Raw genomic sequence first — 57,671 nt, 5'->3', positions numbered from 1 at the left:
GCGGTACGTCCCGCCCGGGCGCGCCGGATCTCCGGTGCGCCCGGGTACGCCGGGTGCCGGCCGATACTGGGGAGCGATGTGAGCGGATCCACCCTTGCGGTGTACGAGTTGAGCTTTGTCCCCGAGGGTGACGGGGTCGTGGTCGGTCGGCTGGACACCGGCACCTACGCGGTCTTTCCCGCCGACGGCGCCGAGTTGCTGCGGCAGCTCTCCGAGGGCCTGCCACTGGACGAGGCCGCCGAGTGGTACGAGCGGACCTTCGACGAGCCGGTCGACGTCGAGGACTTCGTGGCCACGCTCAACGACCTGGGCTTCGTCCGCGAGGACGCCGCGGAACCGGCGGAACCCGCCACCGAAGTCCGCTTCCGCCGACTGGGCCGCGCGGCCTTCTCGCCGGTGGCCTGGCTCTGCTACCTGGCCGTCGTGGCCGGCTGGCTGGTGGCCGTCGCCCGGCACGGCGAACTGCGGCCCGCCCCCTCGCAGATCTTCTTCGTCAAGTCGCTGCTCGCGGTCCAACTCGTGATCACCTTCGGGCAGATCCCGCTGCTGCTCGCCCACGAGGGCTTCCATATTCTCGCCGGCCGGCGCCTGGGGCTGCCGACCAAACTGCGACTGAGCAACCGGCTCACCTACATCGTGGCCGAGACACAGACCAACGGCCTGATGAGTGTGGAACGCCGCAAGCGATACCTGCCGTTCCTGGCCGGGATGGTCTGCGATGCCGTGGTGCTGGGGATACTCGGCCTGATCGCGGCGGCCGGCCGGCACGCCGACGGCAGTTTCCCGCTGACCGGACGGGTCTGCCTGGCGCTGGCGTTCACTGTCGTGATGCGGATCGGCTGGCAGTTCCAGCTCTATCTGCGCACCGACCTCTACTACGTCTTCGCCACCGCGCTGCGCTGCTACGACCTGCACGAAGCGGCCAAGGCGCTGCTGAAGAACCGGGTCTGGCGCCTGCTGCGCCGCCCGGAACGGCAGGCCGACGAGGAGCAGTGGACCGAACAGGACCGCCGGGTCGGCACCTTCTACGGGCCGTTCATCCTGCTCGGCTTCTGCGTGCTGGCCACCATCACGGTCTTCGCCAGCATCCCGGTCACCGTCAGCTACTTCCGCATCGCCGTCCAGGGCATCGGCTCCGGGCATGTCGATCCGCACTTCTGGGACTCGCTGCTGTCGCTGGGTATGAACGTGGCCCAGGTCGTCGCGTTGATCGTGCTCTCCCGGCGCAAGCGCCGCGCCTCGTACGGGGCGCCCTCGGCGCCACTGTCCCGCTCCCTGTCCACGACCTCTCCGAGCGAAGGGTGAACTGACATGGCCGGTCATCGCAGGATCATGGGCGGCAGCCCGGCAGCCCGGCCGGGGTACGCGGGTACCGAGGGGCACGCCGTCGTGGCCCGCTGCCACCGGCAGCTGCGCGGTCCGTACACCGGAGTGGACACCGTACTGCGGGCCGTACTGCCCGAGGCGGTCCGTCGGTGGCCCGAACTGGTGGAGCACCACCGGGTGGAACTGCTCTACGGCATACCGGAGTTGGCCGAGCTGATCGGGCCGGCCCCGCGCACCCTGGCGAACGAGTCCTCGGTCAAGGAACGCACCCGGTTCTTCGGCGCCGGGATGATCCGCTGCATGAGCCAGGGCATCGTCACCTTCCTGCTCGAGTACGCCCGCCGGATGCGGTCCAGCGGCGAGCCCGCCCCCTGCCTGGTCTTCGACGAGGTGGCGGAGGCGGAGCCGACCACGCAGGAGTTCATCGCCGTACTGGTGCGCCGCGCCGACCCGCAGCAGCTACAGGTGGTGGTCCGCGGTGCGGAGGGCGAGCTGCCCGACGAGCTGGCGCGGGTGCTGGACCGCTGCACCGAGCGGACCGACGCCGGGGCGCCGGCGCCCGGATCCGATACCACGCGCAGCGAAGCCGGGTCGGCCGAGTGGGCCGAGGCATACGTGTCCGGCGACGGTACGAGCAGCGACCCCGACGAGCTGCGCGCCTACCAGCACGCGGAGCCGGCCCTGCGCGCGCGGCTGCACGACCGGCGCGCACAGGAGCTGGAGGACGCGTCCCCGGGCTGGGGGGTCCGGGTCGGCGCCCTCGCCTACCACCGCGAGCACGGCAGCGATCCGTCGGGCGCCGGGCGGCTCGCCCTGCTGGCGGCCCAGCGCTACTGCGTCGAGGTCGGCTTCTCCGCGATGGTGGTCGACCTCGGCCTGCGCGGCCGGGCGGTCACGGACCCGGACGCCGAGCAGCACGACTTCTGGGACTTCACCCAGCAGGCGGCGCACGCCTGCGTCCCGCTCGACCGGCTGGACCAGTCGATGGAGCTCTACCTGGACCTGCTCCAGCGCTTCCCGGATCCCAAGGTCCACATGATGACCAGCTACTCGATCGCGATGCTGCACACCCGCTTCCTCCGGCCGCGCGACCACGACCAGGCGCTGCGCTGGCAGAACAACGCCGCGGCCATCGCCGGGATCCTGCCCGACCCGGCCGAGCGGCTCACCTTCAGCGTCTTCCACGACAACGGTCTGGCGCTGGTGGAGATGCACCGGGGCAACCTGGGGCGCGCCCTGGAACTCGTCGAGTTCTGCATGGCCCGACTGGACGCGCAATTGACGGGCGATGAGTGGCAGCTGCACCGCTCGCAGTTGCTGTACAACCGGGCACGGCTGCTGACGGCCACCGGCCGGCTGGACGAGGCGTTCGCCGACTACTCGACGCTCGTCGACCTCGACCCCTACTACACCGACTACCTCTCCGAGCGGGCCCGGATCCACCGCACGCGCGGCGACTTCGCAGCAGCCCTGGCCGACTACGACCGCGCGGTACAGCTGGCCCCGCCGTTCCCCGAGCTCTTCTACAACCGCGGAACGGCGCGCGTCGAGAACGGTGACACGGAGGGTGCGCTGGCGGACTTCGGCTACGTCCTGGAGATGGAGCCGGACGACGTCGACACCCGGCTCGCCCGGGCCGAACTGCGACTCGACCTCGAGAACTTCGACGCGGCGGAGGCCGATGTGACAGCCGGCCTCGAACTGCGGCCCGCGGACCCGCGACTGCTGTGCATGCGCGGCACCATTCTCCTGCAACGCGGTGCGCTCGCCGAGGCTTTCGAGGCGCTCAACTCGGCCGTCGACCTCGACCCGGACTACCCGGCGGCCCTCCTCAACCGCGCCGTTGTCCACTACCAGCAGGACCGCTACCAAGCCGCCGTCCAGGACCTCACCGCCACCCTGGACCTGGTCGGCGACGACCCGGACGTGCTGCTCAACCGCGGCATCGCCTACCAGGCCGAGGGCAAGCGCGACCTCGCACTCGCCGACTTCGACCGTGCGCTGACCCTGCCGGGCGCGGATGTACCGGAGTTGCGGGAGCAGCGCGAGCACTGTCTGACGTGAGGGCCGGTGAACGGCGCGCGGCCCACCCCGCAACTGCATGAGACCCCGGTGCCGAGACCGTTGTCAGTGCCGGGTGACACCATCCGGTCATGAATGGTGCGTCGTTCAATTGGCAGGGCTTTCTGGGACGGTGGCAGGACGAGTGGGTTCCGCGCGCGGACGCGAACGTCGGCGCGGACGTGGCCGGCGGGCAGACGATCGTCCGGCTGGGTGGGCCCGGGGCGGCCGAGGCCGCCATCGCCGCGGCCGAGGAGCGGCTGGGTCGGCGGCTGCCGCCCTCCTACCGGGAGTTCCTGGCCGTGAGCGACGGGTGGCACGTGGCCCAGACGGCGGGGGTCTCTCAGCTCGGCGGCGCCGCGGACATCGACTGGTTCCAGGATCCGTTCGACATGACCCAGCTGTATGAGGAGAGTCTGGGCGAGAACCCGCGCGAGGAGGACGTCCTGCTGGGCGGGATGTGGCGACGGGCACTACGGCTGGAGACGGACTCCGACATGTCGCACGCCCTGCTGGATCCGGGCGACAGCGACCAGGCCGGTGAGTGGGCGCTCTACGTCTACAAGGGATGGGGCGGTGAACGGCCTGACCGCTACCCCTCGTTCCGCGCGTACATGGAGGCGATGTACCGCGGTTTCCACTCCGACCGGGTGGACCGGCCCGACTTCGTGAACGCGACCACGCGCGCGCAGGATGCCCGAGTTGAGGAAGCCCGCCTGCTGGCCCTGCGCGGACGGTACGAGGAGGCCCTGCCCCTGCTCGAGGAGGCGCTGTCCTTCGGACGGCCACGCAGCTCCGTCCTGCTGGACCAGCTCCGGCATCTGCTGGCTCCGCACAGCTCCCGCAGCTACGGCGATCTGGTGGCCGACCCGCGCTACCTGCCCGAGATCCTGCCCGTGGAGGCCATGGCGCCGGCACGCGGCGAAGGGCGGCCGGGCGGGGATGACCATTGGATCGGGATGATGGCCGCGCGCGGGGCTGCCCGGGAAACCGTCGAAGCCGTACTGAGCACGATGCGGGACGGCACCCATCGCTACGCGCCTCCCGGTCCATGGGGCCGGGCCGTCACGGAGGCCCGGGAATCGGCCCGCTGGGGATCGACCGACGCCGCGTGGCGGGTGCTGCGGGACGCGCTCCCGCTGTGGGAGGCGCCCGGGCCGTCGCTGATCGCCCCGATCGGCCTGCTCGCCGATCCGGTCCTGGGTCCCCTGATCACCCCGGAGCGTGGGCGAGAGATCCTCGCGACACCACGGGCCGGGGAGGCGGGTCCCACTCCGGAGCCGCTGCCTGATCTCGACCCGCCGGGTCTCGCCTGGCTGACGGATCCCGGGGCGGACCGGCAGCCGTTCGACGGATACCGCTGTGTCTGGGTCGAGGGGGTCGACCCGGCCCGTCTGCCCGCCCTGATCGGCGAGGAAGGCGCTGAACTGAGCGCGCCCACGGATCAGCGCCGACTGTCCTGGCGGGTGCCCAAGCCCCGCGAGCGAGAGGGCATGGAGGTCTGGGAGGACCGGGCCCTGGCCACGGTCGGCCGCAGTACGGTCGGCCGCAGCGCCGAAGAGTGGGCCTTCGCCTTCGACGGCCGCCCCCAGCACCTCTCCAAGCTGTTCCTGTCCCCCGCTGCGGCCGCCGCCTCGTCCGGTCGCGCCGTGGTGGTGTGGCGCGAACCGGAGCGCTGGTCCTCCGGGGACAGTCCGTCCGCGTTCCATCTGTCGGTGGCCGAACAGGGCGTGGAGCTCTACGCGTTCACCGTGCGGGGTACGGAGATCCAGCGCTCCGGTGCGATACCCGAGGCGCTGGAGCCCGCACGGCTGTTCCGGCCGGAGGACGGTGAACGGGACAACGAACTGCGTGTACTGGAGGCCCTGCACACCGAACTCGGACTCTCGCTGCCCCGCTTCGCGCTGACCCAGGGCGGTCTCCCCACCTTCACCACCCGGTCCTGGACCCGGGCACCACGCGCGGGCGAGGCGTTCTCCTACATCACCTTCACACGGCACCGGCCCTGAACGCCGACGGGCCCCCGCTGTCACCCAGATCACATCGACGTATGGGCGGGATGGCGGAATCCCGCGGCGGGCGGATCGGTTGCCATGAGGGACATTGATGCATGCGCACATACCAACCGTTATGCACCTTTTTCTCACTCTTCTTACTGTTTCTCGTCCCATATGGAGCCCTCATGACCCTCACCGCCTCCGACCGCGCGGCCCGGATCCTGTCCCGGCCGGTCTCGCTGAACGGCCTGACCGTCCGGAACCGGATCGCGATGGCACCCATGACCCGGATGTTCTCCCCCGGCGGAGTTCCCGGCGAGGACGTGGCCTCGTACTACGCCCGTCGCGCCGCCGCGGGTGTCGGCCTGGTCGTCACCGAGGGCACGTACGTCGGTCATGAATCGGCCGGACAGAGCGACCGCGTTCCGCGCTTCCACGGCGAGGCGGAACTGGCGGGCTGGGCGAAGGTCGCCGACGCCGTGCACGCTGCGGGCGGCGCGATCGTGCCGCAGCTGTGGCACATCGGCATGGTGCGCAACGCGGGGGATCTTCCGTACCCGGACGCCCCGGCGGTGGGCCCGTCGGGCATCACCACCGAGGGCGCCGAGGTCACCGGCAAGGCGATGACGCAGCAGGACCTGGACGACGTCGTCGAGGCGTTCGCGAAGGCGGCCGCCGACGCCGAGCGCCTCGGTTTCGACGGGGTCGAGCTGCACGGCGCGCACGGTTACCTGATCGACCAGTTCCTGTGGTCGGGCACCAACCGCCGCACCGACGCGTACGGCGGCGACCCGGTGGCCCGTGCGAGGTTCGCGGCGGAGATCGCGGCCGCGGTCCGCGCCGCCGTCTCCCCCTCCTTCCCCATACTCTTCCGCTACTCGCAGTGGAAGCAGCAGGACTACCGCGCCCGCCTCGCCGCGACCCCGCAGGAACTGGAGGCGATCCTGACCCCGCTGGCGGAAGCCGGCGTGGACGCCTTCCACGCCTCCACCCGCCGCTACTGGCTTCCGGAGTTCGACGGCGCCGACCTGAACCTGGCCGGCTGGACGAAGAAGCTCACCGGCAAGCCCACCATCACGGTCGGCTCGGTCGGTCTCGACGGCGACTTCCAGAAGGCCTTCCAGGGCGAGGGCGCCGCCGTCAGGGGCATCGACGACCTCCTCGACCGCATGGAGTCGGAGGAGTTCGACATGGTCGCCATCGGCCGCGCGCTGCTCCACGACCCGGAATGGGCGGCGAAGGTGCTGGACGGCCGCTTCGGAGAGCTCGGGGCCTACGACGCAGCATCGTTGAAGTCCCTCACCTGACGCCCGTCGGTTGACGTCGGTCGGTTGACGTCGGTCGGTTGACGTCGGTCGGTCGACGTCGGTCGGTTGAAGCCGTTCAGCCGAGCCGACGTCCCACCCCCATCACGACAACGTCCCCTGACCGGGCAGCTCCGCGTGGGTCCGGAAGCTGTAGTAACCGACGATCGAGAACTGATTGCGGCCGGCCGGCGACGGCAGCGCGAACGCGCGGTCCAGCAGCCGGCCGACGATCGGGCCGCAGCTGTTCACACCGGGTACCGCGAACGTGCTGTCGTACATCTCCCCCTTGATGATCGGCGGTTGCTGGGACACCCACTGCGTGGGCCCGTACGCGGTGGAGGTGACGGTCAGCGGCGCATGGTCGGAGCCGATGGCACAGGACCGCCGCGAGCCCGGGTACCGGAGGCGGAGCTTGATGTCGATCGAGCCACGGATGGTGCCGTTGCCGATGAAGTCGGCGTGACCGGCGTACTCGGGCTGGATCTTGAGACCGGGGACGCCGGGAACGGCGACCGGCTGGGCGCGCATCGCGCCGAAGACCTGGCCGGTGGTGCCGTCGGGCAGCGGGCCCTCGGAATGGGTGACGGTCAACGGCACTTCGACGGCGGGGATCCTGCCGGTCGCGAGGCGGATGTTGGCGACCATCACCTCGCAGCGCCAGGCGGAGGGATCGGCTCCCGACGGGAGCTGGGGACAGTCGCGGTAGTCGAAGGATGTGGGTATACCGGGGTCGGACGGTTTCGGCGGCAGCGCGGCGGCGTTCGAGGCGGTGGCCGTGGCCAGTGTCAGTGCACCGGCGATCACGGTGGCGGCAAGAGCGACAGAGGGACTCTTCGTTCGGGTCATGAGGCACAGCTTGGCTTCGAGCGCTGCCACAGGACGTCCGGGCCGCCCCCCGCCCAACCCTGACCGCACCCTGACACACGGTCAGGGTGACGATCTCGTGCGAGCAGTCCCCGCACTTCCCAAGGCAGGGTGCGTCGCACCCAGGAACCGCGCTCCCAGGACTGGCGTGGCCCTGGTTGTCGCAGCTCGCGACGGCGACAGTCGAGGACATGACCTCCTCATGCGCACCGGATTCAGACCCGCATCCCTACATCGGGATGTGGGTGACCGCCGATGGGCACATTCGCCAGGAGTTGCTGCCCAACGGCCGCTACGACGAGGCCCGTGGCACCCGCACAAGCGCCTACACGGGCAGCTACCAGGTGACGAGCACGCACATCGCATACGCCGACGACTCTGGCTTCACCGCCTCCGGTGACTTCCGTGACGATGTCCTGCACCACGCCGGCTACGTGTTCCACCGCGAAGACGGGAAGCCGACCCCGTGATCGCCACCCGGTCCCCCCGGACGACTGCCCCACGAAGGCGACTGCTGCCTCCCCGCCCAACCGCACGACAGGCAAGGACCAACCCATGAACCTCCGACGCGATGCAAGCGCACTGATCGACGCACTGAACAACCGGTCCGCGGACCCCGACCGCCGGATTCTGATCACCGGAGCCACCGTCATCACCATGGATCCCGTCCTCGGTGTCCTGGCGCGTGCCGACGTCCTGATCGAAGGGGACGCCATCCGCGCGGTGGCACCCGATCTGCTCTCCCAGGGGGCGGCCGAGAACGCCGTGGTCATCGACGCGACGGGCTTCATCCTCTCCCCCGGTTTCGTCGACACACACCGGCACGCCTGGGAGGCACAGTTGCGCCGGCTCATGCCGGACGTGAACGACCTCGGTGAGTACGTGATGACAACCCTTGCCGGCCTGGCCCCGGTCTACCGTCCGCAGGACATGTACGTCGGCACCCGGCTCGCCGCTCTCACCGCGATCGACAACGGCATCACCTGCATGCTCGACTTCTCGCACAACTCACGCACCCCCGCCCACTCGGACCAAGCCGTCCAGGCCCTGATCGACACGGGCATCCGGGGTGTGCACGCCTCCATGGGCCCGCACTTCGGCGACTGGGACCGGCAGTGGCCCGGCGACCTCGCCCGCCTGCAAGCGCGGTACTTCACCAGCGACCACCCGCTGCTCACACTGCGCCTGGCGGCACTGGCGACCGATGAGATCGCCGGACCCGAGCTCGCCTACGGGCCGCAGCTCGCCCGTTCCGCGGCGGAGTTGGGCATCGGGGTCAGTATCGACGCGGTCTTCGGCGCCGCCTCCTCCGCGGCCATTCTCCGCTGGGCCAAGGAGGGCCTGCTGACACCGCAGGTGACGCTGATCCACTGCACCGGCCTGACGTCGCAGGCCTGGCAGGCGATGGCGGACACCGGAAGCACCGTGTCCCTGGCACCCACCTCCGATGCCCAAATCGGTCTGGACTCCGCGATCCCCGCCATCGACGAGGCACTGTCGGCCGGCATCCGGCCGGGCCTCGGTATCGACGTCGAGGTCGCTCTGGCCAGCGACATGTTCACCCAGATGCGCGCCCTGCACACCATCCAGCGCATGCGGGCGGTCAACGCCGTCCACGGAACCCCGGACCAACCGGATCGGATCAGCACGCACGACGTTCTCGACTTCGCAACCCTGCACGGCGCGAAGGCCATCGGTCTCGGGGAGACGACCGGTTCCCTCACCCCCGGCAAGCAGGCCGACCTTCTGATCATCGACGCCGAGGACATCAACACCATGCCCCTCAACGATGCGGTCGGCACCGTCGTCCTGGGGTCCGACTCGCGCAACATCGCCGTCGTGTTCATCGCCGGCCAGGTCCGCAAGTGGAACGGCAAGGTCCTGGGCGTCGACCTGCCGGCGCTGCGCAGCGCGGTCACCGAGTCACGCGACCACGTCCTCGGCGCTGAGGCGGCCCAGGCCCAGAGCTAGTGAGCACCGCCGAAGGAGCTCCCTCAGCTACCGCTGGGAGGTTGCCCGGGTCCGCCCGGAGGACGGGCCGGCGGGATCTGGTGCGTGCGTTTCCGATGAGTGGCCCGGATTCCCCGTCGTGAGGCGCGGAGCATTGGAGTGGCCGCCGTGCCGGTCGATGGCGTGGCTCCCGCACTCCCCCGGCGCCGCTTCCTAGGGTCGGCGGTTGACGGGCCGAGCGGGCGCCCGACGGTCCTGTCTGCCGTGGGTGGCCGTCCGTCATAGCAGCGGCGCCGTTCCATGCCTTCGCGCGGTGCCGACCGTTTCCGGAGGCCGGTACGGCGACGGGCCGACCGTCCAGAACAGATGGGTGAGTCGTGAAACGCAGGACAGCGGGAGCACCAACGTGCGAACCTTCGGCAGCTACCGGCCGCACGAACAGGGGGTGGACGAGGCGGCTGGCGGCCGTATCGGGACTGCTGTTGCTCTGTGCGCTGCCGATCGGATCGGCGGACGCGACACAGGCCGGTGACGCGGGCCGGCCCGCCGGCCAGCCGCTGTACGTGTCCGACTACGGCAACAACCGGGTGGTGACACTGCCCGCGGGCGGTGGCGGTCAGACGACGGTTCCCTTCGACGGCCTGGTCCGTCCGACCGGTATGGCGTGGGACACCGCCGGAGATCTCTATGTCTCCGACACCGGCAACAACCGGGTGGTGAAGCGGGCCCCGAGCGGCGGGGAGCAGTCCACGGTGGCCACCGTCGACCTGTCGCGCCCGCTCGGGCTCGCCGTCGACGCCGCCGGCGGCCTCTACATCGCCGACAGTTTCAACGACCGGGTCGTCAAGGTATCCGCCGGCGGCGGTCAGACGACCGTCCCCACCACGGGGTTGCTGCATCCCTGGGGCCTGGCGCTGAAGGCCGACGGAGTGCTGTACATCTCCGACTTCGTCAACGACCGGATCGTCAGGGTTTCCGCGGACGGGAGCAGTCAGACCACCGTGCCCACCGTCGGCCTTTCCCAGCCGACCGGGCTGGCGCTGAATGCCAAGGGTGACCTCTACATCTCGGACAGCGGCAACAACCGCGTGGTGAAGGTGGCCGCGGACAGCGGTGCGCAGAGCACGGTGCCCATCGCCGGTCTGAGCGATCCGCTGGGACTCGCGCTCGACAGCCGCGGCGGCCTCTATGTGGCCGACGCCTTCAACAACCGGGTGGTGCGCGTCCGGGAGACGGGCGGCGGGCAGGTCACGCTTCCTTCCACCGGCCTCAACACGCCGACCGGTCTCGCGTTCCCGCCGACGAGCACACGGCCTGGGTGGAACTGAGCACTCTCCGGGGCAGCCGGGCACGACCATGTGACCCGGCTGCCGCGGCCTCGGTTGGCATACCGATCCGAAGAAGCGCCCTAGTCTTGACCGATGGCACGATACTTCGACGTACATCCCGAAAATCCCCAGCCGCGCATCATCAGCGCTGTGGCCGACAGTATTCGGTCCGGCTCGCTGGTCGCGTACCCCACGGACTCCTGCTACGCGCTGGGCTGCCGGCTGGGCAACCGTGAGGGCATCGACCGCATCCGGTCCATCCGGAACCTCGATGACCGGCACCACTTCACTCTGATCTGCCAGAATTTCTCGCAACTGGGGCAGTTCGTACAGATCGACAACGACGTGTTCCGGGCGGTCAAGGCGGCGACACCGGGCAGCTACACCTTCATCCTGCCGGCGACGAAGGAAGTACCGCGCCAGCTGCAGCACCCCAAGAAGCGGACCGTCGGCGTGCGCATCCCGGACCACGTCGTGACGCAGGCACTGCTGGCCGAACTCGGCGAGCCGCTCGTCTCCAGCACCCTGCTGCTGCCCGGCGAGTCGGAGCCGATGACACAGGGCTGGGAGATCAAGGAACTGCTCGATCACGTGGTGGACGCCGTGGTCGACTCGGGCGACTGCGGCACCGAGCCCACCACCGTCATCGACTTCTCCGGCGGCGGGACGGAGATCCTCCGCCGCGGGGCGGGCGACACCACACGGTTCGAGTAGCCGCGCGTCCTGCCACGTGCCGTCAGTCCTGTTGGCGCCACACTCGCAGACCCCAACGGAACGTGTGCAGGTCGCCGGGTGCGAGTGCCACCAGACCGTCACGGCTCCGGAACGCGTTCGGCGGGCAGGACATCGGCTCCACCGCGATACCCCGGCGGCGCCGCTCAGGCAGGGTGTCTCCGGTATACACCTGTACGAACCCGGCGCCCTCCCCGAGCCACAGGTCGGTGCCGTGCGAACCCGAGGGATGTGCGAGACGCACGACGGCCCGACCGGAGGAGTCCCGTTCCAGTTCGGTGAAGGCCGTGTCCAGGCGCTGCCCGCCGACGGCCTTGGCCGTGCGGAAGTCGAACGGTGTCCCCGTCACATCCTCGGCCGCGACGGGCATACCCGTATCGTCGAGCGGAAGCCATTTCCGGGCCGGGACGAGGAGCACCGCGTCGTCCACAGCCTCGGTGCCGACGGTCAGATAGGGGTGCTGGCCAACGCCGTAGGGTGCTGTGTCCTCGCCGAGGTTGTGTGCGACGACCGTCACCGTCAGTCCGTCCGCCCCGAGCACGTACCCCACGCGGACGTCGAGGTGGAACGGGTAGCCGGGCTGCGGCCACAGGGTGGCGCCGAGAAGTACCCGGTGCTCCTCGCGTTCCACCACCTGCCAGGACATCCAGCGCAGCAGCCCGTGAATGGCGTTGCCGCTCTCCGGTTCGGTCAGAGGGAGTTGGAGGTCCTGGTCGTTCCAGAGGTACCGGCCTTGCCCGATCCGGTTCGGCCAGGGCACGAGGAGTTGACCGCGGCCTCCCGTGATGCGCTCATCGGCCGAGAAGCCGTCGAGCACCGGGCGACCCTCGACCGCGTAGTCACGCAACGCACCGCCCAGTTCCACGATGACAGCGGTCTGCTCACCATGGCGCAGCAGAATCTGCTGCCCGGTAGGACTCTCGGACACGTACGGCCTCCAGGTCGGATTCGGTATCGGGCGACTCGGCTCGCACGCGCCGAGTCGCCCGAACGGGTCTTCGGGCTACGGGTGGCCGGTGGAAACGTCCGCGGGAACGTCGGCGGGAACCGGAGTGAGTCTGAGCGAGATGACGTAGGACACCACGACCGCGACGATCACCAAGGGCATCACGGTGAGACCCTCCGTTCCCAGCAGCAGCGTGGCCAGCAGCACCGAGGTCATCGGCAGTTTCAGCATCGCCACACACATCGCGCCGATGCCCATCGCGAACCCGGACGTCACGTCCAGTCCGGGCAGATGGGCGAGGGCGAGCCCGCCCGCCGCTCCCACGAACATCGCGGGAAAGATCGGGCCTCCCCGAAAGCTGCTCAGGGACACGCTGTACGCGAGCGCCTTGCAGAGCACGAGTACCAGGAGGGTGCCCATCGAGTACCCCGCATACCCTTTGAGCAGGGGGTTGAGCGCGCTCTGCCCGGAGTACAGCACCCCGGACGCCTCGTTGCCCGTCCCTTCGGCGTAGACCAGCGCGATCACGCCGACGACCGTGCCCGCCAACACGGTGGCCACCACCCGCCGCCGCTCGACCCGTGCTTGCAGGAAGAGGGCGAGCCGGCGGATCCCCGTGCCGACGAGGGCCGCTGCGACCCCGACCACGATGGCCCAGCCGAACGCGGCGATGTCGGGCCGGTCGGTGTGCGGCACCTGCTGCAGGGCCAGAGAGTACGTGCCCAGGCCGGTCCACGAGCCCAGGCCGGTGAAGATGAGCGAGCCGACTCCGGCCGCGAGCAGCCCCGGAACCAGGACCATCCCGAGCATCGCCCCGCCGAGGCCGGACGCTTCCATCAGGAGGAACGCTCCGATCAGCGGGGACCCCAGCAGCGCGCTGATGGCGGCGAAGCTCCCGGCGACCCCCACCACGGCGGTCGCGTCCGGTGGAAAGTCCTTCTTGACCAGGCGTACGGCGCCGACGGCCAGCCCGCTGCCCAGCGCGATCAACGGCGCCTCCGGGCCGAGGACGACGCCCAGGACGAGCGAAGCGATGCTTGCGAGCACGATGCCGGGCAGATCGACGGCCGGTGTCGGACCCTTGGCCACGAGCCCTTCGGCCGGTTTGTGGCCGCCCCCGCCCGGCAGGTACCGGATGGTCAGGCCGACCAGGAGTCCTGCCAGGGCGAGGAGCGGCACCGGCCACCAGGACGGTGTTCCGTGGAAGCCCAGTGCCGTGGGGAGGTCCGTGTAGGTCAGGGACTGGAGTTCGGAGACGAGGGCGAGATAGCCGAACGCCGCCGCCGAAACCGGCACGCCGAGAACCGCGGCCACCACGAGCAGGACCGGATACCCGCGGGCGCGGACCAGCGCGAAAGGGTCTTTGGGGTTCGCCCCCGACTGCCCGACACCGTCGGCCGACATGATCACCGTCTCTCAGCACTGGCGGGCGGGCACGCGAGGTCTTCGATGCCGTGATATCACGCGACGACGATGCTCCCGGGTGTGCCGGTCCCTACGGGGCGACGACGGCCGGGTTGCCATTCCGATGGCCCAGCGTCCTGGCCGGAACGCTCCGGACGGGGTGCCGTCCGTACCCCTCTCCCGGCTCGCTCAGGAGGAGTCGGGTTCGGTCTGCGCGGCGGTGACTCGGCCGTCCTTGACCGCCTTCACCAGTGCCTGGTGGTCACGCTCGTTCTGGTCGGCGTAGCTCTCGGCGAACGTCGTCAGCGCACGGTCGAAGACGTCGCCGCGCCCCAGGTATCCGGCGATCGCGATCCGGTCACCGGACCTCGCGTGGGCGCGGGCCAGGGTGGTGCCGCAGACCTCGCCGAACGCCCTCATGCCCCTCGGCACCATCAGTTCCGGCTGGGCGATGCCCTTCCAGTCACGGAGCTGACGGATGTAGAAGTCGCGGCGCCGCCCGTCGATCCCGTCCACCCGCTGCCAGCCGAGGAAGATGTCGCTCGCGGCCTGCATCAACCGCTGTCCCGCAACCACCCGCTCGCCCTGGTTCTCGTACTCGCTCGCGCCCACATAGGGGGCGAGCGCCGAGGTGTCGGCCTCCTTGGCCTGGAGGAAGAGTGGGTCGTCGCCGTCCCGGCCGCTCAGCAGGAAGATCCAGCATCGGGTGCCGACGCTGCCGACGCCGACCACCTTGCGGGCCACGTCCACCAGCCGGAAGCCTGCGAGCAGGGAGCGCCGGTCCGACGTGAGGCTACGGCCGTAGCTCTCGATCAGCCGGTGGAACTCCTCCTCCAGGGCGCCGCGTTCGACGTCGGGGAGCAGATCGTCGAGCGACACGAGCAGCGGCGGGTCCGCGACGATCCGGGTCTGCCCGTCCACCACCTCGGTGAGTTTGTCGAAGGCCTGCAGACTGTCCCGGGTCCTGGCCTTCGCGAGCGCTCGCGCCACGCCCTTGCGGCCGCGCTTGGCCAACTGCTCGGCCGCCACTTCCTGGAGACGATCCGCGTCGATCTTCGTGTACCACACGGCGAGATGGCCCATGCCCGCGAACCGGATCATCGACTCCCGGTAGGACCGTACGGTCGCCCGCACGATGTCGGCGCGCTCCGCGTCCGCGAAGCCGTTGGCCCGGCCCGCGATGACGAGGCTGGCCGCCAGTCGCTTGACATCCCATTCCCAGGGACCGGGCAGCGTCTCGTCGAAGTCGTTGATGTCGAACAACAGCCGGCGTTCCGGCGAGGCGAGCAGGCGGAAGTTCAGCAGATGCGCGTCTCCGCACAGTTGGGTCCTGATACCTGAGTCCGGGGTGGTGGCGAGGTCGGCGGCCATGATCGCGGCGGCGCCGCGGTAGAAGCGGAAAGGCGACTCGGTCATCCGCCCGTAGCGGATCGGCACGAGTTCGGGCACCCGCGTCGCCGACTGGCTCTCGAGGATGCCCAGCGGATCGGGCCGGGTCGCCGACGGCGAGAACTCAGCATGACTCGAACGGGGCACGTCACGACGGGCCGCCCTGCCGCGTGCCGCTCGTTCCGCAGGCGTCGCCTCAGGTACGGGGCGGGTCCTAGCGGCGGGGTGCTCGGTCATCGGATACCTCCTGGATGCACTCATATCGGATCATCGCGGACATGGCCGCTTCCGGCATCATCTGAGCGCTACTGCTGCTCCGCGCGGGCGTGCCGGGCGCCGACCTTCCGCCAGATCGCCCGCTGGCAGCGGAGCGTGGCGGTGCCCACCACGATCAGCACCACGATGTTGACCAGTAGTTGGACGAGCGATCCCCAGGCGTTGCTCCAACTGGTGAACGCCACCGAAACGCTGATGTCCGCGGCGGCCGGAATCGTCGTGACCGAGATGAACACGCCGAGCAGGGCACTGGTCCTGGCCTCGGTCAGCGAGATGATGCCGACGATCCCGGCAAGGGCCGCCACGGCGAACGAGAAGAAGTTGGGCGTGTTGATCAGGTTGGAGACGGGCCGCAGCCCCGCGGTGAAGGCCTGCGACTGCAGATCGAAGCCACGGATGAGGAGGCTGAAGAGGAAGGTGATGACGACAGTCAGCAGGAAGCCCACGAACAGGGCGAACAGGCCCTTCCGGACCCTCCCCCGGTCGCCCCGGTCGATGCCCAGCGCGATACTGACGATGGCGCCGTACTCGGGCCCCACGACCATGGCCGCGACGATCAGGATCTGGGAGTTGGTGACGATCCCGACCGAACCGATGAGTCCCGCGATGACCAGGTAGAGATAGAAGCTCGGCGCATACCTGCCCTGGGCCCAGATCCGTGCCTCGACCTGTTCCCAGACCGGCGAGCGGGTCAGTGGCCCGAGCTTCTGCGCTCCCGCGTCGGTCGCCCGTCCTGAGAAGGCGATGTCCACCGGTTCGATGACGATCGAGCCCCGGCGGTCCACCTCCAGCGCACGCAGACCGTGCAGAACCTCGTTCGCCCCTCCCGTGAGCACGTCGCAGGCGATCGCGTCGCCGTCCGGGTTTCGCGCGGCGCCGGTCTGCACGATCAGGTTGAGGACGCAGGGGTCGCCGGCGAGCAGGTCGACCACCTCGCTCGTGAGGTCCGGCGGGCTCACCGCGCGGACATGGATCATGTCCATCCTGAACCTCCACGCGCTCCGGCACCCGTCCAGGTCCGCTCGACCCGGAGCCGGGCCGCCGGAAGTCATGGGTCGGACGGTCCTTCCAGTAACACCGCAGGCGCGGCGTTCCGCAATCCGGAGCACATGGCGCCAGGAGCGCGTCGGAGCACGTGAGCGCAGGTCAGGAGCGGTGGTGGAATCCCCAGAGGCGCGCACGTGGAGCCTGTCGGATAGTGGATCAGGTAGTGATATGTCGGAGATTGGATTCTCATGGACCGCTACCCCCCCATAGCCGATCACGGACTGGTGGGCGATCTGCAGACCGCCGCTCTGGTTTCCTCGCAGGGCGTCGTCGACTGGTTCGCCGCCCCACGGTTCGACTCCCCCAGCATCTTCGCCGCGCTGCTCGACCACGACCGCGGCGGATACTTCCGGATGACGGCCAGCAACCCGGATGCATCGTGCAAGCAGTTGTACTACCCCGAGACCGCCATCCTGGTGACCCGCTTCATGTCCCCGACGGCGTCGGTGAGGTGATCGACTGGATGCCGCCCAACCGCAGCCGCACCCCGAGCGACCGCCACACCCTGATACGGGCCGTACGCACCGTACGGGGGACAGTCCAGTTCGACATCGAGTGCCGGCCGCGATTCGACTACGCCCGGGCCGCCCACCAACTGGATCTGGTTCCCGACGGCGCCACCTTCCGGGCACCGGGTGTCACCGCGTACCTCCAGAGCACCGTCCCGCTGGAGCGGGACGGTGAGGACGTGCGCGGCTCGATCACGCTGAACGTCGGCCAGCAGGCAGTGGCCGTGTTCACCGTCTGCGACGGCGACGGCGACGGGCAGCTCCCGCCGCCGCCCACCGTCGACGGGATCACCCAACAGCTGTGGGATGCCGCCGACTTCTGGCAGAGGTGGGTGCGGGGCTCCAACTACCGGGGTCGCTGGCCCGACATGGTCAACCGCTCCGCCATCACCCTCAAACTGCTCACCTACGCCCCCACCGGCGCACCGGTCGCCGCAGCCACCATGGGCCTGCCCGAACAGGTCGGCGGCGAACGGAACTGGGACTACCGCTACACCTGGGTCCGCGACGGCTCACTCTCCATCCGGGCTCTGCTCGACCTCGGCTTCGTCGAGGAGGCCACGGACTTCACGCACTGGCTCGGTGACCGGCTGCGGGAGTCGACGGGAGAGGGCGGCGAGCCCCTCCAGATCATGTACCGGGTCGACGGGGAGCCGCTGTTGACGGAGGAGACGCTCGACCACCTCGAGGGATACCGAGGTTCGGCCCCCGTGCGGCTGGGCAATGCCGCCTCCGACCAGTTGCAGCTGGACATCTACGGCGAGGCGCTCTACGGCCTGTCGGAGGGGCGCGAGGTCGCCGTGCAGGCCGGCTATCGCGGGTGGAAGATCCTCGCCGACACCCTGGACTGGCTGGCCGACTCCTGGGACCGGCCCGACGAGGGCATCTGGGAGACCCGCGGCGGGCGCCAGGACTTCACCTATAGCCGGGTGATGTGCTGGGCCGCCTTCGACCGCGGTCTGAAGCTGGCCTCCGAGTTCAGCCGGCCTGCCGACACCGACCGCTGGACCAAGGCCCGCGACACCATCCTCGAGCAGGTCATGGCCCGCGGCTGGAGCGAGGAGGAGCAGGCCTACGTGCAGCACTACGGCGGGGACGCCGTTCTGGACGCCTCGCTGCTGCTGATGCCCCGGGTCGGATTCATCGCCCCCCGGGATCCGTCCTGGCTCTCCACCCTGGACGCCATGGACCGCACGCTGGTCTCCGACAGCCTGGTCTACCGCTACGACCCGGCCGCCTCCCCCGACGGCCTGCGCGGCTCCGAGGGCACCTTCAGCCTGTGCACCTTCCTCTACGTGGACGCACTGGCCCGGGCGGGACGACTGCGGCCCGCGCGGTACACGTTCGAGAAGATGCACACCTACGCCAACCACGTCGGCCTCTTCGCGGAGGAGGTGGGACCGAGCGGCGAACAACTGGGTAACTTCCCGCAGGCGTTCACCCATCTGTCGCTCATCACGGCGGCCTGCACCCTGGACGAGGCACTCGACAAGCAGCGCGGCTGAGATGGCACGGGGAGCGATGCGGATGGCCATGGAGGACACGTCCGAGCGTCAACCACGCCAGAGTCCCGACGAGTTCGGGGCCCTGTACGAACGGCTACGCAGGCAGGCCGCCGGCGCGGGCGGCAGGCGGGGCGCCCTGGCCACCCTGACACCGGACACAGTGCGCGCGGCCGCGGCGGAGGTCCGCTCGGGCCGCACCGTCACGCTCGCCTCCCCCGTGGAGACGGAGCCCTCGCCGGACAACCCGCGCCCGGCCGGCCACCGGCTGACCAGCCCGCCCGAGGCGGCGGCCGACGGCACCGGACTCCACTTCGCCACCGACCACTTCAGCATGGATGTGCACGGCGACGCCGACAGTCATCTCGACGCCCTGTGCCACGTCGTCTACAACGGCACCCTGCACGGCGGCGTCCCCGCGGCCACCGTCACCGCCGACGGCGCCACGGCCCTCTCCGTCGAACTCGCCAGGAACGGGATCGTCGGCCGGGGTGTGCTGCTCGACATCCCGCGGCTGCGCGAGGTCCCCTGGCTCGAACCGGGCGACCATGTCAGCGCCGACGACCTCGTCGCCGCCGAGCGATCCCAGCACGTACGGGTCGGGGAGGGAGATCTCCTCCTGGTGCGGGTCGGCCACCGCCGGCGGCGCAACGAGACCGGGCCGTGGGACGCAGCGCACACCCGGGCCGGACCCGACCGCGATGCAGTTCCTCGCCGAACGCCGGGTGGCGGCCCTGGGCAGCGACAGCAACAACGACACCGCCCCGAGCCCCACGGAAGGCGTGGACTTCCCCGTGCACGTGCTGGGCATCCACGCCCTCGGCCTCCACCTCCTCGACTACCTCCAGTTCGAGGACCTGGTGCCGCTCTGCGAACAGGAGGACCGCTGGTCGTTCCTCTGCGTGGTCGCGCCCCTGCGACTGCCGACGGCCACCGGCTCCCCCGTCAACCCCATCGCAATTCTCTGACCGGCAGACGGCCGGGCACGCGCCCGCTCGAAGGATCCACGACCCCGAGGTGGTCGACATGGCTGACAACGAACACTATGACGTCATCATCATCGGCACCGGAGCGGGCGGCGGAACCCTCGCCCACCGGCTCGCCCCCACCGGCAAGCGCATCCTGATCCTGGAACGCGGCGGCTACCTTCCCCGGGAACGGGACAACTGGGAGTCGACGGCGGTCTTCGTCAAGGGCAAGTACCGAGCCCCGGAGTTCTGGTACGACAAGCACGGCGATTCGTTCCCACCCGAGGTCAACTACTACGTCGGAGGCAACACCAAGTTCTACGGCGCCGCGCTGTTCCGGCTGCGCCCCGAGGACTTCGGCGAGCTGCGCCATCACGGCGGAATCTCCCCCGCGTGGCCCATCCGCTACGAGGACCTGGAGCCCTATTACACGCAGGCCGAACACCTCTACCTCGTGCACGGCCGGCACGGCGAGGACCCCGGTGAGGGCGAGGTCAGCGCCCAGTACGCCTACCCGCCGGTGCGGCACGAGCCACGGATCCAACAACTCAGCGACGACCTGGAGAAGCACGGGCTGCACCCGTTCCATCTGCCCATCGGCGTGAACCTCACTCAGGACGAGCGCGGCCGCGCGACCCACGAGAGTGTGTGCATCCGCTGCAACCGGGTGGACGGCTTCCCCTGTCTGGTGCGCGGCAAGGCGGACGCGCAGGTGATCTGCGTCGACCCCGCCCTGGAGCACGCCAATGTGCACATGGTCACCGGCGCCAACGTCCGCCGGCTCGAGACCGACCCGACCGGGCGCAGCGTCGGCAGGGTGGTCGCCGAGCTGGAGGACGGCTCCACAGCCGGCTTCAGCTCCGACATCGTCGTCGTCGCCTGCGGGGCGGTGAACTCCGCTGCTCTGCTGCTGCGTTCGGCGAACGAGCAGCATCCGGGCGGGCTCGCGAACACCTCCGACGTCGTCGGCCGCCACTACATGCGGCACAACAACCTGGCACTGATGGCGGTTTCGAAGGAGCCGAACGACACCCAGTTCCAGAAGACGCTCGCGCTCAACGACTGGTACCTGGGCGCGGACGACTGGGACTACCCGCTCGGCGGTATCCAGATGCTGGGCAAGTCGGACTCCGACCAGATCCGCGGCGAAGCCCCGCGCTGGGCCGGGATGGCTTCTCCGGACATGCCCTTCGAGGTGCTGGCCCATCACGCGGTGGACTTCTGGCTCTGCGGAGAGGACCTCCCGCAGCCGGAGAACCGCGTGACCCTGGACGGCGACGGCGGCATCCACCTCGCCCTGGACGAGAAGAACAACATCGAGGGCCTCAAGCGCCTGCAGCACAAGTTGCAGGGCATGTTGGGACACCTGGGCATGCATCCGCACCACCTGCTCCCGCACAGCCTCTACCTGCACAAGGGGATGCCGATCGGTGCCACCGCGCACCAAGCCGGCACCGTCCGCTTCGGCTCGGACCCCCGGACCTCGGCGCTCGACGCCAACTGCAAGGCCCACGACATCGACAACCTGTATGTCGTGGACACGAGCTTCTTCCCGAGCATCGGCGCCGTGAATCCCTCCCTGACCGCCATCGCCAACGCCCTGCGGGTCGGCGACCACATCACGGAGCGGCTGGGCTGAGTCGGCACCTGACAACCCGTCCGGGCACGTCGGCCGCTCCAGGACGGTCAGTACCCGGACATCGGGGTCAGCAGCACGGCGACGTCGCCGGGGTGCGGAGCCGGGGTGCCGGCCTCGGTGACCGGTGCGAGCCGCCCGTCCCGGCGCACCAGGAAGAGCATCTGGTGCCCTGTGGGGATGGCGCTGTCGGTGCGGTGCATCACGATCCGGGCGCCGGCCGCGTACCGGCGCACCAGTTCCGGCCGGGTCAGCCCGGCGCCGAAGAGTGCCTCACCTCCGGCGTACGGCGCCACCACACCCTGGCTGCCGGCGAGCGGTCCGAGACGGTGGACGGAGCCTTCCACGCTCTCTTGGAGCGTCATCGAGGCGAGCGCGTTGAAATCGTCCTCCTCGGTGAGCAGCAGCACGCTGGTGATTCCTTCCAGCTCGGCGCCGGCTCCGGTGGCAGCCGCGAGCAGCTCGCCGGGCGCCAGCTCCAGCCCTGCCTCCTCGATCCGGGCGCGCTGGTCATGGGCGCCGGCCCACATCAGGACGTCCAGACCCGCCGAGTTCAGGGCCCGCCCCAGGTCGATCGCCCACAGATCGCCCCCGACGAGCAGCGGCCGCGACCGCGCGGGGCGCAGCACCCCGAGCCGTCTGGCGACCGGGAGCGCGGTCAGGCCGTAGAGCATGACGGTGGCGACGATGACGACGAAGGTGGCCGGCAGGATCCGGTCCGCGCCGTCGATCCCTTTCTGGACGAGGGTGACGGAGAAGGTGGAGGCGGTGGCCGCGGCGACGATGCCGCGCGGTGCCATCCAGCCGACGAACCACCGTTCGCCGGGCAGGATGTCGGTCCCCGCGGTGGCGATGTGCGCCACCAGCGGCCTGACCACGAGCACCAGGACAGCCACCAGGGCGAGCGCCGGGAGGATCACATGACGCAGCGACTGCGGGGTGACGGTGGCCGAGATGGAGATGAACAGCAGTCCGATGATCAGGGAGACCAGGGTCTCGAAGAAGGGCCTGCGAGCAGGGATGTCCAGGCCCGGCAGATTGGCCAGGGCCATTCCCATGACCACCGCGGCGATCAGCCCGGTGTCGTCACGGATCGCGTCGCAGGCGGCCGCCGCGCCGACCACCGCGGCGAACTGGACCGTCGTTCCGAGCACCTCGTTCAGCCTCATGTACCGCATCACCAGCCAGAGCGCCCCCGCCCCCACCACACCGCCGGCCAGGCCCACCAGCGCGCTGATCCAGAACTGTCCCAGCTGGCTCCCGAAACCGTTCTGGCCGGCCCTCGCGATGACGCTGTGGAAGACGAACGCACCCAGGATGCCGCCGATGGGGTCGATCAGGGAGCCCTCCCAGATGAGGATGCGCTGCAGTCGCTCGGTCGGGCGGACGAAGTTGAGCAGCGGTCCGACGACCGTCGGGCCCGAGACAACCAGGATCGCTCCCAGCATGATGGCCGCGTACTTCGACATGTTCAGGACCGGTACCGCGAACAGTGCGGCGGACACCCAGGTGATCAGTGTGCCGAGCCAGAGGAGTCGGACCACGACGCGACGCGTGTGACCGCGCAGCCGTTTCAGTTCCAGGCCGAGCCCGGCGTCGTAGAGGATCACCGCCACGGCGAGCGAGACCAACGGGGAGAAGGCGGGACCCAGCAGTTGTTCGGGGTTGACGTCGTCCGAGAGCGCGCCGGCGGCGAAGCCGACCGGGAGCAGGATGAGGAGCGCCGGCACGCGCAGCCGGCTCGCCAACAGCTGGGAGCCGACCGCCAACACCACGATCAAGCCCACACCCGTCAGTACCTGATTGGGCGTCACAGCTTCTCCTCTCCGGTCGGCGCGGCGGAACCGTCACCGCGCGACATCCTCGTCGGCAAGGGGTTCCAGCACGCCGTGGGTGTCGAGGCGGTACAGCACGACGAGCGCGGGTCCGATCAGCACCAGCGCGACGGCCGCGATGATCAGCATCCACTGGAGCGCAGCACTCGCTCCCGCGCCCTGCTGGACGGTGAGCGAGGTGGGCACCAGATAGGGCCGCTGGGCGAAGCCCCACGCGGCGACCAGCAGGGCAACGGTGGCAACCGAGGTGTAGCGGGCCCACCCGGTGGCCGGGCCGGCGACCAGCAGGGCGGTGACCGCCACGGCGACCACGGCGATGAGCACCAGGAGGAGCCCCATCCCGTGGGTGAGCCCGTGGTGGACGTACGACGCGTGCGGGTCGGTCACGGTCAGGCCGATCACGCCGAGCACCAGGAGGGCCGCGGCGCTGATCCACGCGCGGAGCCGGAAGTAGCCGACCAGGTCGACGGCCCCGAAGCGGCGGGCGTCCGCGGTGAGGAAGACCGCGCCGAGGAAGGCGGTCGCCGCGACGGTGAGCAGCCCGGCCATGATCGAGGTGGTGTTGGACCAGGCGTCCGCCGAGGCGGTGGTGCCGGGCGCGACCCGCCCGGAGGCCACCCCGCCGGCGGCGGCGCCGAGAAAGAACGGGGTGACCAGCGACGAGACCGCGAACACGGCGCCGTAGATCCGGCGTGCGACGAGCCGTCGGGCGGGTTTGCGCAGTGCGAAGCCGGCCCCGCGCAGCACCATGCCGACGGCAGCCAGCGCGAGCGGCAGCCACAGCGCGGTGAACACCGTCTGGAAGAACACCGGGAAGCCGGTCCACATCAGGATGAACACGAAGATCAACCAGACGTTGTTGACCTCCCACACGGGCGCCATCGCGTGGTCGATCAGCCAGCGCGGGCGCTTGCCGCGGTCCGCACCGCCGGCCAGCAGGTCCCAGAACCCGGCGCCGTAGTCGACACCGCCGCCGCAGGCGTAGGCGGCGATCACCAGCAACAGGATCCAGGCAACGAGGGTGGCGGTCACTGGTCGCTCCCTGGTGTCCGGCCGGTTCCCGGATCCGTGGGTGACGCGCCGGAACGCGTCCCGGTGGTGGCGAGTTCTGGGCGCGGTCCGTACGGGGTGTCGGTCTCCGGACCCTCGGCGGACGCCCGCGCGGAGCCGGCGTCGGCGAGCCGCCAGCGGCTGCGCATCTTCAGCACCACGCCGAGGAAGGCGCCGAAGACGAGCACATAGACCGTGACGACGATGCCGAACATGGTCCACAGCGACGATGCGGCGGTGGGGGTCACCGCTTCGGAGACCCGCATGTTCTGGTAGACGATCCAGGGCTGCCGGCCCACCTCGGTGGTGATCCAGCCGCACTCCACGGTCAGCAGGCAGGCCACACCGGCGACGGCGGCGCACCGGAAGAACCACCGGGACCGGGGCAGGTCACGATGGCGCAGCCAGCACCAGCCGTACCAGAGCGCGAGCAGGATCAGCAGGCTGCCGATGGTGACCATGATGTCGAAGGCCCAGTGCGCGATCGTGGCCTGGGTGGCGGTGGGCCGGTCGGCGGCGGGTACCGATGACAGTCCGGTGACCTGGGTCTTGGGGCTGAACCCGGCGAGGATGGAGTCCAGTTGGGGGATCTTCAGACCGCCCTTGATGCTTCCGTCCTCCTGTAGACGGCCGAACATGTACTCCGGTACGTGAGTGTCGGTCTTCCAGACGATCTCGGTGGCGGCGAACTTGATGGGCTGCTTGTGGAACACCGACCGGGCGATGGAGTCGCCCAGCATGAACTGCACCGGCGTGAGGATCGCGGCGGCCGTGAAGGGTACCGAGAACCCGAGGCGGTGATAGCGGTCCCGGCGGCCGCGCAGCCACCCCACCGCATAGACACCGGCGACCACATAACCCGCCGTCAGGAACATCGCCACCACGAAGTGCCAGTACTGCGGACCGAACATGGGCGTGAAGATCGCCTGCTGGACGCTGACGTTCACGGGTCTGCCACTGGAGTCGAGGGTGAATCCCTGGGGGGTGTTCATCCACGAGTTCGCGGCGATGATGCCGAAGGCTCCCAGCAACGCCGCGAGCGGCAGCGGAACACCGAGCCAGAAGTGCGTCCACGGCTTCAGCCTGCGCCACCCGTAGAGGTAGATCGCGATCAGGATCGCCTCGAGGAAGAACGCCCACGCCTCCACGCCGAACCCGATACCGAAGACGTCACCCCAGCGGCCCATCATGCCCGGCCACAGCAGCCCGAACTCGAACGACAGCACCGTACCGGTGACGATGCCGACGGCGAACTGGACGGCCATCACCGCGGACCAGCGGCGGGCCAGCAGCATGGCGACCGGGTCGGCCTTGCGCAGTCCCCGGTAGTGCATCACCAGCGTGATGAACGGCAGTGCCACCCCCAGCGGCACCAGCAGGATGTGGGAGGCCAGGGTGAACGCCATCAGTTCCCGGGCCGGCAGCAACTGCGGAGGGGTGGTCGCCAGAAAATGTACTGCAGTGTTCATGTGGGCCTCGGTGGCTCGTGCCGGTCGACCGTGGGGTCAGCCGGTGGACCGGACGGTAGGAGGGCTTGTGTGACGTCGCCTTGCGGAACTCCCGGGGTGAAGGCACGTTCGCGGCGCGAGCCGGAGGCGAAGACCACCGCCCAGCTGAGCAACGCGCCGGCCCGGCTACGGAAGCCGGTCAGGAAGGCAATGTGGATGAACAGCCAGATCAGCCAGCCGATGAATCCGGAGGCGCGGAAGCGGCCCATCTTCACCACGGCCCTGCCACGCGAGATGTACGCCGCGCTGCCCAGGTCCAGATAGCGGAACGGTCGCGGCGCGCGGGTCCTTCCCTCGATGGTGTGACGGATCCTGCGGCCTGCGTAGGCGCCGCTCTGCATCGCGACCTCCGCGAGGCCGGGCAGCTTGTCCAGGCTCATCAGATCGCCGACGACCCGGATCTCCGGATGGCCGGCGATGGTGAGATCCGGCTCGACCCGGATGCGCCCCGCCCGGTCCTGCTCGGCGCCGGTCGCCCGGGCCAGCGCCGTCGCCAGCGGAGGCGCCTCGACGCCGGCCGTCCACAGCACCGTGCGTGCCTCCACCCGGTCCGTTCCGCCGTCCTTGTGGCGCACCGTCAGGCCCCGGTCGTCCACTTCGGTGACGATCGACCCCAGGTGGACCTCGACACCGAGAGCGTCGAGAGTACGGGCGGTCCGGCGGGACAGCTCGGGCCCGAAGGCACCGAGCACCCCGTCCGATCCGTCGAAGATCAGGACCCGCGCCCGACCGGGGTCGATCGTGGAGAACTCCCGCTCGAGCGTGTGGCCGGCGATCTCCCGGATCTGCCCGGCCAGCTCGACCCCGGTGGGGCCACCGCCTACCAGGGCGAAGGTGAGCCACTGCGCGCGCTCCTGCGGATCCGTGCTCGCCTCGGCCATCTCGAACGCCTGGTAGAGCTTGGTCCGCACAGCCAGCGCATCCGCGAGCGTCTTCATGCCGGGGGCGTACGGCGCGAACTCGTCGTGCCCGAAGTAGGACTGCCGCACGCCGACCCCCACGATGAGATCGTCGTAGGGCAACTCGAGTACGCCGCCGTCCGGCCGCTGCGCGTGGACGATCCGCCCGGCGACGTCCACGTCGGTGGCCGTGGCCTGCAGGCACCGCACCTGGGGGTGGCGCCGCAGGACCGCCCGCAGCGGCTGGGCGATCTGTCCACCGGAGAGGATTCCGGAGGCACACTGGTACAGCAGGGGCTGGAACAGGTGGTGGGCGCAGCTGTCGACCAGGGTAACCGCTACCGGGGCGCTGCGCAGGGCCCGAACAGCGAAGAGGCCGGCGAAGCCGCCACCCAGGATTACCACTCTGCGGGGTGTCACATGGTCTTCCACCGTGGGATCAGCCGCCGGTGGCGAAGCCGGGGAAGAGCGTCATCCCGCCGTCGACGAAAAGCGTGGTGCCGACGACATAGTCCATCAGGTCGGAGGCGAGGACGGTCACCGCGTTGGCGATGTCCTCCGGATCGCCGACCCGGCGGTACGGGACCAGCCGCAGGAGGTCGGCCTCGGCCTCAGGGGTGTCCCAGGCACTGCGGTTGATGGGAGTGCGGATGGCACCGGGCGCCACGGCGTTCACTCTGATCCCCTTCGGGGCGAGCTCCTGCGCCATGGTCTGCATCAGCATCAGGACGCCGCCCTTGGACGCTGCGTAGTTCACGTGGCCCGTCCAGGGGATGATCTGGTGGACCGAACTCATGCAGACGATCTTCCCCGCCGAACGGGACACCTCGGGAACGACACCACGGCGGAGGAACTCCTTGGCGGCCTCCCGGGCACACAGGAACTGGCCGGTGAGATTGACGTCCAACACCTTCTGCCACTGGGCGACGCTCATCTCGGTGATGGCGGCGTCCCGCTGCAGCCCGGCGTTGGCCACCATGATGTCGATCGTGCCGAACTCCTCGACCATGCGCGCGACCATCGGGACGACCTGGTCCTCCTGGGAGACGTCCGCCTCGTGCGCGTACGCCCGCACACCGAAGGACTTGATCTCCTCGACCACTTCCTCGGCCGCCTCCTTGCCGAAGACGTAGTTGACGACCACGTCGGCACCCGCTCGCCCCAGACCGATCGCGGTCGCCTTGCCGATGCCGGAGTTCGCCCCCGTCACCAGCGCCTTCTGTCCTTGGAGAATCGTCGGCACAGGCCGCCGGCCTTCGTTCACGTCTGAGGTCACTGCCTGTCTCCCGTCGTCGGCCGCACATCCGGTACCAAGAAGGGAGACTCCCCGGCGACGTCCTGTCCTGAGCGCGCGGCGCGCGCGGCCCGCCCGATGGGCGCAGTGATATCGCTCCGACGGCCCAACGCGCTGCGTCCGGACCGCAGGCACCGGGATCACCCCTTCGGGAGCCATCCGGGTGCGTCTCTCCGGCCCCATGGCGCCCATGACATCCCACCGCACCTCGCCGTGCATGATCTCCGCAAGGGGGTCGTCCAGACCCGGGAGAGGCACTGTGGTCAGATCAAGACCAGCACCGGCGATCGTCGTGGTCATGGGGGTCGCCGCGTCGGGCAAGACCACCATCGGGCGGCTGCTCGCCCAGCGTCTTGATGTGCCCTTCGTGGAAGGCGACGACTTCCACCCGGCAGCGAACATCGCCAAAATGACCGCGGGGCAAGCACTCGACGATGCGGACCGCGAACCGTGGCTACGCAGCCTGACCCGCTGGATCCGGGACACCTCCTGTGCTCACCAGGGTGGGGTCATCTCCTGCTCGGCCCTCAAGCGGGAGTACCGGGACGTGCTCCGTGCGGCCGGGCAGGGCGTCTGGTTCCTCTACCTGGCCCTTGACGAGGAGACGGCCCACACCCGGATCGCACAACGGACCGGGCATTTCATGACGGCCCGACTCCTGGACTCCCAATTCGACGCGCTGGAACCCCTGCAGGCCGACGAGCCAGGACTCACCGTCGATGCGACCGCCGGGACCGACGCGATCATCAGCCCGGTCCAGGCCGCCGTCGCCCGCTTCGAAGCCGGCGAACCGGGATGACCGCCCCCGGTCCCCGGACTCGGACCGCAGCGATGGACGCGTTGCCGTCCTTCACCTGGACGACCCCCGCAACGGTCAGTCGCCGTGCCACGACCGCCACAGCGCCGCGTAGCCGCCGTCGGCCGCGACGAGTGCGTCGTGGGTGCCGAGTTCGGTCAGCACACCGGAGTCGATGACGGCGATGCGGTCCGCGTCGTGGGCCGTCTGGAGACGGTGGGCGATGGCTATGACGGTGCGGCCCTGGAGGGCGGCGGCAAGGGCGCGCTCGGTCATACGTGCCGCGGCCGGATCCAGGAGGGCGGTCGCCTCGTCGAGGATCAGGGTGTGCGGGTCGGCGAGGATCACCCGGGCCAGGGAGAGCTGCTGCGCCTGTGGCTCGTCCAGCTGGTGGGCGGTGCCGCTGAGATCGGTGTCCAGACCGGACGGCAGGTCGTCGGTCCAGGTGGCGTGCACGGCCTCCAGTGCGGCCCGCAGCTCGGCGTCCGTCGCGGACGGGCGCGCGATGACGAGGTTGTTCCGCAGGGTGTCGCGGAAGACGTGGTGCTCCTGGGTGATCAGGGCGATCTGGCGGCGCATCCGGTCCGGAGGGAGGTCGGCGACGGGGACGCCGCCGACCGAGACACGGCCACGGCCGGGCCGGTCGATGCCCGCCAGGAGCCGCCCGAGGGTGGACTTTCCCGCACCGGAGGGTCCGACGACGGCGAGCCGTTCGCCGGGCTGGACGTCGAGATCGATGCCGTGCAGGACATCGCCCAGGTTCGGATACGCGTAGGTGACGGCGACGGCCTCGATGCGGTCGCCGGACGGCTCGGCCGTCGTCGGGGCCGGGCCCGCCGGAACGGCGGCGAGGCCCTCCACCCGGGCGTACGACGCCATGCTGCTCTGCAGTTGTTCGACCGACAGCAGGACGGTGTCCAGCGGTCCCATCAGCTGGCGCAGGTAGACGGCGGCCGCGACCACCTCACCGAGGTCGACCGCGCCGTGGTGGTAGAGAGCGCCTCCGACCAGGAGCACGCCGACGACCGGCAGCGTGTAGGAGATGTCCACGGAGGGGAAGAACACCGACCGCAGCCACAGGGTGTGCAGCCTGGCGCCTCTGGCCTTCGTGATGGCCGCCTCGGCGACGTGCCATCGCTGTTGCTGCAGCCGCAGCGCCTCGACCGTGCGGGCGCCGCCGGCCGTCGTGGCCAGCATTTCCGCGAGTTCGGAGTTGGCCGTGCCCTCGGCGAGATAGCCGGTGCGCGCCCTGCGCAGGTACCAGCGCGTGACGACGACGATGACGGCCAGACAGGACAGTCCGCAGACGCCCAGCAGTGGATTGAGGACGAGTACCGCGCCGATGATGAACAGCGCCTGCGTCGTGGCGATGAACACCTCGGGTGCGGTGGTGCGCAGCGCGGTGGCGACGCCGTCGACGTCCGTGGTGCCGCGTACGGCCAGGTCGCCGGTGGGTGTGTGCTCGACAACGGTCGGGGGCAGGGCGAGAGCACGGGCCACGAACCGCTCGCGGATACGGGCCGCGGCACGCTCGCCGAACCGGGCGGCGAGCAGCAGTGCGTAGCGCGACAGCACGATCTGGACCAGCACGGCGGCGACGATGACGAGGGCGAGCCGGTCCACGGTGCCGACGCTGTCCGGGCCGGTCGATACCTTGACGGTGTTGATGATGCTGCCCAGCAGCCAGGGGCCGACCAGTCCGGCGGCAGCGGCGAGAGCGTTGAGCGCGAGGATTCCCGCGAACGCGGTCTTCTCCACGGCTATGTCGCTGCCCGCGGTGCGACGGACGTGCCTGGTGTCGGCGACGGGGAGCGGAGCGGTCATCGGGAAACCTCCTCTTCCTCTTCGGCGCCCCGGGAGACCAGCGCGCGGTAGTCGGCCCGGGCGTGCAGGAGGTCCTGATGGGTGCCGGTCGCCTCGACCTGGCCTCCGACGAGATAGACGACCGTGTCCGCCTGCTCCAGGACGAGCGGCGAGGTGCTGGTCACCACGGTGGTCAGGCCGGTACGGGCCGCACGCAGCCCGGCGGCCATCGCGGCCTCGGTGTGCGCGTCGACGGCGGAGGTCGGCTCGACGGCGAGCAGGACCTCGGGCCGCGCGTACAAAACCCGGGCCAGCCGCAACCGCTGGCGCTGGCCACCGGAGAGGTTGGCGCCCTGCGCGGTGATCACGGAGTCCAGTCCTGCGGGCATCGCCTGGACGATGTCGGTGGCGGCGGCCCGCCCGATCGCGGCCCGGATCGCCTCGTCGTCGATCGCCTCGCCACCGATCGCCTGCCCTCCGGCGACGACCTCGCGCACCGTCCCGCTGAAGAGATGGGCATCGTTGTCCGCGACCAGGATGCGCTTCCGGAGCTGGTCCGGATCGATCGCATCGACACGGTGACCGCCCCATTCGGCGTCCGAGGGGGTGAAACGGCCGAGCCGTTCCACCACGGCGGGCGCGTCGGCCGACCGGTCACCGATCAACGCGGTCAGCGCGCCGACCGGCACCTGGACGCCGGAGGCGGGATCGTGCAGGACGGCGGGCCCCGGCGGGGCGTCGAGCCGGCCCGTGTCGTGGAGGTGATCGGGCTGCAGGCTCAGGAAGTCGATCACCCGCCGGCCCGCGACCAGGGCCCGGGCGACGTCGGAACCGCCCTCGATGAAGGCGTAGACCGGTGTGACGAGCATGGCCGTGTATCCGTACACCGCCACGAGCTGGCCGACGGCGAGCGAACCCCCGGCCGCCATCCGTGCGGTGAGCCACGTGACCAGCGCGAGGAACAGGGCCGGCAGACCGATGGCCAGCGCGCCGATCCAGCTGGTCACGGCACCCACCCGGTAACCCTGTTCGCGCAGTTCCCGGGACCGGCGCCCGTAGCGGGACGCGTAGACGTCCTTGCCGCCGAGACCGTTCAGGACCCGCAACCCCGTCACCATGTCGACGAGCAGCCCGGTCAGCGCGCCCTGCCGCTGCCGGTATTCGGATCCGACGCTCAGCAGCCGCCGCTGCAACGGCCCGACGGTGACGGCGAGCAGCGGCACTCCCGCCAGCACCACCACGGCCAGCAGGGGTGAGATCGACAGCAGCAGGGCCGCAACGACGAGATAGGCGAGAACGGCGCCCACCCCCGGCCCCATCACGGTCAGCGACTGGGCGATCACCTGCACGTCGCCCATCCCGATGGCGACGACCTCACCGGCACCGGCCCGACTCCGCAGGGCGGCGCCGAGCACCGTGGCCTGTCGTACGGTCGCTCGTACGGTGCGGAACGACGCGTCCATGCGGACCTTCGTCATCGTCCGGTGGCGGGCGATTCCCACGACCGCGTTGACCACTCCCATGACGAACAACGCCGCGGTCCAGCCGAACAGCGCGGAGCTGTCCCGTGTCCGCAGCCCGTCGTCGATGGCGCGGGCCAGCAGGTAGGGCGGAACGGCCAGCCCGACCATCCACAGGCTGCCCAGCGCCGCCCCGGCGGTGACCCGCCGCCGCTGGCTGGTCACCAGCCACAGCAGGAACCACAGGGGGCTCCGGAGGTCCTTCGGAGCCGGCGGGTGAAAGGTGTCGGCCATGACCGCACCCTAGCCACCAGCAGGTCGGCGCCCGGCAGCCAGGGGCACGCTACGGCGACCGATGACGCCGATGGAGACGCCGCCCGCGAAGGTCACCCCTGGGGCGGAGCCACCGGCAGCTGCCTCTTGTGTTCGGTGCCCCGATACCTGCCCACGATCGAAGCGAAGGCGCGCTCGCTCACCGGCTTCCCGTCCAGGAAGTCGTCGATCTCGTCGTACGTCACCCCGAGCGCGTCCTCATCGGCCTTGCCCTCGTCGAGCGATTCCAGGTCGGCCGTCGGTACCTTCCACACCAGCGAGGCGGGCGCCCCGAGCGCCTCCGCGACGGCACGCACCCGGCGCTTGATCAACCCCGCCAGGGGCAGCACGTCCGCCGCGCCGTCCCCGAACTTGGTGAAGAACCCGGAGACCGCCTCGGCCGCGTGATCGGTCCCCACGACGAGCCCCGCATGCGCCCCCGCAACCGCGTACTGCGCGATCATCCGCTGCCGGGCCTTGATGTTGCCGTGGACGAAGTCCTGGTGCGCCTCGTCGCGGAAAGCCACCCCACCGGCCAGACAGGCCTCCAGCGCGGCATCGCTGGCTGCCTTGATGTTCACGGTCAGCACCTGGTCGGCCCGGATGAAGCCGAGGGCGAGCTGAGCGTCCTGCTCATCGGCCTGGACGCCGTACGGCAGCCGCATGGCGTAGAAGGTCGCGTCGTGCCCGGCGCCACGGGCCCGCTCCACGGCCAGCTGGCACAACCGCCCCGCGGTGGTGGAATCCACCCCTCCGCTGATCCCGAGCACCAAGGACCGCAGTCCGGTGGTCGTCAGCCGCTCGGCCAGGAACGCCACCCGGCGCTCGATCTCCACCTCCGCATCGAAGATCGCGGCGACGTGAAGATCCCGGGCGATCTCCTGCTGCAGGCCTATGGGCGCCGGATCGGTCACGACTACTCCTCGGGGTCGGTTCGGGCTGCAGATTCTATGCTGGCCACCCGCCGCCATCTCCTGCGGCCTGCAGGCGACAGCAGGCCGCGAGGTCGACGGCCTCATCACGGCGCGGCCCGGCGGCGGCGTCCCACGCCACAGCGGACGGGACTGCCGCACCCGGCCAACGTCACAACCAGCTCTGGTGAACACGGGCCTGACGGTCCGTACGCTCGGGCGCCACCCTCCGCCGTGCGGCGGACCTGAAAGATCATTTACTCAGCGGCGCCGGACGCCCGGGAAGAAACCACCGGAAGGCGACCCAAGAGGCTGCGATCACGAACGGGATGCCCGTCAGGTATCCGTGCGGCGCTTGCCCTCCTCGAAGAACCGCTGGATCGCGTCGGCGTCGCCGAGTTCCCGCAGGGTCCGTGCGGCGCCGAAGGGGGCGTTCCAGAACTCGCCTTCGCGTGGCCGGTGCGGCCCGACGTAGGCGTAGGGCTCCGGCAGGTGTCCGTCACCGGATGAGACTCCGTAGTTCACCTCGTCGAGAGTGATGGCGAGGTCGAAGTGTTCGGGCCAGAGCACCGGTTCGGTCCCGGGCGCGAAACCGCGCAACGCCTCGTCTCCGGCGACGAACGCGCGGAGGATCACGGCTCCGGCTTCGGGATCGAAGGTGATCACCTCGTCCGGCTTCACTCCGGAGCCGTCCGGATAGAGCCCCTCCGGAGCGCCTGCCTCGGTCCCGGCCGCTTCCGCGAGCGACGCGTACGTCTGGCCCGACAGCGGGATGCGGGCCGTTCCGGTGACGAGGTCGCCGCCTTCGACGCGCAACGACGGTTCGCTGAGCGTGCCGAAACCGTCCCCGACGATCCGCAGCCGGATGCGACCGACCTCCCGGTATTGCGGCCCGGCCAGTACCAGCTCGGCGATGCCGTGCAGGGATCGCCTCGTCGGAGCCACTACGTCAGCAGTCATGCCGTCTCCCCGGGTTGGTCGGTACCCGCGAGTGTCGCAGGCGGCCCGGGCCGCGGCACGGCGCGACACCACCTGCCGTTCGGTGCGGTGGTCGGCGGAGAGCGCTCAGGGTCCGGGCGTGGAAGCACCGGTGAGCAGCAGCAGCGCGGTGACGAGGTCGTCGGAGGTGGAGCCGGTGGCCAGCCGGCGTAGCTGGAGGCCGACGACGAGTGCGACGACGGGGCCGGCCAGGCGTTCGGGGTCCGGTACGCCGAGGCCGCCGAGGATGGAGGCGGCCAGCTGGTCGTAGGCGGTGAAGCATTCCGCGGCGGCCGGGCGCAGCTGGGGGTCCCGGCCGGCGTGGATGTAGAGCTCGAAGGGGGCGATGTGCTCGCTGTCGAAGGCGGTGTCCGCGGACACCTGGCCGACGATGGTGGCGGCCTGTTCCGCGGTGACGCAGTCGGTGATGTGACGTGCGGCGAGGTCGGTGAAGCGGCGGGTCTCCTGGTCGACGAAGGAGCGCAGGCTTTCGCGCAGCAGGTCGTGCTGGGTGGCGAAGTGATAGGTGATCGAGCCGAGGGAGACGCCCGCCTCCTTGGCGATGCGGCGGTTGGTGACCGCGGCGACGCCGTCCTGGCCGATGATCCGCAGCGTGGCCTCGACGATGCGTTCACGCGTCGGGGTGGGATTCGGCATGTGCTCATCGTCCCATGGTCGGCCCGTTGGTCAGGCCATCCGCTGCGGTGTCGTCTGTGGCGGGACGGTGCGGGGAGTTCGCCCTGGCACCGGGTGGGGCGGGCCAGTGCTCGTGCCATCGCTGGTCGTCCTCCAGTTGGGCGGCGAGTGAGATCAGGAGGGGCTCGCTGTCCGCGGGACCGAGCAGCTGAGCCCCCATCGGCAGTCCGCCGGTGGTGAATCCGGCAGGGACGCTGATGGCGGGCCAGCCCAGGACGTTCCAGGGCCAGGCGTAGGGACAGGCGGCGATCATGGACCGGTTGGTCCGGCCGTTGGAGAGGCCCGCGCTGGCGCCGATGCGTGGCGGAGGGGTGGCCGTGGTGGGGGTGAGGATCACGTCCACGCGTCGGAAGATCGCACCGACCCGCCGTTGCAGCAGCCCCTCGGTGCTGCGCGCCGCGCGCAGTGCCGGGCCGGCGAGGACCTGGCCGAGGCGGGCGTTGCTGCGGGTGCGGGGATCGAGGAGGGCACGGTCGGGTGCGCGCCGGCTCCAGGCGTGGACGCCGGCCGTCGCCCGCGGTACCTGGGTCAGTCCGATCAGACCGAAGTGGGGTTCCGCTTCGATGACGTCGTGGCCGAGTGCGGTCAGTGTCCCGGCCAGCCGCAGGGTGGCGCTGCGGGCCTCGGGATGCAGCGGGGTGCGCGTGGCGGCGAAGGCGCTGCGCAGCGACAGCGCGATGCGCAGCCTGCCGGGGTCGCGGCCCGCGGCGGGCGCCATTTCGGTGTGCGGGGGCTGGTGGCGGTCGCGGGAGTGGTTGCCGGCCGCCGCGTCCAGGAGGAGTGCCGCGTCGGCCACGGTGCGGGCGAGCGTGCCGAACACCGTCAATCCGTTGAAGGATTCGGGGTCAGGCCAGGTGGAGATCCGGCCGCGCTGCGGTTTGATGCCGACCAGGTGGGTCCATGCGGCGGGGATGCGGACGGAGCCGGCTCCATCGGAGCCGAGGGCCGCGGCGACCAGGCCGGCCGCGACGGCGGCGGCCGACCCGCCGGACGAGCCGCCCGGGGTGTGATCCTGGTTCCACGGATTGCGGGTGGCGCCGAACGCGGCTCCCTCGGTGAACGGCCACTGCCCCAGCTCGGGGCTGTTGGTCTTGCCGACGATGATCGCTCCGGCGGCCCTGAGCCGGCGCACCGCCTCCGCATCGGTGGTCTTGGCGGGGAAGTCACCGGCGCAGCCGAAGGCGGTGGGCTCGCCCGCCACGTCGGTGTCGTCCTTGACGGCGATCGGGACACCGAGCAGCGGCAGACGGTGGCCGGCGGCGAGCTGCCGGTCGGCCGTATCGGCTTCCGCCAGAGCTGCGGCGGTGCGTACCCGGCGGAACGCGTTCAGGGTCGGCTGGGTCGCCTCGATGCGTGCGAGGGCCTCTTCGACGAGGGCCCGGGACGAGATGTGCCCGCCGCGCAGGGCCGCGCTCTGCGCCGTCAGGCTCGTGCGTGCGGAATCGGCCATCGTTCTGTCCTTTCGCCCGCAAGTACTGTTCGTTCGAACGAACAGTAGTGGAGGATGGCCCCCATGGACATCAACGGATCGACCGTTCTTCTCACCGGCGCCGGCGGCGGCATCGGCCATGCCCTGGCGAAGGCCCTGGCCGCCAAGGGCGCCCGTCTGGTGATCACCGGCCGGCGCGCCGAATCGCTCAAGGAGCTCGAAGCGTCCCTGGGCGCACGGGTGCTGGTCGCGGATCTCAGCGACCGCGACGCGGTCATACGCCTGGCCGAGGAGGCCGGCCCGGTGGACATCCTGGTCGCCAACGCGGCGCTGCCCGCCAGTGGCGCCCTGCTCGACTTCACTCCCGAGGAGATCGACCGGTCCTTGGAGGTGAACCTGCGCGCACCGTTGATGCTCTCCCGGCTGCTGGCGCCGCACATGGTGGCAGCCGGCCGCGGTCACCTCCTGATGATCGGCTCGATCTCGGGACGGACCTCGTCCCCCGCCACCTCGCTCTACAGCGCCGCGAAGTTCGGACTGCGCGGATTCGCCCACGCCCTGCGGCAGGATCTGCACCGCACCGGCGTCGGTGTGTCCATCGTGCAGCCGGGATTCGTCCGCGGCGCGGGGATGTTCGCCGACACCGGTGCCACACCGCCCGCCGGGGTTCGTACCGTCACACCCGAACGTGTGGCGGCGGGTGCGGTCAGTGCCGTCGAACGTGACCGGGCCGAAGTGAACGTCGCGCCGGTCGAACTGCGACTGGGCAGCGCCATCGGCAGCCTCTTCCCCTCACTGGGCGCCGCCGTCCAGCGCAGGGCCGCGCTCGAGTCCTTCGTCGGGCAGATCACTCTGGCCCAGCGCCACAAACGCTGAGACGGCCCGAACCGGCGAGGAGCTACGACGACCGGAGCGTTCCGGCTTCCGCACACAAAAGTTCGCCGCGGCCGATGAGTTCGGTGGAGTGGCGCCGTCTACCTCCTTGAAAGCACAACGGGTGCTTTCCGCAAAGGAGATCATGATGTCCCAGGCAGCCCTGCCCACCACGACCGCCACCGCCGCCACCGCTGACACGTCCCGCACCGCCGCCGCTCCGGGGCACAAGGCCCGCATCGCGCTGCGTACACTGCAGGTCGTGCTCGCGTTGTTCTTCATCGTCGCCAGCGGGCTGCCCAAGCTGTTCGCGGTGAGCGCCGCCGCCGAGAGCTTCGACAAGATCGGCTTCGGCGACTGGTACATGTACTTCGTCGGCAGCCTTGAGGTGGCCGGCGGGATCGCCCTGCTGATCCCGGTTCTGTCCGGCGTCGCCGCGACCGCCTTCATCGGCCTGATGATCGGCGCGTTCATCACCAACGTGACCGCACTGGACGGCTCTTACGCGGCCACCCCACTGATCCTGATCATCCCCTTCGCCCTGATCGCCTGGGCCCGCCGCCACCACAACGCGGAACTGGTCCAGTTGGTCCGCCACCGGGCGTGAACGCCCAAGCCTGCAAGCCGTCGCAGCAGCCAGCGCCCGCCGGGGCCGTCCCCCGGCGGGCGCGCGGCCATGCCCGGCGATGCCCGGATTATTCGGACGCCGCAGGGAGAACTCAGCCCGGCTGGGCGGACCTCAGCGCCGCCAGCAGCGTACGGGCGTCCCGGACCGTGGGATGGCCGTCACCGAGACGCACGGCAGCCTCGTCCACGACGCGTTCGGTGTACGCCGTTCCGCCCGGTCCGTCGTAGCTGAGCATGGCGTGGGAGACCTTGAGACGCAGGGCCAGGGGGTGGTCCTCGCCCAGCCGGGAGCGCGCCTCCGCGGCGAAGGCGCCGCATTCCCGGCGTACTTGTTCGGTCGGCTTCGAGCCGCCTGCGCCTTCCCAGGCGAGGACTTGGGCTTCGAGGTCCTGGGCCGCGGTGTCGGGGGCGCGGTCCTCGCGCGGCGTGTCACGGATGTCGCCGCCCGTCGCCGGGAGGGTGGCGACCGTGGTGGCGTCGCGTCTCTCGATCCGGGTGTGCACGAACGTCTCGAAGTGACGGGTGGCCGGGAGGGTGGCGTGCTCGCGGATGAGGGTCGTCGCCTCGGCAGGCAGGGGAAGCGGGGCGTAACCGTCCGCCGCCGGTGCAGGGGGCGTCCCCGCCAGGCCGGCCGCGAGGGCCGCGGCGACCGCGGCCGGGGTCGGCCGCCGGGCCGGATCCGTCTGGAGGCACGACCGGACCACGTCCTCCAGTTCGGCCGGCAGACCCGCCAGGTCGGGCGTCCCGTCACAGATGTTGGTCATGACGGCGAGGACTCTCCTGCCCCAGGGAAGGCGCCCCAGGGCGAGCCGGGCGAGGAGCGTACCGAGGGAGAACACGTCGCTGGCCGGGGTGAACCGCTCATGCTCCCGTATCTGTTCCGGCGAGGCGTAGGCGTATGTACCGGCGAACCCGCTCCGGGGCTCGGTCAGCCTCTCGATCTGCGCGATGCCGAAGTCGATGACGCGGGGGCCGTCCTCGGTCAGCAGCACGTTCGCGGGCTTGAGGTCGAGGTGCACGATGCCCTCGGCGTGAATGGCGGTGAGCGCGGCGGCAATGCCCGCACCGATACCGCGGACGGTGGCGGCATCCAGGGCGCCGCACCGCTCGGCCACCTCCTGCAGCGAGGGTGCGGCGACGAACGGCACGGCCATCCAGGGGGTCTCGCCGCTCGTCTCGGCAGCGATCACGGGCACGGTGAACCGGCCACTGACCCGGCGGGCCGCTTGCACCTCGTGCGTGAACCCCTCCCGGATCGAGGAGTCCGCCGCGTACTCCGCGTGCAGGGTCTTGACCGCCACCATGACGCCGTCGGGATCCTGGCAGAGGTAGACGCGACCGAACCCGCCCTCCCCGACGCGCTCCAGGACCTCGTAGGAGCCGAAGGCCGCCGGATCCTCCACCGTCCGCGCGGACGTGGCCCGTCCCACCTGCCGCCACTCCCCCAGCGCCTCGGCTTCGGCATGGACGGCCGTGGCACCGCCCGGGCCGCGCGCCGGCGCGGGTTCCGGCGCCGCCTGCTCCTCGTCCACCACGACGATCGACACCTCCTGGGGTGTTCCCTCTCTGAAGGAGTACGCCGCCACGTTCACGTTGCCGGCGCCCTCGTTGGAGACGTAGACGCCGAGCAGCCCCAGCCGCTCGCACAGGGCGATCTCCTCGGGCCTCGGTCGACGGTCCGCTCGGCCGAAGTAGAAGGCGCGGGCCTCGCACCCCTGGTCGGCCAGGCGCTGGAGCACGCCGAACCACTGCTCGATGCTCACCTTGTGCGGTTGCGGATCACCGGTACCGTCGCTGACCGGGAAGACCCGGGTGAGGTGCCGGGCACGGCTTTCCCGGGCCAGCAGCCCGAAGGCCGTGGCGGGTGCCGCCTCCACCTGTCTGGCCAGCAGGGTTCCCGCCGTGTCGCCGATGTGGAGTGTTGTCTCCCGGGCGGCCCGAGAGAGTCCGTCCCGTTGCTCGGACAGCACGTCGTACTCGGGCGAACCCGGGCCCTCTCCTCGCAGCTCCATGCACGCGAGCACTCGCCCGAAACAAGCGACGGCTTCGTCCAGGTCCTCCGTCCGCATGGCCGCCTTCGCCTGTGACACCAGCGCGCCGAGTCTCCGGTCGCTGCCCGCGCCGTACAACTGCCCGCATTTCTCGGCCATCTGGCCGTACATGCGACTCGCCCGCGAAAGGTCGCCACTCCGCTCGACCTCGGCGGCCGCCACGGCCAGGTCCTGCAGGCTGTCGTGCCCCCGCTCGTGACCGAAGGGCAGCCCGCCGGCGAGCTCCGCGTAGCGCTGGCGGGCGATGCCCGTGAGTGCGTGCCGACCGCCGAGCCGGTCCTCGGCGGTCTTCAGCATCCGGGTGTAGGTGCGGAGCGCGGCGGCGTTGTCGCCGGCCTGCTGCTGCCAGTGGCCCATGTCGCAGAGCAGGTTGAGCGCGGCCTCGGTACGACCCTCCTGCTCGGCCGAACGATGCAACTCCTCGTAACGGCGTACGGCTTCCTCGGCTCGCCCTGCCCGGCCGTGCCAGTGGGCGAGCTGGTGGCGGGCCAGTCCGGTGTCCTGGTGCCGGGATCCCTGCAGCCGCTCACGGTCGGCGAGGAGCTGCGCGAACAGCTCAACCGCGCCCTCCGTGTCGCCCGACTCACCTGTCCAGTGAGCGAGTTGGTGCCGCAGGGCCAACGTGGCGGGGTCGCCGGGCCCGGGCGCGGCCGTCGCCCGAACGACCAGTTCGCGATACCGCTTCACCGCCTTGCCGGGGCTGCCCTGCCGGCCGTCCTGCTCGGCCGCGGCACTGCCGTCCCGCAGCCGCGCGAGCGCTTCGGCCGCCGGATCACCGGACTCCGGCGTGCCGTTCCGTTTCTTGCCGATCCAACGCATGCATGCCCCCGGAGCAGTCGACCGGCTGACATCCCGCCCTGCCGGCAGACCGGATGCCCGTACCCGGCAAAGTACCGTCCCTCAGTGGGGGTTGTGCGCACAATCCGTCGGGCCGGCCGAACGGTGTGATGCACCCGAGCCGCGGCACAGGCCGGACCGTAGGCGCCGCACTCAGTGCAAGCCGTCGGTGTCGAAGAAGATCCGCCCCACTTGTACGTCCCTTTCCTGTGCCGGGTCCGTGGGGAAGTTGGAGCCCAGCGCGGGGTCGACCTCCAATTGGGCATCGTCGTACACCATGCCCGACGGTGGCGGCTTCTTCCACAGTTTGACGCCGCCTCGCCAGTCGCGGACCAGACTGTGCGGAACGCCGAGGTGTTTGTGCCAGAGGTTGATGCGCAGCGCCGCGGCGAAGGCGTCGGGTCCCGCGGTGATGAATCCGCTTTCGCTGACGCCGGCCACGATCTCACTGTCGAACGTGTAGCTGCGGTCGGTGCAGTTGGCTGACCCGGTGATGGCGTATTCGTCGTCGAAGATCCATGTCTTGGAGTGCACGTACGATCCGGCGAACCAGCGCCGGGTGGGATCCGGGCAGTTCTTGAGTGCGTACATGCCCCAACGCTCCTGTTTGGGGTCGACGGCGAACAGATCACGTCGGAACTCGTTGCGGAAGACCCGCAGGTACCCGAATTCACCTGGCGGAACGGAGTCCGAGTTGGTCATGAGGATGAGCAGATACTGGAAGCTCTTCTCGGCCAGTTTCTTGACGAGTTCGGCACGGACGATGGCGCTCGACAGGTACTGATCTTCGAGGTAGATCGTCTGCCGGGCCTGACGGATGCCGTCGATCACCATGTTCATCGCGCTGTATTCGCCGCCGGTGGCGAAGCCGTATACGGAGCCCCCGAATCTCCGCAGGTCGGCGTAGGTGCGTCCAATGCCTACCACGCGGTCTGCACTCCGGGTGCCGGGAGCCAGTGTGCAGCTCGGCACACGATTGTCGGCCAGCGGCGCGGGATCCGGGAATGCCGCGCGGAAAGGGGAGTTGGGATTCGCGCCGAATCGACTGATCTCCAGCGCCCGCGCCTCGGGATGGTCCGTCCAGCGTTCCTGGAAGGTCTTGAGTACCTGGACGGCGGCCGGACCGGTCAGTCGCAGATGAACGTCGTGCAGGGGTTCGACGCCCTGGTTGCTGATCCGGGTGTTGTTGAGATCCATACCCCCCAGGAAGGCGATCGTGCCGCGGTAGCCCACCACGACCGCGATCTTCTGGTGATGCACACCCAGGCTCACCCTGCTCTCACCGGATGTCGCGGATACGGGCAGTTTACTGTCGGCGATCGCCGCCCCATTGGGCAATCCGTTGATGAAGTCCACCCACTTCTGATTGTTCGGAATAGGGCCGAATACCAGGGGTGGGCGCCAGGTGAGGGTCCTGACCTGCGCCCGTGTGGACTGCAGGAAATCGGACAGCAGATACGTCGCCTTGCTCGGCGCGGGGGGCTCGTCCAGCATCCAGGTATCGGTCTGCAGCAGCCAGCCCGCGATGTAGATCCGGTGTTCGGCCTGGGTCGCGGTGCCGATGGCGGCGGCGATGTCGTTGAAGCAGCAGCGGCCGGTGGTGTAGCCGATCACCTGGTTGCCACCGGTCACGGGAAAATGGCTGCCCGTGTGCGCCGTGCCGCGCTGCGGCTTCTGAGGCGGCCGAGGGAGCTTCGCCATTTCCCCGGCGTCCACGGTGCAGTCCAGAGTCGGGCGGGTGCCCGGGGTGACGGGCGGGGGCGGCGGATCCAGCGCCGCGGCCTGCGGGTCCGCTTTACGGCGCGCCGGAGGGGTGATCCGAGGACGTTCGGGAGTGGGCATGCCCCGCCTCAGATCTGCTGGCCGGTCTTCGGGTCGTAAGTGACCTGAGCAGCGGCCACTTGGTCGGTGGGCAGGACTTCGACCCACTGGTCGAACACCTCGTAGGGCTTCTGCGTCTGGGCCTTGAATCCGTCCGCCAGCGGGTAGAAGCCGTGCTCGTAGACCTTGTCCGGAGGAAGGTAGTTGAGGGTCACCCCGTCCTCCAGCCGCTCGGTGACGACCTCCAGGCCGTTGCGGTGCTTTTCCACGACGCTGATCGCGACGTAGCGCAGGACGTCACGGATGGTGAGCTCAGCTGGGTCCAGGTTCCGGTACCGGACGACGAGGTCCGGGTCCGCCCAGGGGAAGAGGCGCAGACTGTCGACGATCTTGATGTTCTCGCCCGCCGATGCCGGCTGGTACAGGTCGTCAAGACCCTCGGCTCCCTCGATGCTGCTGTCGCTGAGCCAGTTGAGGGCGGCGAGTTCCCTTCCCGGGCGGATGGGGATCACGGCCTTGACCCAGGGGGCGTTCAGGAAGGCGTTCCGCTGGTGATCCCCGTCGAGCTGCATGAGCCACCCCAGCGAACTGCCCATACGTGCCGGAGCCGATGCCTCGGTGATGTAGTAGTTGTCCTGGCGCAGCGCGTCCTGCCGGTCGGACCAGCCCACGACATGGTCGTCCAGACCCGGGGGCTTGCGTCGGAAGGACTCGATGACCGGGATGGGCATCCTTGCCCGCACCTTCTTCTGATCGGCGTTGGGGTCCGGGAGCGCATCGAGCTCGGGCGCGAACAGCGGGTGGCTGTGATGCAGCCGGGGACGCCACCACTCAGGGGCGACGAAGTACAGCATCGCCTCCACGTCGAAGATCGAGCTGACCAGTTCGGAGAGTTTGTGCAGCACCCGGGGATCGGTCGGCACGAAATCCCCGACCTGGAGCAGATGTTGGAGCAGCCTGCGGTAGACGACGACTCGCTCCTCCTCCCGCAGCACCTCGTAACTCCGCGGTTCGATACGGCTGGCGGCATCGATCCGTTCGATGGCGGCCTTCATGTAGGCCTCCCGCTGCAGCCGGTCCAGTTCCAAGGTGCGTTCCTTGGCCAGAGCCGCGTTCCGGTCGGCGACCTCCTTCTTCCGCGCTTCGGTCGGTGTGTACTTCACGGGAATGGTGAACTGGAGCTGTTCGCCGCCCTTGCCGTGGCCCTCCGTGACATAGACGGACAGACTGGGTTCCTTGGGCAGGGGTGTGCCGTCCGGGACTCCTCCGTCACCGTCCTGACGATTCGTGACGATGTTGACGCTCAACGAGCCGCCGCTCACCCATTTGAGGGCACCGTGCTCCCGATACGCATAGCCGTCCTTGGGATGCACCTCCACATCGCACAGCCAGATTCCGGTCGGGTGCCCCTCGGATTTGATGTAACCGTCCACCGGCAGGTCGAACGTGCCCGTGACCTCGTCGGTGTAGTCGTCGGGAATCGGCAGTTCGTTACCGGGAGCGGCGCCGGAGACGTCCGGCGGGGCGGCGAGGTGGACCAGTTTCGCCAGGCCGAGTTCCTGCCCCGGATCGTCCACGTAGCTCTGCCAGCACAGCTGGGTGCCCAAGTCCTGCACCTGGACCCCGACCCGGCGCATCTTGCGGCGCAGCTCGTAGTTGACCAGCTTGTCCGTCGTGTTCTGCAGCACATACCGCCGGCTGGCGCTGTCGGTGGTCTCCGTGTACGTCCGGAACGTGGTCTTGAAACTGCGCTTGATCTCGGTGCTCAGCCGTTCGCTCTGCTGGCGCATCTGCTTGTGGGTCTGTTCCCGGGCCTGCCGCTGGGTGTCGGTCATGTCCATGGTCGCGGTCTCGTTGGCGTCGCCCCAGACCCACCTCTGGTTGGACGACACCGAGAACCCCAGCTTGGTACTGCTCTCGTTCTCCTGCTTGACCGCCTCGGAGACGTCGTCCTGCTGCTTGGTCTCCTTCTCCGACTTCTCCGTCGTCTCCAGGCTCGTCTCCACAGTGCGCTCCACGATCGTCTTCCTGGTGTGCGCCTCGATCAGTTCCACGGTGCCACCGGGGCTGAGCCAGACATGCTGGACAGGCGGCCCGAGGAAGGTGTCGAACTCGAAGAAGTACTGCCGGAAGAGGTGGACGATCCCGACCGGAGAGAGACTGACCCGGCTCAGCGCCTCCTCCCGGGAGAGTGTCTCCAGCGGGTCGAGCATTCTCTTCACCCCCTGGTAGCGCGCGGCGTCCACATCGGGCGCGGGTGCGGTGAACAGGTCTGCCAGGGTGGGAATCAGGCTCTGTTCGGCCAGGTAGTTCAGCAGGCCCGCGACCATGGACTCCTTACGGGCCATGACCTCCAGGAGAGCCTGGCGACGCGCGGGATCCGTGATCGCCGCGGTACGGCGCAACAGCTCCGGGGTGACGTCGGTGGCGAGGGTCGCGTCCAGCGCCGTCCGCTTCAGCAGGGGGACCCACACCGCCGGGTCACGGAGATCCTCGTCCTTGACCTTCTGCTGGATCAGGTCGGCCAGAACCGATTCGATCAGCGGGCTGTAGGGCTTGGGGGACGGCCCCGTCCCGGTACGCAGTGTCAGCGTCGGGTCGGCTGCCGACGCGTCCGCCTCGGCGGACACATGGACGATCACGCCACCGTCGGAGACCTTGGCATCCGGGGTGACCCGCTGGGAGACCACGGCCAGCAGATCCTCGTCGGCGCGTGCGATCCCGTCCAGGAATCGGGAGACGGTGCGCTGCGAACGCCAGCCCAGCAGGGGCTGGTACAGGCCGAACGACTCACTGGCATACGGGAGCGTCCCGGTGAAATCGGGGATCGGCCGGCCCGTGACGACCCGTGAACTCGGCGAAGGCGCCGGCATGGTCTGCAGGTTGTCCACGTCCGAGGAAGCGTTCTTCGCGAACGGCACGACCGTCCAGGTGCGTCCGCCCACGCCTTTGCTCACCAGGAACAGCTCGCGATCGGCCTGAGCCGGTGGCGCGACGAACGAGATCGTCTGTGCGCCGAGACCATTGATCACCTTGCCGACGTACTGGCGGCTGATGTTCGTATCGGGTTCGACGAACGCACCGGCGAGCGCGGGAACATCGGGGAACGACCGCGGGTCCTGGACATCGACGCCGGCCGGAATCGCCAGCGCGATCCGCTGCATGCCCGCCAGATCCGACGGCAGTGCCGGCTGCACGGTGTAGTTCCAGATCTCATACCGCGCGTTGGGCCCGCTGGTGGCCAACGGCACCCGCCCGGTGAATGTGACGACCAATGTCATCGCTGGGTCTCCTTCCTCAATGCCTGGGTACGGGCCCCAGCCGACCGTCGGCGTCGACGCCCCGGCAGCCGGTCCTCTGCTGACGGGCCACGTCCGCTCCCAGGACCAGCCTCTCCCCGCCCGCTTGCAGAAGACGTGCAGTTACCGTGCAGGCAGAATGCGGCCCGGCCCGCAGCGCACCTACCGGTCGACCCGTCCCAGCCGCAGGTCTCGGTGGAGGAGCCACGCCGTACCCGCGACGACCGCCCCGCAGACCGTGGGCACGAGCAACCACGGCAGGCCCGTCCAGACGGTGCACAGGCCCACGACGGTGCAGGATCACCCGGTCCCCCTCTGAAGCCCGCTCAGCACCGGCCCCGAGTCGCCGAACCGTCATGATCAAGCCGGTAAGGACATCGACCGGCAATGAGACGTCACCCGTCGTTGCTGAATCCGGGCAACGCGATCCACCGGTCCCCCATGGGGCCGCAGCAGCGGCACCATCCGTGCGACCTTGCCCCCAGCCCCCAGAATCAGGCCGCTGACCAGTGGCGATCCCGACATGCATCACCCGTCCGGGTGAACGGCGCAGTGGAGAGTAGTGTTCGCTCCTCCGCGAGCGAGCGGCGGCGGACGTGGGAAGATGGCAGAGCGGAAAAACGACCTCCGGGCGGTCTCCTGACCATGCACATCGAGAGGCAAGCGGACGGGCCGACGATCGGTGCGGACGTGGGAAGCGACGCGGCGGGCGGCGAGGCGCTGTCACGCGGCCTGCTGTTCATTCCCATCGCCACGGCGCTGATCCAGGACGACGGACGCATCATTCACTGGAGCGCCGACGCCGAGGTGCTGCTCGGCTACACCGCCGAGGAGGCCGTCGGCGCCTTCGCCTCCCACCTGCTCGTGGACGCGGAGCAGCAACCGCGCGTCATGGACCTCTTCGCCGGCATTCTGGGCGGCGAGGCGTGGTCCGGGGTCTTCCCCGTGAAGCACCGCGACGGCCACTCGGTGAACCTGGAGTTCCGCACCCATCCCATCCCGACCGAGTCCGGCCGGCCCCTGGTCCTCGCCGTGGCATCGGACGTCAGGGAGATCCGCCGCATCGAGTCCGACCTGGCGGTCCTCGACAGTTTCTTCACGCAGTCACCCGTCGGCATGGCCGTCTACGACACGGACCTGCGCTTCGTACGGCTCAACGACGCCCTCGCCCGGATCAACGGCCTGCCCGCGGCTCAGCATCTGGGCCGGCGCCTGACCGAGGTTCTGCCGGGGCTCAACGGGGAGGAGATCGAGGCGGTGATGCGGCAGGTGCTGGAGACCGGCGAACCGGTCGTCGACGCCAGATCCCACGGCATCACCCCCGCGGACCCCTCGAAGGAGCGTGCGTGGTCGGCCTCGTACTTCCGGCTGGAGGAACGGAACGGCCGGATCCTCGGGGTGAGCTCCACGATCATCGAGGTCACCGAGCGCTTTCAGGCCGAGTCGCGGGCCGCCACGGCGCGCGAACGGCTGGAAGTGCTCGTCGACGCCACCTCCCGGATCGGCACCACACTGGATTTGGGACGGACCGCGCAGGAGCTGGCCGACACCATGGTCCCCCGGTTGGCCGACGTGAGCGGCGTCTTCGTCCTCGAGCGCCTGCTCACCGGGCAGAACACGGAATCCTCGGCACCCGCACCGGGCGGGGCGGAGCAGGTCCGCCGCCTCGCGATCGCCAGCTCCGACCCCGGCTATCCGGTGGCGGACCTGCCCGTCGGCGCGGTCCTCCGGGTGTCGGCGGATTCCCCGTACGCCGAGGCGATGGAGACACACCGGACGGTCATCGTGCCCTCGGTGGATCTCCCCCCGCTCGCCCCGTCGGAGGCCGCAGAACGGGTCCACGCCTACCAGAGCCAGGTGTCCCGGACGGTGCGGGTGACTCCGCTGGTCGTGCGCGGGGCGGTACTGGGCATGGTCGTGTACTCGCGGCGCGGCGGCACGGAGGCGTTCGGCGAGGACGATGTCACGCTGGGTGACGAACTGACCTCGCGGGCCGCGGTGGCCGTCGACAACGCCCTGCTCTACCGGCGGGAGCACGAGACCGGAGAGTCCCGGCAGCAGGCCCTGCGGCAGGCCAACGCGGCCCGTGAGCGGCTTGCGCTGATCAATGCGGCGTCCGCCCGCATCGGCACCACGCTGGACCTGACGCAGACGGCGCGCGAGCTGGCCGAGGTCGCCACTCCGACACTCGCCGACACGGTCGTGGTCGAGGTCGTGGACGCTCTGCTGCGCGGTGAGGAGGTCCCCGGCCCGCCCGACCGGTCGGCGCTCCTGCGCCGCCTGGCCTTCCACACCGTCGCCGGGTCGGGGATGGTGCCGGTGGCCCCGGTCGGCGACGTCCACCGCTTCCATCCGACCACGCCGTACGCCTGGAGCCTGGCGCACCGTCGGCCCGTGCTGGTGCCCCGGATGGACGACAAGGGGCTGAGCTGGTTCGCCGAGGATCCCGTCAGGAACGCCGCGGTGCGTGAGCAGGGCCTCCGCGGCTTCATGGTGGTTCCGCTGATCGCACGCGGCGCGCTGGTCGGAGTGGTCTCGTTCTACCGGACCATCACCGACCGGCCGTACGACGAGGAGGATCTGGCGCTCGCCGGCGAGCTGGCGGCCCGTGCCGCCGTGTCGATCGACAACGCCCTGCTCTACACCCGTGAGCGGGACGCGTCCAAGGCCCGGCAGCAGGCGCTGGAGGAGGCCCATACGGCGCAGGAGCGGCTGGCACTGCTCAACGACGCCAGCTCCCGGATCGGGACCACACTCGACCTGCAGCGGACCGCGGAAGAACTGGTGGAGCTGGTGATCCCGCGGTTCGCGGACTTCGCCACGGTCGACCTGCTGGAATCGGTCGTCCAGGGCGGGGACGAGGAGGGCGAACAGACCCCGGCACCGGCCGACGGAACGGTCCTGCTGCGGGCCGTCGCGGTCGGCGAGATCAACGAGTCGGGCATGATCGGGGCGGCCGACGAGGTCGGCGGGACCTCCCGGTCGGCCAAGCTCTACGCCGAGAGCCTGCGCACCGGCCGGTCCATCCTGGTGGCGCAGGTCGACGAGGCCGCCCTGCAGCGGATCGTGGCGCACCCCGACCGCGTCCAGCCGGGCCTCGACGCGGGCGTCCACTCGTATCTGATGGTGCCGCTGCTCGCCCGCGGTGTGGTGCTCGGCGGCGCCGAGTTCATCCGGCTGCGCAACCCGGAGCCCTTCACGGTGGCCGATGTGGCGCTCGCCGAGGAACTGGCGGCCCGCGCCGCGGTGTGCATCGACAACGCGCGGCTCTACCGCCGTGAACGCGACACCGCGCTCACCCTCCAGCGCAGCCTGCTGCCGCAGGAGGTCCACCTGACACCGGGCCTGGAGATCGCCTACCGCTATCTGCCGAGCAGCGTCGTCAGCGAGGTCGGCGGCGACTGGTTCGACGTCGTGCCGCTGTCCTGCGGGCGGGTCGCCCTCATCGTCGGCGACGTCATGGGCCACGGCATCCGTGCCGCCGCCACCATGGGCCAGCTGCGCACCGCGGCCCGCACGCTGATCACCTTGGACATCTCCCCGGACCGGGTGCTGCGGCGCCTGGACGAGACGGCGTCGGCGATCGGCGACGGGCAGTTCACCACGTGTGTGTGCGCGGTGTTCGATCCCGTCGACCGCAGCTGCATCATCTCCTGCGCCGGACATCCGCCACCCGTGGTGCAGGACCCGAACGGGTCCACGCGGCCGATCGACCTGCCGCCCGGCGTCCCGCTCGGTGTCGGCGGTGTGGCCTTCGAGAACGTGGAGTTCACCCTCCCCGAGGACGGTGTCCTGGTGCTCTACACCGACGGTCTGATCGAACGGCGCGACCGGGACCTGGACGAGGGGATGCGGCTGCTGTCGCAGGTCGTGGCCAATCGCGGCCCGTCCCTGGAGGCGAGTTGCGACGCCGTGCTCGACGCGCTTTCGGCCAAGGACAGCGAGGACGACATCGCCATCATCATGGCGCGTGCGCTGCCGGTCCATGACGACTGGATCGCGATGCTGCCGCTGTCCGGCGACATGGCCGTGGTGGGCGAGGCCCGCCGGTTCACCCGGGCGAGGCTGCGCTCCTGGGGGCTGACGTCGCTCTGCGAGGTCTCCGAGCTGCTGGTCAGCGAGCTCGTGAGCAACGCCCTGCTGCACACCGGAATGCCCACCGAACTACGGCTCTTCCGCGACCGGGTCCTCACGCTCGAAGTGGCCGACACCGACAGCCAGGCGCCCCGGGTGCGCCGTGTCTCCGAGGAGGACGAGGGCGGCCGCGGCATGCACCTGGTCAATGAGCTCGCCCACCGCTGGGGCAGCCGCGCCACCCGGCACGGCAAGGTGGTCTGGGTCGAGTTGGAGCTGCCCCTCGGCACCTTCACCCCTGGCGGCCCCTGACCTCGGCTGCGGCTGAACGTCGTGGTGAGAGGCCGCGGACTTCGAGATCGAAGGACCGTCGGTGGGCGTGGCCGACAAGAGCAGGAAGAACAGTCGTGTCCCCGGCCCGGAAGATATCGTGATCACGCGGCCGGCTGCGGCGAGCGGCAGTGAGTTGAGCGCGGCGACGCAGAGCACCGCGCGGTGAAGTCCATATCGGAATCGAGGCATTGGGGGTGCTGCGGTGGTGTCGAAACGTGTCAACGTCGTGGGGGCGGGGATCGTCGGTCTGAGCATCGCGCACGATCTGGCCCTGCGCGGCCATGCCGTCACGGTGATCGCCGATCAGCGGGCGGAGGAGAGCGTGTCCAGCGTCGCGGCGGCCGTGTGGTTTCCCTACCGGAGCGGGACATCACCATCGCTCATGGGCTGGTTGCTCGCAGCCCGCGAGCGTTTCGAGCAGCTTTCCACCGACCGTGCCGCCGGTGTCGATCTCCGGGACGGCCTCGTGGTCGAGCGACACGTCGGGGAGGATCGCTCATGGACCGATGCGGTCCCGCAGCACCACGAGGCCGCCGCGGACGAGCTGCCCGATGGGGCGGTGGCGGGGGTGCGGGCGACCGTGCCCGTCATATCCATGCCGCACTACCTTCCGTGGGTGGAGAAGCGCTGCACGGGCCTCGGGGTGACGTTCGTCGAGGGCAGGGTCACGTCCGTCGACGACGTCGCCGGCGATGCCGACCTGGTGGTCGTCGCCGCCGGGATGGGTTCCGGGGTCCTCCTCGACGACGCTTCGATGTATCCCGTCCAAGGGCAGATCGTCCGCCTGGCCAACCCGGGAATCACCGAGTGGATCACTGACACCGAGAACCCCGGGGGCCTGACCTACATCGTTCCCCGCCGTGAGGACATCGTCTGCGGCGGCGTGGCGCAGGTCGGTTCATGGGCCACGGAACCCGTGGCCGAGATCGAGCAGGAGATCCTTCGCCGCGTCGTCTCCCTCATGCCCGCGCTGGCCGGGCTGCCCGTTCTCTCGCGCGCCACCGGGCTCCGCCCGGCCCGCGACACCATTCGCCTGGAATCCGTCGAGGGCTTCCCTGTGCCCGTGATCGCCTGTTACGGCCATGGCGGTGCGGGTGTCACGCTGTCGTGGGGCTGCGCCGAGGCCGTCGCGGACCTCGCCGGTCAGCTCTGAACACCTCGCCGATCAGAGCTGAACCCACCCTGCCCCGGGGAGAGGTCAGCCCGGGGCGACCGTGGGGGCGGGAGGAGTCCAGCGGCGAGTGCGGGATAGGGCGGAGGAGACCCCGAAGTCCTTCTTCAGCTGCTCCGGAATGGAGTAGTGCATGACCCGGCCGCGGGTGAGGGACGACAGTTCGAGGATGGATGTGAGGTGCCCGAGGCGGTCCAGTGCCCACGCACCGACCGGGGACCGGTCCTCGATGGCCTCCAGGGCACCGAGCAGATGGGGCACGGTCTTGACCACGGTGTCCCAGGCGGTGCGCGGCACGTCCAGCCAGTCCGCACAGGTGTCGCCGATGAGATGGCGGATCAGCGCCGAGACGATCGGGTCGAAGAAGGTGCCGGGGACCACGTCTTCATAGAGGTCGATCAGCTGGCGGGTGAGGTCGGCACCCTCCTGGCTGGGTCCCATGTGGCGGGCCATGTACAGGTCCAGGAACTGCCGGGCGGATTCGAGATCCACGGGCGCGTGGTCCTGATCGACGCCGAGCATCGCGCCGACCACCCGCCAGGCGTAGAAGTACGCTTCGGCGCCGTCGACACTCATGTGGATGTTCAGCCGGTGCAAGGTGTCCAGCACGAGCAGGGAGAAGAACATCTGCCCGCCGATCATGTCCTCCTGGCAGATCGGCGTCCCCAGCGTCCCGGCGTCCCAGCGGTCCTCCCGCCGCAGATGGTGGCGGATGGAGGCGTGCAGCAGCCGGACCTTCTGGGCGGCGGGGATGAAGCGTCCGCCGGCCTCGAACGCGTCGGGCCGTATGAGGTAGACGGTGAACTGCCCGGTCTCCGCCATCCGCTTGGACGGGTACTGCAGCGAGTGCGTGGCCGACAGCAGCTTCGCCACGTGCGGGACGACGTAGCAGGCGGGCATGGAGGCGAAGGACAGGGCGGTGGAAATGTGCACGTTGTTGTCGATGAAGAACAGCCGCGCCTTCTCCATCTCGTCCCAGTCGACCCACGCGGGGGGCGTACTCGTCACGTGCAGGTACTCCAGCGCCACCTCGGGCAGTCCGTCGGGCAAGGGGCTCCCGGTGGTGGACACGGAGCGCATGAGGGCGTTGAACTTCGCGACCTCCCCCCGCTCGAACAACGTGGCCACGGTGGCGTCGGCGAGTTCGTCGCCCGCCTGACGCAGCGCGTCCATCGACGACTCTGTGCGGTTCATCATCGGCCCCTCGTCTCATGGCGGAACAGATACGGGACGTGCGCCGGCCCGGCGGACCGCGGTATTGCCCGCCGGCCGTGGCGCGGGTTCAGCGGCAGCGGGCGCTCGCGGAATGCGCGAGGGTGGTCAGGGCCCGCTCGGCGTAGTCAGGGATGGGCATCTCGTGCAGGGCGCCGGTGGCTTCCTCGACACGCCTGCGGATCATCTGCTCGATCCGGTCGGGCGCCTTGAGCCGGCTCATCACCTCGCGCACCGCCTCCAGCCCGTCCGCGCCGACGTCCCGCCGCCCCAACAGGCCGCTCAGCTGCTCCCGCTCCCGGTCGTTCGCCAGCCGCCAGGTCTCCGCGAGCAGGGCGGTCGGCCGATGGGCGCGCACATCGTCCAGGCCGTCCTTGCCCGTGTCGGCCGGATCGCCGTACAGGCCGAGCAGGTCGTCACGCAGCTGGAACGCCTCGCCCAGCGGCACCCCGTAGGACGAGTAGCCCTCCCGCAGTCTCTCGCCGGCTCCGGCCAGGACACCGCCGATGAGCAGCGGCTGCTCGACGGTGTATTTCGCGGTCTTGTACCGGATCACCTTCAGCGACGTGTCGGTGTCCGGGACCGCGCCGGTGCGCAGGATCTCCAGGCACTCCCCGGCGACCAGCTCACGGGCGAGAGCCGCCCACAGCGGACGGGCCCGGGCAAGATAGGCGGCGGGCAGTCCGCTGGTGACGAACAACTGCCCGGCCAGCGACATCAGCAGATCCCCCACCAGCATCGCCAGCGAGCGGGCCGCGCTCTTCGTGTGGGGCCGCTGGCGCAGTGCCGTGCGCAGAGCCACGTGCGCGGTGGGTCTGCCGTGCCGCAACGGGCTGTCGTCGATGATGTCGTCGTGCACCACGGCGGCCGCGTGCACCAGTTCCATGGACGCCGCCGCCCGCACGAGCGCGTCGCTGTCCGGCTGACCCGCCGCGCGCCAGCCCCAGTAACAGAACGCCGCCCGGAGCCGCTTGCCGTCGGCCACCGCCGCCTCCACCTGCTCGGCGACCGGGCGCAGAGCGGAGTCGATGCTGAGCAGCTCGTCCGCCTCTTGCGCCACGAACCCCGTCAGTACCTCGTCGATGCGGGCCTTGAAGGCGGCCGCCTCGTACCGGTCAGCCATCGATGCCGGAGGTCCGACGCGCCACGGCGTGCTGCGCGAGCACCTCTAAGTAGGCGGGCGGCACAGCCGCGTACCGGTCGACCACCAGTCGGCCGCGCGCTGTGAGGTCCTGTTTCGCGTCAGCGGCAAGGTCGGGCATGTCCGACCTGCCGAGCAGTGCCCGGACGGTGTTCGCGGCGGAACCGAGTGCCTCGGCCGCCAGGTCGGCCAGCCCCGCCAGCAGCAGAACCGCCTGCTCCCCCGGGCCGCCCGCGTGTCCTGCTCCCATGCTCTCCCCCAGTAGGCACAGTGCTCGGGCGACGTGATCGATGTCGCCCTAAGTGAGCGTGGGGCTTTCGAGGTCCTTGCGGCAGAGGAACTCACGAACGAGTGACAGATCCCTTGACGAACCGATTCTTCGGCTGGACGTCGTCTTCCGCGGGCACCTGCGACCACGTTCTGTGACGATCCGGCCCCATCGCGCGATCCGCCCTTGCAGGCGAAGCGAGCGCGAGTGTTATTCAATGGGGGTGCGTAGGGGATCTCGGGGCTTCACCGCACGAGAGACTCTGCTACGCCTCCGGTCGTGTGCCGGGGTCGGCGAGCGAGCTGAGAGAGCCGCATGGACTCCACATCATCCCCCTTGTCCTCGTCGCCGTTCGAGCAGGTCAGCCGTGCCCTGGGGGACTACATTCCGCGGGACGGGGCGGCAGCGGCAGCCGATCCCGCCGCCCCGCAGGACGACCGCTCCGAACCTCCGTCACAGAACGGCGACCGCGCGACCACCGGTCAGGAGCAGATCCTCGGCGCCGTCAATCTGGACCTGGATCTGAGAATCACTCGCTGCAACCTGGACGCCCCTGCCTTCGAGGGGCTGATGGTCGCCGTCGGCGGGGCGTTCGCCGATCTGCTGCCTCCCGGCGACATACCGACGGTCACGCGGCGGTTGCGGCAGGTCATCGAGACGGGGGAGGCGCACGTCGCCCGGGTCCAGCGCCTGCGGCGGGACGACGGGTCGGAGCTGGTGGTCTCCATGAGCATCCTGCCCGCCGCGGCGCCCCAGAAGGGCCTGACCGTCTCCCTGATCGCCATGGCCAGGAGGCTGCATCTCTACGCTTCCGAGACCGCCATCGGGACGTCACTGGACATCGGCGAGACGGCGCAGTCGCTGGCCCAGTCCTTGCTGGTCTGGGGAGACGTGGCCGCCGTCGACCTCGACTACGCCGTGTGGACGGGCGAGGCCGTCACCGAGCAGGCGCAGGGGCGCATCCGGCTGCGGCGGGCGGCCCTGATGCCGGACAGGGCGTGGCCCGAGGGCTATCTGACGCCCGGCGACAACCTTCCCAACGAGGCGAGCCGTCTGCTGTCCCTCGCGGTCACGCGTGACGATGTCGCGCAGGCCCTCGTCATTCCGAATCGGGAGGCGATCGAGCGGGCGCTCGGCGATCCGCGGCTGGTGCGTGCCCTGGTCCCCGTCGACCGGCCGGTGAGTGTGGCGTGCATGCCGCTGGTCCTGGAAGGCTCCGAAGGCGCGCCGCCCATCGTGCTGGGCGTGGCGGAAGTGTGGCGGCGGCCGGACCGCCCCTTCCACGACAGCGAGTTGCTCGATCTCCAGGAGCTGGTGGCCAGGACCGCCCACCACGTCGATCTGGCCCGTCAGCACCAGCGCGAGCACGCCCAGGTACTGGCGCTGCAGCGCCGGCTGCTGCCGCGCGCCGGCAGCGACACCATCGAGGTCGCCAGCGTCTACCAGCCCACCACCCCCGACAGCGCGGGCGTCGGCGGTGACTGGGTGAACAGTTTTCCGCTGCCGGACGGCCGTACGGCACTCGTGGTCGGCGATGTCGTCGGGCACGGTCTGGGGGCCGCGGCGGCCATGGGCCAGCTGAGCATGGAGGCCCGGGCGCTGCTGTCGGCGGGGCTGGCGCCCGATGAGGTGCTGGCGCATCTGGACGAGACCGTCACGCTCCTCGACGACGCGGACGCCGGTCTGGCGGCCGGCTACAGCGCGCTCGGGTCGACCTGCTGCATCGCGGTCTACGATCCGGTCAGTCATCAGGTGGTCACGTCCAGTGCGGGCCACCTCCCGCCGATCCTGGTCCTCCCCGACGGGTCCGCCAGGGCTCTCGCGGCACACCCCCATCCTGGCCTGGGCACCGCATTCGCCCTGCGGGAGCCGTTCGACGTGCACACCTTCGCCGCGCCCCCGGGGTCCTTGCTCGCCCTCTACACCGACGGCCTGGTGGAGGATCCGGCGGTCTCGATCGACGAGGGCATCGACAGGCTGACGGATGCGGTGAGCAAGGTGCATCCCTGGGACGACCTGCAGCAGGTCGCACGGAGCCTGGTCGTCGAGTTCGCCTCGCGCAGCCGCCTGCGCGACGACGTGACCTTGTTGCTCGCCCGCATGGCCGGGCGTCGCAAACGGGACACCGTGGCCTGGCGGCTGCCGGCGCGCGACGACGCCGCCGCCCGGGCCCGTACGCTCGCCGCTGCCGTCCTACGGCAATGGCACGCCAAGAGCGACCCGCGCGACAGCGCGCTGCTGGTGATCAGCGAGCTGGTCACCAACGCGGTCCGCTTCGCCACCGGGCCCATCACGGTGCGGCTGATCAAGACCGGTCACAGTCTGCTGTGCGAGGTCGGTGACACCAGCAACGGCCGGCCGCGGCTGAGCCGCGGTGGCCTGCTCGACGACAGCGGGCGCGGCCTGCGCGTCGTCCACAAGCTCACCACCCGCTGGGGGGTGCGGTGGACCGACACCGGCAAGGTCGTCTGGGCGGAACTCGCCAGGTAGTACCACGGAGGGAGCGGCGCGGTGGCGCTACAGCCACTCCCCTTCCACGGCCGTGGCCGTGAGTCCCGGGGCCGCCGCGAAGAGCACGGTTCGGCTGCCCGCGTCCTGGCCGGCGTCGTGCGCCCGTCGCAGGATGTCGAACACGGCCGCACCGCCGCGGTTGCCGGTGGTGTAGCTGTCGCGGCTGTAGGCCAGGACGTCGGTCGGCCACCCGTCGGGCATCGTCTGTTCCATGTACTCCAGCACGCGGGTGCCGCCGGGGTGCGCGAGCAGAAGGTCGGGGCTCCAGGGTGTGGCGTCGTCCTGGTGGCGGCGGCGCAGCCACTCCCACATCGCGATGACCGTGTCCTGTACGGCGCGCGGCCCGCGCCGGTCCATGACGAAGTGCGTGCCGTCGTCACGGGTGTCCAGCCGGTGCAGGTCCCGGGTGCCGGGCAGGGTGTGGTGCCATGCCGCGTCCAGCCGCAATACGGACTGCGGCCTGGGGCGGCCGGTGACCACCGCGGCGACGGCGGTGTCGGCGAACAGCAGCCGGACGATCAAGGACTCCAGCGAGTCGTCCGCGGGCTGGTAGGTGGTGCTCAGCGCCTCCGATATCACGACCAGGACCACCCGGTCGGGGTCCGCGGCCACCAGGTCGGCGGCCAGCGCGAGGGAGCGGGTCCCTGCGATGCACGCCCACTGCGTGGCCGGGAGGAGAAGCACGTCATCGCGTAGCGACAGCCGGTCGGCGAGCGCTATGTCCAGTCCCGGCAGAGCCGGGGTGGTCGAGTGGCTGGTGATCAGGCAGTCGACGTCGGAGGCGTCCAGCCCCGCGATCTGCAGTGCCCCGCGCGCTGCCCGCTCGCCGTAGGCCTGTACGGCTTCCCATGCGGGCGCGGTGCGCTCCTGCACGGTCTGCGGCGCCGGTATCGCCTCGAGTGCGGCGATCGCGCGGTCCACTTCCTGCTCGGTGAATCCGTCGCGGATCAGTGCCTGCCGGGCCGGTGCGACGCCCGGAGTCCGCAGGCCGCTCCCGCCACTGGACGCGACGGCGGTGGCCAGCGGCAGCATCCACCCGCGGGAAGCGATGCCGGTACTGGCAGCGATGCCGTCGATGCGCGGCAGCCATGGCGCGCTGGGGTGCCGGTCACGTACTTCCGTCAGGATCTGGCTGGTCTCCACGGCGTGCTCGCCGTGTATCACCGCGGGAGGGCACAGATAAGCGGTCACAGTACGCACCTTTCTACGCAGGACTATCGAAAGTTACGAAGCATATGAA

Annotated in this window: 39 protein-coding genes and 2 pseudogenes; 18 read left to right on the top strand and 23 right to left on the bottom strand. The window is 70.2% G+C overall.

Features of this window, described 5'->3' with window-relative positions:
- The first annotated feature begins 78 nt into the window (after positions 1–78).
- The 4 genes from LNW72_RS39695 to LNW72_RS39680 all read left to right on the top strand — a co-directional run bounded on the left by LNW72_RS39695 (position 79) and on the right by LNW72_RS39680 (position 6,691).
- Positions 79–1,305 (top strand): hypothetical protein, encoded by a 1,227-nt coding sequence (locus tag LNW72_RS39695; RefSeq protein ID WP_250979877.1) that lies wholly within the window; start codon positions 79–81, stop codon positions 1,303–1,305.
- 6 nt (positions 1,306–1,311) lie between these two features.
- The gene (locus LNW72_RS39690; protein WP_250979876.1) at positions 1,312–3,390 is read left to right on the top strand and encodes a tetratricopeptide repeat protein; all 2,079 of its coding nucleotides are present in this window, start codon (positions 1,312–1,314) and stop codon (positions 3,388–3,390) included.
- Positions 3,391–3,479: 89 nt separating this feature from the next.
- Positions 3,480–5,396: an SMI1/KNR4 family protein gene (locus tag LNW72_RS39685; RefSeq protein ID WP_250979875.1), complete on the top strand. Its 1,917-nt coding sequence runs from the start codon at positions 3,480–3,482 to the stop codon at positions 5,394–5,396.
- Positions 5,397–5,569: 173 nt separating this feature from the next.
- Positions 5,570–6,691, top strand: coding sequence for an NADH:flavin oxidoreductase (locus tag LNW72_RS39680; protein ID WP_250979874.1), 1,122 nt, complete (start codon positions 5,570–5,572; stop codon positions 6,689–6,691).
- A gap of 102 nt (positions 6,692–6,793) precedes the next feature.
- On the opposite strand, the gene LNW72_RS39675 is transcribed toward LNW72_RS39680, so the two are convergent.
- Entirely contained in the window at positions 6,794–7,537 is a 744-nt protein-coding gene (locus LNW72_RS39675; RefSeq protein WP_250979873.1) for a hypothetical protein, read from the bottom strand.
- A 209-nt stretch (positions 7,538–7,746) separates the two neighbouring features.
- Here LNW72_RS39675 and LNW72_RS39670 point away from each other — a divergent pair, with 209 nt between their 5' ends.
- The 4 genes from LNW72_RS39670 to LNW72_RS39655 all read left to right on the top strand — a co-directional run bounded on the left by LNW72_RS39670 (position 7,747) and on the right by LNW72_RS39655 (position 11,547).
- Positions 7,747–8,025 (top strand): Atu4866 domain-containing protein, encoded by a 279-nt coding sequence (locus LNW72_RS39670; protein ID WP_250979872.1) that lies wholly within the window; start codon positions 7,747–7,749, stop codon positions 8,023–8,025.
- A gap of 85 nt (positions 8,026–8,110) precedes the next feature.
- The gene (locus LNW72_RS39665; RefSeq protein WP_250979871.1) at positions 8,111–9,526 is read left to right on the top strand and encodes an amidohydrolase family protein; all 1,416 of its coding nucleotides are present in this window, start codon (positions 8,111–8,113) and stop codon (positions 9,524–9,526) included.
- Positions 9,527–9,987: 461 nt separating this feature from the next.
- Positions 9,988–10,833: a hypothetical protein gene (locus LNW72_RS39660; protein ID WP_250979870.1), complete on the top strand. Its 846-nt coding sequence runs from the start codon at positions 9,988–9,990 to the stop codon at positions 10,831–10,833.
- A gap of 93 nt (positions 10,834–10,926) precedes the next feature.
- Positions 10,927–11,547, top strand: coding sequence for an L-threonylcarbamoyladenylate synthase (locus LNW72_RS39655; protein WP_250979869.1), 621 nt, complete (start codon positions 10,927–10,929; stop codon positions 11,545–11,547).
- Between the two features lie 22 nt (positions 11,548–11,569).
- On the opposite strand, the gene LNW72_RS39650 is transcribed toward LNW72_RS39655, so the two are convergent.
- From LNW72_RS39650 to LNW72_RS39635, 4 genes are all read right to left on the bottom strand, one after another.
- Positions 11,570–12,493 carry an aldose 1-epimerase family protein gene (locus LNW72_RS39650; protein WP_250979868.1) on the bottom strand — a complete coding sequence of 308 codons (924 nt, stop codon included), beginning with the start codon at positions 12,491–12,493 and terminating at the stop codon, positions 11,570–11,572.
- A 75-nt stretch (positions 12,494–12,568) separates the two neighbouring features.
- Positions 12,569–13,915 (bottom strand): chloride channel protein, encoded by a 1,347-nt coding sequence (locus LNW72_RS39645; RefSeq protein WP_250979867.1) that lies wholly within the window; start codon positions 13,913–13,915, stop codon positions 12,569–12,571.
- A gap of 189 nt (positions 13,916–14,104) precedes the next feature.
- Positions 14,105–15,541, bottom strand: coding sequence for a DUF2252 domain-containing protein (locus LNW72_RS39640; RefSeq protein WP_250979866.1), 1,437 nt, complete (start codon positions 15,539–15,541; stop codon positions 14,105–14,107).
- 68 nt (positions 15,542–15,609) lie between these two features.
- Positions 15,610–16,563 carry a DUF389 domain-containing protein gene (locus LNW72_RS39635; protein WP_250979865.1) on the bottom strand — a complete coding sequence of 318 codons (954 nt, stop codon included), beginning with the start codon at positions 16,561–16,563 and terminating at the stop codon, positions 15,610–15,612.
- 252 nt (positions 16,564–16,815) lie between these two features.
- Here LNW72_RS39635 and LNW72_RS39630 point away from each other — a divergent pair.
- The 4 genes and pseudogenes from LNW72_RS39630 to LNW72_RS39620 all read left to right on the top strand — a co-directional run bounded on the left by LNW72_RS39630 (position 16,816) and on the right by LNW72_RS39620 (position 21,245).
- A pseudogene (locus LNW72_RS39630) lies at positions 16,816–18,641 on the top strand (glycoside hydrolase family 15 protein).
- A 1-nt stretch (position 18,642) separates the two neighbouring features.
- Positions 18,643–19,287 (top strand): annotated as a pseudogene (locus LNW72_RS39625) (cyclase family protein); the annotation flags it as partial.
- Between the two features lie 52 nt (positions 19,288–19,339).
- Entirely contained in the window at positions 19,340–19,606 is a 267-nt protein-coding gene (locus LNW72_RS42215; protein WP_374117448.1) for a hypothetical protein, read from the top strand.
- Positions 19,607–19,664: 58 nt separating this feature from the next.
- On the top strand, positions 19,665–21,245 hold the full coding sequence (locus LNW72_RS39620) for a GMC family oxidoreductase (protein WP_250979864.1): 1,581 nt from the start codon (positions 19,665–19,667) through the stop codon (positions 21,243–21,245).
- A 47-nt stretch (positions 21,246–21,292) separates the two neighbouring features.
- Here LNW72_RS39620 and LNW72_RS39615 read toward each other — a convergent pair whose 3' ends face one another.
- From LNW72_RS39615 to LNW72_RS39595, 5 genes are read right to left on the bottom strand one after another with little or no spacing between them, the layout of a single operon-like run.
- Positions 21,293–23,056, bottom strand: coding sequence for a cation:proton antiporter (locus tag LNW72_RS39615; RefSeq protein WP_250979863.1), 1,764 nt, complete (start codon positions 23,054–23,056; stop codon positions 21,293–21,295).
- A 33-nt stretch (positions 23,057–23,089) separates the two neighbouring features.
- Positions 23,090–24,109, bottom strand: a complete 1,020-nt coding sequence (locus LNW72_RS39610) for a cytochrome d ubiquinol oxidase subunit II (RefSeq protein WP_250979862.1) — start codon at positions 24,107–24,109, stop codon at positions 23,090–23,092.
- Positions 24,106–25,596, bottom strand: a complete 1,491-nt coding sequence (locus LNW72_RS39605) for a cytochrome ubiquinol oxidase subunit I (RefSeq protein WP_250979861.1) — start codon at positions 25,594–25,596, stop codon at positions 24,106–24,108. Before LNW72_RS39605 ends, LNW72_RS39610 begins: the two co-directional genes overlap by 4 nt.
- Complete coding sequence (locus LNW72_RS39600) at positions 25,593–26,939, bottom strand: NAD(P)/FAD-dependent oxidoreductase (RefSeq protein WP_250979860.1); 1,347 nt, start codon at positions 26,937–26,939, stop codon at positions 25,593–25,595. Before LNW72_RS39600 ends, LNW72_RS39605 begins: the two co-directional genes overlap by 4 nt.
- Positions 26,940–26,973: 34 nt before the next feature.
- On the bottom strand, positions 26,974–27,810 hold the full coding sequence (locus tag LNW72_RS39595; protein WP_250979859.1) for an SDR family oxidoreductase: 837 nt from the start codon (positions 27,808–27,810) through the stop codon (positions 26,974–26,976).
- A 316-nt stretch (positions 27,811–28,126) separates the two neighbouring features.
- Between LNW72_RS39595 and LNW72_RS39590 the strand changes: the two genes are divergently transcribed.
- Positions 28,127–28,627, top strand: coding sequence for a gluconokinase (locus LNW72_RS39590; protein WP_250979858.1), 501 nt, complete (start codon positions 28,127–28,129; stop codon positions 28,625–28,627).
- 75 nt (positions 28,628–28,702) lie between these two features.
- On the opposite strand, the gene LNW72_RS39585 is transcribed toward LNW72_RS39590, so the two are convergent.
- From LNW72_RS39585 to LNW72_RS39560, 6 genes are all read right to left on the bottom strand, one after another.
- Positions 28,703–30,448 (bottom strand): ABC transporter ATP-binding protein, encoded by a 1,746-nt coding sequence (locus tag LNW72_RS39585; protein ID WP_250979857.1) that lies wholly within the window; start codon positions 30,446–30,448, stop codon positions 28,703–28,705.
- Complete coding sequence (locus tag LNW72_RS39580) at positions 30,445–32,181, bottom strand: ABC transporter ATP-binding protein (RefSeq protein WP_250979856.1); 1,737 nt, start codon at positions 32,179–32,181, stop codon at positions 30,445–30,447. The genes LNW72_RS39585 and LNW72_RS39580 overlap by 4 nt, the downstream gene beginning before the upstream one ends.
- A 92-nt stretch (positions 32,182–32,273) precedes the next feature.
- Entirely contained in the window at positions 32,274–33,113 is an 840-nt protein-coding gene (gene nadE / locus LNW72_RS39575) for an ammonia-dependent NAD(+) synthetase (RefSeq protein ID WP_308402123.1), read from the bottom strand.
- Positions 33,114–33,446: 333 nt separating this feature from the next.
- A complete protein-coding gene (locus tag LNW72_RS39570) occupies positions 33,447–34,070 on the bottom strand; it encodes a hypothetical protein (protein WP_250979855.1) in 624 nt (207 codons plus the stop codon).
- 105 nt (positions 34,071–34,175) lie between these two features.
- Positions 34,176–34,745: a TetR/AcrR family transcriptional regulator gene (locus LNW72_RS39565; protein WP_250979854.1), complete on the bottom strand. Its 570-nt coding sequence runs from the start codon at positions 34,743–34,745 to the stop codon at positions 34,176–34,178.
- A gap of 4 nt (positions 34,746–34,749) precedes the next feature.
- Positions 34,750–36,234 carry an amidase gene (locus tag LNW72_RS39560; RefSeq protein ID WP_250979853.1) on the bottom strand — a complete coding sequence of 495 codons (1,485 nt, stop codon included), beginning with the start codon at positions 36,232–36,234 and terminating at the stop codon, positions 34,750–34,752.
- Positions 36,235–36,297: 63 nt separating this feature from the next.
- On the opposite strand from LNW72_RS39560, the gene LNW72_RS39555 reads away from it, so the two are divergent.
- Positions 36,298–37,089, top strand: a complete 792-nt coding sequence (locus LNW72_RS39555; RefSeq protein ID WP_250979852.1) for an SDR family oxidoreductase — start codon at positions 36,298–36,300, stop codon at positions 37,087–37,089.
- Between the two features lie 145 nt (positions 37,090–37,234).
- A complete protein-coding gene (locus tag LNW72_RS39550) occupies positions 37,235–37,693 on the top strand; it encodes a DoxX family protein (protein WP_250979851.1) in 459 nt (152 codons plus the stop codon).
- A gap of 112 nt (positions 37,694–37,805) precedes the next feature.
- On the opposite strand, the gene LNW72_RS39545 is transcribed toward LNW72_RS39550, so the two are convergent.
- The 3 genes from LNW72_RS39545 to LNW72_RS39535 all read right to left on the bottom strand — a co-directional run bounded on the left by LNW72_RS39545 (position 37,806) and on the right by LNW72_RS39535 (position 45,703).
- Positions 37,806–40,583 (bottom strand): protein kinase, encoded by a 2,778-nt coding sequence (locus LNW72_RS39545; protein ID WP_250979850.1) that lies wholly within the window; start codon positions 40,581–40,583, stop codon positions 37,806–37,808.
- A 171-nt stretch (positions 40,584–40,754) separates the two neighbouring features.
- On the bottom strand, positions 40,755–42,317 hold the full coding sequence (locus LNW72_RS41900; RefSeq protein WP_250979849.1) for a phospholipase D-like domain-containing protein: 1,563 nt from the start codon (positions 42,315–42,317) through the stop codon (positions 40,755–40,757).
- A 134-nt stretch (positions 42,318–42,451) separates the two neighbouring features.
- Positions 42,452–45,703 carry a hypothetical protein gene (locus tag LNW72_RS39535; RefSeq protein WP_250979848.1) on the bottom strand — a complete coding sequence of 1,084 codons (3,252 nt, stop codon included), beginning with the start codon at positions 45,701–45,703 and terminating at the stop codon, positions 42,452–42,454.
- A gap of 663 nt (positions 45,704–46,366) precedes the next feature.
- Between LNW72_RS39535 and LNW72_RS39530 the strand changes: the two genes are divergently transcribed.
- Both LNW72_RS39530 and LNW72_RS39525 read left to right on the top strand, forming a co-directional pair.
- Positions 46,367–50,107, top strand: a complete 3,741-nt coding sequence (locus LNW72_RS39530; RefSeq protein WP_250979847.1) for a SpoIIE family protein phosphatase — start codon at positions 46,367–46,369, stop codon at positions 50,105–50,107.
- A 226-nt stretch (positions 50,108–50,333) separates the two neighbouring features.
- A complete protein-coding gene (locus LNW72_RS39525; RefSeq protein WP_250979846.1) occupies positions 50,334–51,281 on the top strand; it encodes an FAD-dependent oxidoreductase in 948 nt (315 codons plus the stop codon).
- A gap of 45 nt (positions 51,282–51,326) precedes the next feature.
- On the opposite strand, the gene LNW72_RS39520 is transcribed toward LNW72_RS39525, so the two are convergent.
- The 3 genes from LNW72_RS39520 to LNW72_RS39510 form a co-directional block, all read right to left on the bottom strand.
- On the bottom strand, positions 51,327–52,493 hold the full coding sequence (locus LNW72_RS39520; protein ID WP_250980480.1) for an oxygenase MpaB family protein: 1,167 nt from the start codon (positions 52,491–52,493) through the stop codon (positions 51,327–51,329).
- Positions 52,494–52,581: 88 nt separating this feature from the next.
- Complete coding sequence (locus LNW72_RS39515; RefSeq protein ID WP_250979845.1) at positions 52,582–53,634, bottom strand: polyprenyl synthetase family protein; 1,053 nt, start codon at positions 53,632–53,634, stop codon at positions 52,582–52,584.
- Complete coding sequence (locus LNW72_RS39510; RefSeq protein ID WP_250979844.1) at positions 53,627–53,902, bottom strand: polyprenyl synthetase; 276 nt, start codon at positions 53,900–53,902, stop codon at positions 53,627–53,629. The genes LNW72_RS39515 and LNW72_RS39510 overlap by 8 nt, the downstream gene beginning before the upstream one ends.
- Positions 53,903–54,235: 333 nt before the next feature.
- Here LNW72_RS39510 and LNW72_RS39505 point away from each other — a divergent pair, with 333 nt between their 5' ends.
- Positions 54,236–56,410, top strand: coding sequence for a SpoIIE family protein phosphatase (locus LNW72_RS39505; RefSeq protein ID WP_250979843.1), 2,175 nt, complete (start codon positions 54,236–54,238; stop codon positions 56,408–56,410).
- A gap of 27 nt (positions 56,411–56,437) precedes the next feature.
- Here the strand turns inward: LNW72_RS39505 and LNW72_RS39500 are convergent, their stop codons facing one another.
- Positions 56,438–57,622 carry a type III polyketide synthase gene (locus tag LNW72_RS39500; protein ID WP_250979842.1) on the bottom strand — a complete coding sequence of 395 codons (1,185 nt, stop codon included), beginning with the start codon at positions 57,620–57,622 and terminating at the stop codon, positions 56,438–56,440.
- Positions 57,623–57,671: the final 49 nt, after the last annotated feature.

It is taken from the genome of Streptomyces sp. RKAG293 (assembly GCF_023701745.1).
GTDB lineage: Bacteria > Actinomycetota > Actinomycetes > Streptomycetales > Streptomycetaceae > Actinacidiphila.
This window is presented reverse-complemented; position numbering and strand designations above follow the sequence as displayed.

Excerpts from the sequence above, each read along its gene's own strand:
- LNW72_RS39690 (WP_250979876.1), top strand. The coding sequence starts at position 1,312 with ATGGCCGGTCATCGCAGGATCATGGGCGGCAGCCCGGCAGCCCGGCCG.
- LNW72_RS39685 (WP_250979875.1), top strand. The coding sequence starts at position 3,480 with ATGAATGGTGCGTCGTTCAATTGGCAGGGCTTTCTGGGACGGTGGCAG.
- LNW72_RS39680 (WP_250979874.1), top strand. The coding sequence starts at position 5,570 with ATGACCCTCACCGCCTCCGACCGCGCGGCCCGGATCCTGTCCCGGCCG.
- LNW72_RS39675 (WP_250979873.1), bottom strand. The coding sequence starts at position 7,537 with ATGACCCGAACGAAGAGTCCCTCTGTCGCTCTTGCCGCCACCGTGATC.
- LNW72_RS39670 (WP_250979872.1), top strand. The coding sequence starts at position 7,747 with ATGACCTCCTCATGCGCACCGGATTCAGACCCGCATCCCTACATCGGG.
- LNW72_RS39665 (WP_250979871.1), top strand. The coding sequence starts at position 8,111 with ATGAACCTCCGACGCGATGCAAGCGCACTGATCGACGCACTGAACAAC.
- LNW72_RS39655 (WP_250979869.1), top strand. The coding sequence starts at position 10,927 with ATGGCACGATACTTCGACGTACATCCCGAAAATCCCCAGCCGCGCATC.
- LNW72_RS39645 (WP_250979867.1), bottom strand. The coding sequence starts at position 13,915 with ATGTCGGCCGACGGTGTCGGGCAGTCGGGGGCGAACCCCAAAGACCCT.
- LNW72_RS39640 (WP_250979866.1), bottom strand. The coding sequence starts at position 15,541 with ATGACCGAGCACCCCGCCGCTAGGACCCGCCCCGTACCTGAGGCGACG.
- LNW72_RS39635 (WP_250979865.1), bottom strand. The coding sequence starts at position 16,563 with ATGGACATGATCCATGTCCGCGCGGTGAGCCCGCCGGACCTCACGAGC.
- LNW72_RS42215 (WP_374117448.1), top strand. The coding sequence starts at position 19,340 with ATGCAGTTCCTCGCCGAACGCCGGGTGGCGGCCCTGGGCAGCGACAGC.
- LNW72_RS39620 (WP_250979864.1), top strand. The coding sequence starts at position 19,665 with ATGGCTGACAACGAACACTATGACGTCATCATCATCGGCACCGGAGCG.
- LNW72_RS39605 (WP_250979861.1), bottom strand. The coding sequence starts at position 25,596 with ATGAACACTGCAGTACATTTTCTGGCGACCACCCCTCCGCAGTTGCTG.
- LNW72_RS39590 (WP_250979858.1), top strand. The coding sequence starts at position 28,127 with ATGGGGGTCGCCGCGTCGGGCAAGACCACCATCGGGCGGCTGCTCGCC.
- LNW72_RS39585 (WP_250979857.1), bottom strand. The coding sequence starts at position 30,448 with ATGACCGCTCCGCTCCCCGTCGCCGACACCAGGCACGTCCGTCGCACC.
- LNW72_RS39580 (WP_250979856.1), bottom strand. The coding sequence starts at position 32,181 with ATGGCCGACACCTTTCACCCGCCGGCTCCGAAGGACCTCCGGAGCCCC.
- LNW72_RS39570 (WP_250979855.1), bottom strand. The coding sequence starts at position 34,070 with ATGACTGCTGACGTAGTGGCTCCGACGAGGCGATCCCTGCACGGCATC.
- LNW72_RS39565 (WP_250979854.1), bottom strand. The coding sequence starts at position 34,745 with ATGCCGAATCCCACCCCGACGCGTGAACGCATCGTCGAGGCCACGCTG.
- LNW72_RS39560 (WP_250979853.1), bottom strand. The coding sequence starts at position 36,234 with ATGGCCGATTCCGCACGCACGAGCCTGACGGCGCAGAGCGCGGCCCTG.
- LNW72_RS39555 (WP_250979852.1), top strand. The coding sequence starts at position 36,298 with ATGGACATCAACGGATCGACCGTTCTTCTCACCGGCGCCGGCGGCGGC.
- LNW72_RS39550 (WP_250979851.1), top strand. The coding sequence starts at position 37,235 with ATGTCCCAGGCAGCCCTGCCCACCACGACCGCCACCGCCGCCACCGCT.
- LNW72_RS39545 (WP_250979850.1), bottom strand. The coding sequence starts at position 40,583 with ATGCGTTGGATCGGCAAGAAACGGAACGGCACGCCGGAGTCCGGTGAT.
- LNW72_RS39535 (WP_250979848.1), bottom strand. The coding sequence starts at position 45,703 with ATGACATTGGTCGTCACATTCACCGGGCGGGTGCCGTTGGCCACCAGC.
- LNW72_RS39530 (WP_250979847.1), top strand. The coding sequence starts at position 46,367 with ATGCACATCGAGAGGCAAGCGGACGGGCCGACGATCGGTGCGGACGTG.
- LNW72_RS39520 (WP_250980480.1), bottom strand. The coding sequence starts at position 52,493 with ATGAACCGCACAGAGTCGTCGATGGACGCGCTGCGTCAGGCGGGCGAC.
- LNW72_RS39515 (WP_250979845.1), bottom strand. The coding sequence starts at position 53,634 with ATGGCTGACCGGTACGAGGCGGCCGCCTTCAAGGCCCGCATCGACGAG.
- LNW72_RS39510 (WP_250979844.1), bottom strand. The coding sequence starts at position 53,902 with ATGGGAGCAGGACACGCGGGCGGCCCGGGGGAGCAGGCGGTTCTGCTG.
- LNW72_RS39505 (WP_250979843.1), top strand. The coding sequence starts at position 54,236 with ATGGACTCCACATCATCCCCCTTGTCCTCGTCGCCGTTCGAGCAGGTC.